Annotated in this window: 54 protein-coding genes, 13 tRNA genes and 2 pseudogenes (1 of these 69 cut by a window edge); 37 read left to right on the forward strand and 32 right to left on the reverse strand. The window is 60.9% G+C overall.

The window, feature by feature from the left end; genetic code table 11:
• Positions 1-37: 37 nt before the first annotated feature.
• Together HZS55_RS13635 and HZS55_RS13640 are read right to left on the reverse strand one after the other, a co-directional pair.
• Positions 38-403, reverse strand: a complete 366-nt coding sequence (locus tag HZS55_RS13635; RefSeq protein WP_179908205.1) for a DUF7568 family protein — start codon at positions 401-403, stop codon at positions 38-40.
• Between the two features lie 3 nt (positions 404-406).
• The gene (locus HZS55_RS13640; RefSeq protein WP_179911874.1) at positions 407-898 is read right to left on the reverse strand and encodes a hypothetical protein; all 492 of its coding nucleotides are present in this window, start codon (positions 896-898) and stop codon (positions 407-409) included.
• A 140-nt stretch (positions 899-1038) separates the two neighbouring features.
• On the opposite strand from HZS55_RS13640, the gene HZS55_RS13645 reads away from it, so the two are divergent.
• Positions 1039-2039 (forward strand): IS630 family transposase gene (locus tag HZS55_RS13645; protein ID WP_179908206.1). Its coding sequence is split into 2 segments (ribosomal slippage): positions 1039-1531 and positions 1531-2039, totalling 1002 coding nucleotides; the frame shifts between segments, so codons are not numbered across the junction.
• Between the two features lie 22 nt (positions 2040-2061).
• Here HZS55_RS13645 and HZS55_RS13650 read toward each other — a convergent pair.
• The 8 genes from HZS55_RS13650 to HZS55_RS13685 form a co-directional block, all read right to left on the reverse strand.
• Complete coding sequence (locus tag HZS55_RS13650) at positions 2062-2484, reverse strand: hypothetical protein (protein WP_050051690.1); 423 nt, start codon at positions 2482-2484, stop codon at positions 2062-2064.
• A gap of 121 nt (positions 2485-2605) precedes the next feature.
• On the reverse strand, positions 2606-4978 hold the full coding sequence (locus HZS55_RS13655; RefSeq protein WP_179908207.1) for a heavy metal translocating P-type ATPase: 2373 nt from the start codon (positions 4976-4978) through the stop codon (positions 2606-2608).
• A 60-nt stretch (positions 4979-5038) separates the two neighbouring features.
• Positions 5039-5785 carry a helix-turn-helix domain-containing protein gene (locus HZS55_RS13660; RefSeq protein WP_050051691.1) on the reverse strand — a complete coding sequence of 249 codons (747 nt, stop codon included), beginning with the start codon at positions 5783-5785 and terminating at the stop codon, positions 5039-5041.
• A gap of 60 nt (positions 5786-5845) precedes the next feature.
• A complete protein-coding gene (locus tag HZS55_RS13665; protein WP_006183450.1) occupies positions 5846-6130 on the reverse strand; it encodes a hypothetical protein in 285 nt (94 codons plus the stop codon).
• A gap of 37 nt (positions 6131-6167) precedes the next feature.
• Positions 6168-6830 carry a DUF6735 family protein gene (locus HZS55_RS13670; protein WP_179908208.1) on the reverse strand — a complete coding sequence of 221 codons (663 nt, stop codon included), beginning with the start codon at positions 6828-6830 and terminating at the stop codon, positions 6168-6170.
• A gap of 67 nt (positions 6831-6897) precedes the next feature.
• Positions 6898-7278 carry a hypothetical protein gene (locus tag HZS55_RS13675; protein WP_179908209.1) on the reverse strand — a complete coding sequence of 127 codons (381 nt, stop codon included), beginning with the start codon at positions 7276-7278 and terminating at the stop codon, positions 6898-6900.
• A 91-nt stretch (positions 7279-7369) separates the two neighbouring features.
• Positions 7370-7558, reverse strand: coding sequence for a hypothetical protein (locus HZS55_RS13680; protein ID WP_006183366.1), 189 nt, complete (start codon positions 7556-7558; stop codon positions 7370-7372).
• A 138-nt stretch (positions 7559-7696) separates the two neighbouring features.
• Positions 7697-8578 (reverse strand): biosurfactant protein 1, encoded by an 882-nt coding sequence (locus HZS55_RS13685; protein ID WP_179908210.1) that lies wholly within the window; start codon positions 8576-8578, stop codon positions 7697-7699.
• 136 nt (positions 8579-8714) lie between these two features.
• On the opposite strand from HZS55_RS13685, the gene HZS55_RS13690 reads away from it, so the two are divergent.
• Entirely contained in the window at positions 8715-9266 is a 552-nt protein-coding gene (locus HZS55_RS13690; RefSeq protein ID WP_179908211.1) for a DUF7342 family protein, read from the forward strand.
• A gap of 17 nt (positions 9267-9283) precedes the next feature.
• Positions 9284-9772 (forward strand): hypothetical protein, encoded by a 489-nt coding sequence (locus HZS55_RS23020; protein WP_394353530.1) that lies wholly within the window; start codon positions 9284-9286, stop codon positions 9770-9772.
• Here HZS55_RS23020 and HZS55_RS13700 read toward each other — a convergent pair.
• Positions 9769-10692: a transcription initiation factor IIB gene (locus HZS55_RS13700; protein ID WP_179911875.1), complete on the reverse strand. Its 924-nt coding sequence runs from the start codon at positions 10690-10692 to the stop codon at positions 9769-9771. The genes HZS55_RS23020 and HZS55_RS13700 overlap by 4 nt on opposite strands.
• Positions 10693-11701: 1009 nt before the next feature.
• Positions 11702-12442: an IclR family transcriptional regulator gene (locus HZS55_RS13705; RefSeq protein WP_179908213.1), complete on the reverse strand. Its 741-nt coding sequence runs from the start codon at positions 12440-12442 to the stop codon at positions 11702-11704.
• Positions 12443-12564: 122 nt separating this feature from the next.
• Here HZS55_RS13705 and HZS55_RS13710 point away from each other — a divergent pair, with 122 nt between their 5' ends.
• Complete coding sequence (locus HZS55_RS13710; RefSeq protein WP_179908214.1) at positions 12565-13632, forward strand: TrmB family transcriptional regulator; 1068 nt, start codon at positions 12565-12567, stop codon at positions 13630-13632.
• Between the two features lie 100 nt (positions 13633-13732).
• On the opposite strand, the gene HZS55_RS13715 is transcribed toward HZS55_RS13710, so the two are convergent.
• Positions 13733-14869 carry an ABC transporter ATP-binding protein gene (locus HZS55_RS13715; protein ID WP_179908215.1) on the reverse strand — a complete coding sequence of 379 codons (1137 nt, stop codon included), beginning with the start codon at positions 14867-14869 and terminating at the stop codon, positions 13733-13735.
• A 103-nt stretch (positions 14870-14972) separates the two neighbouring features.
• Here HZS55_RS13715 and HZS55_RS13720 point away from each other — a divergent pair, with 103 nt between their 5' ends.
• The 4 genes from HZS55_RS13720 to HZS55_RS13735 are packed head-to-tail and all read left to right on the forward strand — an operon-like array spanning position 14973 to position 18685.
• Positions 14973-16319, forward strand: coding sequence for an extracellular solute-binding protein (locus tag HZS55_RS13720; RefSeq protein ID WP_179908216.1), 1347 nt, complete (start codon positions 14973-14975; stop codon positions 16317-16319).
• 4 nt (positions 16320-16323) lie between these two features.
• Positions 16324-17220, forward strand: coding sequence for a carbohydrate ABC transporter permease (locus HZS55_RS13725; RefSeq protein WP_179908217.1), 897 nt, complete (start codon positions 16324-16326; stop codon positions 17218-17220).
• 2 nt (positions 17221-17222) lie between these two features.
• Positions 17223-18080 carry a carbohydrate ABC transporter permease gene (locus HZS55_RS13730; RefSeq protein ID WP_179908218.1) on the forward strand — a complete coding sequence of 286 codons (858 nt, stop codon included), beginning with the start codon at positions 17223-17225 and terminating at the stop codon, positions 18078-18080.
• On the forward strand, positions 18077-18685 hold the full coding sequence (locus tag HZS55_RS13735) for a hypothetical protein (protein WP_179908219.1): 609 nt from the start codon (positions 18077-18079) through the stop codon (positions 18683-18685). The genes HZS55_RS13730 and HZS55_RS13735 overlap by 4 nt, the downstream gene beginning before the upstream one ends.
• A gap of 42 nt (positions 18686-18727) precedes the next feature.
• Here the strand turns inward: HZS55_RS13735 and melA are convergent, their stop codons facing one another.
• Together melA and HZS55_RS13745 are read right to left on the reverse strand one after the other, a co-directional pair.
• Entirely contained in the window at positions 18728-20035 is a 1308-nt protein-coding gene (gene melA, locus HZS55_RS13740) for an alpha-galactosidase (RefSeq protein ID WP_179908220.1), read from the reverse strand.
• A 75-nt stretch (positions 20036-20110) separates the two neighbouring features.
• Positions 20111-21481 carry a glycoside hydrolase family 68 protein gene (locus HZS55_RS13745; RefSeq protein WP_179908221.1) on the reverse strand — a complete coding sequence of 457 codons (1371 nt, stop codon included), beginning with the start codon at positions 21479-21481 and terminating at the stop codon, positions 20111-20113.
• A gap of 295 nt (positions 21482-21776) precedes the next feature.
• Between HZS55_RS13745 and HZS55_RS13750 the strand changes: the two genes are divergently transcribed.
• Both HZS55_RS13750 and HZS55_RS13755 read left to right on the forward strand, forming a co-directional pair.
• The gene (locus tag HZS55_RS13750; RefSeq protein WP_179908222.1) at positions 21777-22235 is read left to right on the forward strand and encodes a universal stress protein; all 459 of its coding nucleotides are present in this window, start codon (positions 21777-21779) and stop codon (positions 22233-22235) included.
• Positions 22236-22351: 116 nt separating this feature from the next.
• Positions 22352-23830: a glycoside hydrolase family 32 protein gene (locus tag HZS55_RS13755; protein WP_179908223.1), complete on the forward strand. Its 1479-nt coding sequence runs from the start codon at positions 22352-22354 to the stop codon at positions 23828-23830.
• 41 nt (positions 23831-23871) lie between these two features.
• Here HZS55_RS13755 and HZS55_RS13760 read toward each other — a convergent pair whose 3' ends face one another.
• Both HZS55_RS13760 and gfcR read right to left on the reverse strand, forming a co-directional pair.
• Positions 23872-24828 carry a carbohydrate kinase family protein gene (locus HZS55_RS13760; protein WP_179908224.1) on the reverse strand — a complete coding sequence of 319 codons (957 nt, stop codon included), beginning with the start codon at positions 24826-24828 and terminating at the stop codon, positions 23872-23874.
• A gap of 116 nt (positions 24829-24944) precedes the next feature.
• On the reverse strand, positions 24945-25577 hold the full coding sequence (gene gfcR / locus HZS55_RS13765; RefSeq protein ID WP_179908225.1) for a transcriptional regulator GfcR: 633 nt from the start codon (positions 25575-25577) through the stop codon (positions 24945-24947).
• A 135-nt stretch (positions 25578-25712) separates the two neighbouring features.
• Between gfcR and HZS55_RS13770 the strand changes: the two genes are divergently transcribed.
• Positions 25713-27032, forward strand: coding sequence for an HAD family hydrolase (locus HZS55_RS13770; RefSeq protein WP_179908226.1), 1320 nt, complete (start codon positions 25713-25715; stop codon positions 27030-27032).
• 64 nt (positions 27033-27096) lie between these two features.
• On the opposite strand, the pseudogene HZS55_RS13775 reads toward HZS55_RS13770, so the two are convergent.
• The 8 genes and pseudogenes from HZS55_RS13775 to HZS55_RS13805 all read right to left on the reverse strand — a co-directional run bounded on the left by HZS55_RS13775 (position 27097) and on the right by HZS55_RS13805 (position 33138).
• Positions 27097-27704 (reverse strand): annotated as a pseudogene (locus HZS55_RS13775) (IS6 family transposase).
• 496 nt (positions 27705-28200) lie between these two features.
• Positions 28201-29010, reverse strand: coding sequence for a DNA-binding protein (locus HZS55_RS13780; protein WP_179908227.1), 810 nt, complete (start codon positions 29008-29010; stop codon positions 28201-28203).
• Between the two features lie 1034 nt (positions 29011-30044).
• Positions 30045-30398, reverse strand: coding sequence for a DUF7344 domain-containing protein (locus HZS55_RS13785; protein ID WP_246308261.1), 354 nt, complete (start codon positions 30396-30398; stop codon positions 30045-30047).
• A 702-nt stretch (positions 30399-31100) separates the two neighbouring features.
• Positions 31101-31271 carry a hypothetical protein gene (locus tag HZS55_RS13790; protein ID WP_179908229.1) on the reverse strand — a complete coding sequence of 57 codons (171 nt, stop codon included), beginning with the start codon at positions 31269-31271 and terminating at the stop codon, positions 31101-31103.
• 33 nt (positions 31272-31304) lie between these two features.
• Complete coding sequence (locus HZS55_RS13795) at positions 31305-31703, reverse strand: type II toxin-antitoxin system death-on-curing family toxin (protein WP_179908230.1); 399 nt, start codon at positions 31701-31703, stop codon at positions 31305-31307.
• Positions 31704-31788: 85 nt separating this feature from the next.
• Positions 31789-32409 (reverse strand): DUF7437 domain-containing protein, encoded by a 621-nt coding sequence (locus tag HZS55_RS13800; RefSeq protein ID WP_179908231.1) that lies wholly within the window; start codon positions 32407-32409, stop codon positions 31789-31791.
• Between the two features lie 127 nt (positions 32410-32536).
• Positions 32537-32776: pseudogene (locus HZS55_RS23025) on the reverse strand (DUF7558 family protein); the annotation flags it as partial.
• Between the two features lie 35 nt (positions 32777-32811).
• The gene (locus HZS55_RS13805) at positions 32812-33138 is read right to left on the reverse strand and encodes a HalOD1 output domain-containing protein (protein ID WP_179908232.1); all 327 of its coding nucleotides are present in this window, start codon (positions 33136-33138) and stop codon (positions 32812-32814) included.
• A 108-nt stretch (positions 33139-33246) separates the two neighbouring features.
• Here HZS55_RS13805 and HZS55_RS13810 point away from each other — a divergent pair, with 108 nt between their 5' ends.
• Together HZS55_RS13810 and HZS55_RS13815 are read left to right on the forward strand one after the other, a co-directional pair.
• Positions 33247-33864, forward strand: coding sequence for a helix-turn-helix domain-containing protein (locus tag HZS55_RS13810; protein WP_179908233.1), 618 nt, complete (start codon positions 33247-33249; stop codon positions 33862-33864).
• Between the two features lie 55 nt (positions 33865-33919).
• Entirely contained in the window at positions 33920-35260 is a 1341-nt protein-coding gene (locus tag HZS55_RS13815; protein ID WP_179908185.1) for an ISH6 family transposase, read from the forward strand.
• A gap of 1290 nt (positions 35261-36550) precedes the next feature.
• Here the strand turns inward: HZS55_RS13815 and HZS55_RS13820 are convergent.
• Positions 36551-37432: a hypothetical protein gene (locus HZS55_RS13820; protein WP_179908234.1), complete on the reverse strand. Its 882-nt coding sequence runs from the start codon at positions 37430-37432 to the stop codon at positions 36551-36553.
• Complete coding sequence (locus tag HZS55_RS13825) at positions 37381-38427, reverse strand: hypothetical protein (protein WP_179908235.1); 1047 nt, start codon at positions 38425-38427, stop codon at positions 37381-37383. The genes HZS55_RS13820 and HZS55_RS13825 overlap by 52 nt, the downstream gene beginning before the upstream one ends.
• A 762-nt stretch (positions 38428-39189) precedes the next feature.
• On the opposite strand from HZS55_RS13825, the gene HZS55_RS13830 reads away from it, so the two are divergent.
• Positions 39190-40020, forward strand: a complete 831-nt coding sequence (locus HZS55_RS13830) for a type IV toxin-antitoxin system AbiEi family antitoxin domain-containing protein (RefSeq protein WP_179908236.1) — start codon at positions 39190-39192, stop codon at positions 40018-40020.
• A 62-nt stretch (positions 40021-40082) separates the two neighbouring features.
• On the opposite strand, the gene HZS55_RS13835 is transcribed toward HZS55_RS13830, so the two are convergent.
• Positions 40083-40571, reverse strand: coding sequence for a helix-turn-helix domain-containing protein (locus HZS55_RS13835; protein WP_179908237.1), 489 nt, complete (start codon positions 40569-40571; stop codon positions 40083-40085).
• Between the two features lie 115 nt (positions 40572-40686).
• On the opposite strand from HZS55_RS13835, the gene HZS55_RS13840 reads away from it, so the two are divergent.
• The 4 genes from HZS55_RS13840 to HZS55_RS13855 all read left to right on the forward strand — a co-directional run bounded on the left by HZS55_RS13840 (position 40687) and on the right by HZS55_RS13855 (position 43433).
• Positions 40687-41487, forward strand: a complete 801-nt coding sequence (locus tag HZS55_RS13840) for a hypothetical protein (protein ID WP_179908238.1) — start codon at positions 40687-40689, stop codon at positions 41485-41487.
• 104 nt (positions 41488-41591) lie between these two features.
• On the forward strand, positions 41592-41999 hold the full coding sequence (locus HZS55_RS13845; RefSeq protein ID WP_049987546.1) for a MarR family transcriptional regulator: 408 nt from the start codon (positions 41592-41594) through the stop codon (positions 41997-41999).
• Between the two features lie 140 nt (positions 42000-42139).
• Positions 42140-42430: a hypothetical protein gene (locus tag HZS55_RS13850; RefSeq protein ID WP_179908239.1), complete on the forward strand. Its 291-nt coding sequence runs from the start codon at positions 42140-42142 to the stop codon at positions 42428-42430.
• A 127-nt stretch (positions 42431-42557) separates the two neighbouring features.
• On the forward strand, positions 42558-43433 hold the full coding sequence (locus HZS55_RS13855) for a hypothetical protein (protein WP_179908240.1): 876 nt from the start codon (positions 42558-42560) through the stop codon (positions 43431-43433).
• Positions 43434-43824: 391 nt separating this feature from the next.
• On the opposite strand, the gene HZS55_RS13860 is transcribed toward HZS55_RS13855, so the two are convergent.
• A complete protein-coding gene (locus HZS55_RS13860) occupies positions 43825-44445 on the reverse strand; it encodes a hypothetical protein (RefSeq protein WP_179908241.1) in 621 nt (206 codons plus the stop codon).
• 725 nt (positions 44446-45170) lie between these two features.
• Here HZS55_RS13860 and HZS55_RS13865 point away from each other — a divergent pair.
• The 10 genes from HZS55_RS13865 (at position 45171) to HZS55_RS13910 (ending at position 46928) form a co-directional block, all read left to right on the forward strand.
• Positions 45171-45246: transfer RNA gene (locus HZS55_RS13865), tRNA-Gln, on the forward strand.
• Between the two features lie 3 nt (positions 45247-45249).
• Positions 45250-45323: transfer RNA gene (locus HZS55_RS13870), tRNA-Asp, on the forward strand.
• Positions 45324-45572: 249 nt separating this feature from the next.
• Positions 45573-45645 (forward strand) — tRNA-Pro (locus HZS55_RS13875).
• A gap of 4 nt (positions 45646-45649) precedes the next feature.
• A tRNA-Ser gene (locus HZS55_RS13880) sits at positions 45650-45736 on the forward strand.
• 364 nt (positions 45737-46100) lie between these two features.
• Positions 46101-46186 (forward strand) — tRNA-Ser (locus tag HZS55_RS13885).
• Positions 46187-46233: 47 nt separating this feature from the next.
• Positions 46234-46315, forward strand: a tRNA-Leu gene (locus HZS55_RS13890).
• Positions 46316-46357: 42 nt separating this feature from the next.
• Positions 46358-46440, forward strand: a tRNA-Leu gene (locus tag HZS55_RS13895).
• A gap of 80 nt (positions 46441-46520) precedes the next feature.
• Positions 46521-46647, forward strand: a tRNA-Thr gene (locus HZS55_RS13900).
• A 34-nt stretch (positions 46648-46681) separates the two neighbouring features.
• A tRNA-Glu gene (locus tag HZS55_RS13905) sits at positions 46682-46754 on the forward strand.
• Positions 46755-46857: 103 nt separating this feature from the next.
• Positions 46858-46928, forward strand: a tRNA-Met gene (locus HZS55_RS13910).
• Between the two features lie 64 nt (positions 46929-46992).
• Here the strand turns inward: HZS55_RS13910 and HZS55_RS13915 are convergent.
• Positions 46993-48234: an RNA-guided endonuclease TnpB family protein gene (locus HZS55_RS13915; RefSeq protein WP_135806829.1), complete on the reverse strand. Its 1242-nt coding sequence runs from the start codon at positions 48232-48234 to the stop codon at positions 46993-46995.
• Complete coding sequence (locus HZS55_RS13920; protein WP_168216048.1) at positions 48224-48364, reverse strand: hypothetical protein; 141 nt, start codon at positions 48362-48364, stop codon at positions 48224-48226. Before HZS55_RS13920 ends, HZS55_RS13915 begins: the two co-directional genes overlap by 11 nt.
• Before the next feature lie 179 nt (positions 48365-48543).
• On the opposite strand from HZS55_RS13920, the gene HZS55_RS13925 reads away from it, so the two are divergent.
• The 9 genes from HZS55_RS13925 to HZS55_RS13965 all read left to right on the forward strand — a co-directional run bounded on the left by HZS55_RS13925 (position 48544) and on the right by HZS55_RS13965 (position 55190).
• Positions 48544-48948 carry a hypothetical protein gene (locus HZS55_RS13925; protein ID WP_135806828.1) on the forward strand — a complete coding sequence of 135 codons (405 nt, stop codon included), beginning with the start codon at positions 48544-48546 and terminating at the stop codon, positions 48946-48948.
• A gap of 47 nt (positions 48949-48995) precedes the next feature.
• Positions 48996-49071: transfer RNA gene (locus tag HZS55_RS13930), tRNA-Glu, on the forward strand.
• A 425-nt stretch (positions 49072-49496) separates the two neighbouring features.
• Positions 49497-49571, forward strand: a tRNA-Arg gene (locus tag HZS55_RS13935).
• Positions 49572-49684: 113 nt separating this feature from the next.
• Complete coding sequence (locus HZS55_RS13940; RefSeq protein WP_179908242.1) at positions 49685-51214, forward strand: TROVE domain-containing protein; 1530 nt, start codon at positions 49685-49687, stop codon at positions 51212-51214.
• Positions 51215-51241: 27 nt separating this feature from the next.
• Positions 51242-51313 (forward strand) — tRNA-Gly (locus HZS55_RS13945).
• A 59-nt stretch (positions 51314-51372) separates the two neighbouring features.
• Entirely contained in the window at positions 51373-51666 is a 294-nt protein-coding gene (locus tag HZS55_RS13950; protein ID WP_135806826.1) for a hypothetical protein, read from the forward strand.
• A 71-nt stretch (positions 51667-51737) separates the two neighbouring features.
• Positions 51738-52412, forward strand: coding sequence for a MarR family transcriptional regulator (locus HZS55_RS13955; protein ID WP_135806825.1), 675 nt, complete (start codon positions 51738-51740; stop codon positions 52410-52412).
• 204 nt (positions 52413-52616) lie between these two features.
• Positions 52617-52940, forward strand: a complete 324-nt coding sequence (locus HZS55_RS13960) for a hypothetical protein (protein WP_135806824.1) — start codon at positions 52617-52619, stop codon at positions 52938-52940.
• A 795-nt stretch (positions 52941-53735) separates the two neighbouring features.
• A complete protein-coding gene (locus HZS55_RS13965; protein WP_135806823.1) occupies positions 53736-55190 on the forward strand; it encodes an orc1/cdc6 family replication initiation protein in 1455 nt (484 codons plus the stop codon).
• A gap of 615 nt (positions 55191-55805) precedes the next feature.
• On the opposite strand, the gene HZS55_RS13970 is transcribed toward HZS55_RS13965, so the two are convergent.
• Positions 55806-56386, reverse strand: partial view of a type B DNA-directed DNA polymerase gene (locus tag HZS55_RS13970; protein ID WP_179908243.1) — the 3' portion only. It continues 1570 nt past the right edge of the window; only the last 581 of its 2151 coding nucleotides appear in the window; the start codon falls outside the window, past its right edge — the gene reads right to left on this strand; its stop codon occupies positions 55806-55808.

Here is a 56386-nt window from a genome sequence, read left to right on the forward strand (position 1 = left end):
GTGCCCGGCCGAAAAACAGCGCCCACCGCTCACTCACTCACCGTTCGGCACCGTAGACGATGCGTGAGGGGGCTTCGTACCCACAGTCGGGGCAGTCGTACCATCGCTGGATTTTCGCCCCGTCTGCTGCCTTCTCGCCGACGCGAACGTCGTTGTTCGGACACTCCGGGCAGCTGAGGTCCGGTGCCGGCCGCTCCCGGAGTTCGTCACGGAACGACGTCGCGTCCTTCGTCTCGTACCCCCGCGACCACACCGGGTAGCCGTCGACGAGGATTGCTCCGCGCCACTTGTACCGGTAGGAATCCGGGGCTCGATGCAGGACGGCTCGCGCACCGGTCTCGGTGTTCCGATACACAAGCGTCGGCGAGCGGCTCTCGCGTCGCCAGTTGGTGATCCTGGGCATTATTCAGAAGTGGACGTCAGCGGGTACGATCCAGAGCTCCTCACTCTCCTCGAGGAGTCGATCCAGCTGTCCACGGTGACGAATGCCGGTTCCGTGTTCGGTGTACAGGAAGATCGTCGGGCCGTCGTACGCACCGACCTGGTGGAAGGCGTGCCGGGCGAGGTCCTCGTCGCGCATGATCTCCTCGTCGGAGAGTTCCTCGATGGCCTCCTTCACCCGGTCGAGATTACGCTCGAATTCCTCCTTCGTCGCCTCCCAGCCACGCTCGAGCAGGTCCTGGCCGTCATCGGAGTCGACGGGGGCTGCCGTCGGCAACTCCCCCCATCGTGCCTTCCCCGCAACGGACGTGTCCTCCTCGTCGAAGGTCACATAGTAATCGAAGACGGCGCTGGCGTGTGGGTCCGCGCCGACCAGGCGGTCGAACACCGAATTTCCGGTGGCCAGTGCGTCGTCGTGGGTCGATTCTTCTACCAGAGCGTAAATTACCATGTGCATCTCGAACACCTCGAAACGCCGACGCACCGGGAGTGATTGCTCGCTCGCTCCAGCTGCGCCGGCACCCATCGCCGGCGCTCGAAAAACCTGATCTATAGTAACCGTTAGAACTTTCTGCTCAGAGATGGTTACTGTGATCAATGGACCATCTCGACGAGATCTCCGTCGAAGAGCTCCAAGACGCCCTCGACAACGTTGAGGGAAATAAGCCGACACAACGGTTGTTAGCGGCGATCGCGTACAAGAACGGCGTGACGCAGACCGAACTTGCAGAGTGGCACGACACCGGTCGAAGAACGATCTACAGCTGGCTGATGCGACTTGATACGGACGAACCGCTTGAGCAAGCCGTCTCTGATGCTCATCGATCCGGGAGAAAACGAAAGCTCTCAGAATCACAGCAAAATGAATTCGAACAAGCCGTTCACCAACCGCCCGAAGAAGTCGGGATCGACGCGCCGGCGTGGACGCCGGCGCTCGTCCAGGAGTTTCTTGAAGACACCTACGGCGTCGAGTACTCCTATCCGAGTTGTCGGCGGTTGCTGAAAGAAGCTGGATTGAGTTATCAAAAACCTCGTCGTACCGCCGCCGAAGCCGAGGAATCCGACCAAGAGGAGTTCCACGACGAGATCAAAAAAAGCGAGCGGAGATGGACGCCCAAATAGTCTGCATCGATCAGACGAAGAAATCGGTCCAGGTCGAGCCGCGTGCCGCGTGGTTTCCGCGCGGCACGCGGCCGAGCGTCGAACTTTCCGGTCAACGCGACTGGACGTGTCTGCTCGGCGCGATCACCGAAGATGGTGACTGCTTTTTCTCCCGATTTACCGAATACGTCACCGCCGATCACGCGAAACATTTCATTCTCGCGTTATGCGAAGAATTCGAAGAGGATTTGATCGTCGTGCTGGACGGAGCGCCGTATTTCCAGGCGTCGGCCGTCACGGACCTAGCGGCCCGTGACGACCTCGCCTTCGTGACGTTGCCGGCGTATTCGCCGGAACTCAATCCTGTCGAAGAGTGCTGGCGACAACTCCAAGACGCTCTGAGCAACCGATTCTTCGACTCGCTTGAGCAACTGACCACCGCGATCGATACCGCTCTCGACCAACTGTCGCTCCCAAATGTGAGCAATTACTTCTAACAACTACTATAGCGGTCGATTTTTAGGACTCGTTCGCTCGGTCGACTGTGATGGTTAGATCGCCCGACGCGTAGTCGGCCTCGAAGTCGACCGCGAACGCGTCCGCCTCGTAGGCGGCGTGGTAGGCGCGGTGGCGTTCGAGCGAGCCTGTCGCCTTGAAGTGGAAGAACGCAGCCGACGTGTAGGGCTTACTCTGCGTCTCGATTTGCGTTTCGACTGACGCCGGAAGTGCGATCTGTGGCGTGTCGGTGTCAACACTCGCAGCGAACTCCTTTGCCTCCTTGACGGTCGCCTGCGAATGGGCGGGCGTCTCACCGGTTAGCACGTTCATCGGCGTCTCCGTGTCGTCGGTGAACAGGACATCGTGGAAGGTGCGCGTCCCGAGGACTGCGTCAGGACCTAACTCGCAATCGTGGAATGGATCGTCGTCTGGATTCTCGGGCATCAAATCACGAGCCCACGGTGGGGCTCAGTCCTTTCTGCCCCAGACAAACCACAACTTGTCTCGATGTAGCGGAGGTAAGTCCCGAAAAAAGAGCGTCCTGCCCGCACTTCCCGCCGCAGAATCAGGCGTCGATGATTCGATCGGGCTCAATCCGGGACAACCGCATCGCGTTCCCGGTGACGCCGAGGCTCATCCCCATATCTCCGACAACGACTGCCAGCGCAACGCTGACCAGGCCCAGCGGCACGCCTAGCGCGAGTAGGAGCTTCACGCCGAGGCTGGCCCAGATGTTTTGCCGGATCACACCGTTGGCCGTATGCGACAGATCGTACAGGTACGGGAGTTTCCCGATGTCGTCGCCCATCAACGCAATATCAGCCGTTTCGAGGGCGGTGTCGGTGCCCGCCGCGCCCATCGCGATGCCGACCTCCGCAGTGGCGAGCGCGGGGGCGTCATTGATGCCGTCGCCGACCATCGCAACCTCCCCGTACTCCGCCTGTAACTCTTCGACTGCGTCGACCTTCTCGTCGGGCAGGAGTTCGGCGCGATACTCATCGACACCGACCTGCTCGGCGATGGCGCGGGCGGTGCCCTCGTTGTCGCCGGTCAGCATCACCACGCGCTCGACGCCCAGCTCGTGCAGGCGTTCGACAGCCCGCTTCGAGGCCGGGCGAACCTCGTCGGCGATGGCGATCGCACCCAGCAGTTCCGACTCCGTCCCGACGATGACGACCGTCTTGCCCTCCCGCTCCAGCGCGGAGAGTGCATTCTCGGCAAACGCCCCGTCGTCGGACTCTGACGACTCTTCCGCTACGACGCCGCCGTCCGTCTCGCGGCGTGCTCGAGCGAGGTCGAAGCCCAGCTCCTCGAAGAGCGCGGGCTTGCCCGCATAGTACGTCTTGCCGTCGATCTCGCCCCGGATGCCCTTCCCCGTGAGGCTCTCGAAACTCGTCGCATCGGGCAGATTACCCACGCCCGTCTCCTCAGCACGGGCGAGAATGGCCGCAGCGATGGGGTGCTCACTGCGACGCTCCAGTCCGGCGGCGCGACGGAGCAGATCGTCCTCCGTGGTGTCACCGACCGGGACGACGTCGGTGACGGCGAGTTCGCCCTTCGTGAGCGTCCCCGTCTTGTCGAGCGCGACGGCATCGACTTCGCCCATCGCCTCGAGGTAGTTGCCGCCCTTGATCAGGACGCCGTTCTTCGCGGCGCTCGTAATTCCCGACACCACCGAGACGGGCGTCGAGATGACGAACGCACAGGGACAGGCGATCACCAGCAGGGTGAGCCCCCGGATGAACCACGTCTGCCAGTCGCTCGCGAAGGTGAACCCGTACCCGGCCAGGTCGACCGAGATGGGGTCGGCGATGACCAGCGGCGGGATTGCGGCGGTCAGGATTGCCAGCACGACGACGAGGGGTGTGTAGTAGCCGGAGAAGCGGTCGACGAACTGCTCAGACTCGGTCTTCTTCGCCTGTGCGCCCTGGACCATCTCGATGATGCGCGAGAGCGTCGAATCGCCAGCGGTTGAGGTGACCTCTACCTCGAGGTACCCCTCTTCGTTGATCGCGCCGGCGTAGACCTCGTCGCCCGTCTGCTTGTCGACGGGGACGCTCTCGCCCGTGATCGGCGACTGGTCGACTGCACTCCCGCCTTCGATAACCGTTCCGTCGAGCGGAATCTTGTCGCCGGGGCGGACGACGACGGTCTCGCCAACGTCGACCTCCTCGGCGGGAACGGTCACTTCCTCACCGTCGCGAAGGACGGTCGCCTCGTCGGGCGAGAGTTCCATCAGCTCGCGCAGGGAGTCCCGCGCCCTGTCCATCGCGTAGTCCTCGAGCAGCTCGGCGATGCTGAACAGGACGGCCAGCGTCGCCGCCTCGACGAAGTAGCCGATACCGGTCGCCGCGATGATCGCCGTTCCCATCAGCAGGTCGATGTCGAGGCTTCGGTTCTTCGCGGAGTAGTACCCGCTACGGACGACCGGGATGCCACTGGCCGCGACGGCGCCGAGGAACAGGACATCTGCGATGTGGAGCGGGTACTCGAGGACGCTCGCCACCGTGACGTTCTGTCCGGTGAGGAGGAATTCGAAGAGGAGGCCGAGCGTGACGAACGCCGCGCCGAGCCACGTCTTCTTCGCGCGAGGACTCGTCCAGACCTCCGATGGTGGCGCGATGTCGACGCCGTCGGTCGCTTGGTTGTCCTCATCATCGCCCTCAGCGTCCGAGCCCCCGACGACCTCGTAGCCGGCGCCTTCAATCGCCTTGATTACGTCGGCTTCGCTAGTCCGATCAGGGTCGTACGTGACGTTGGCCGTGCCGGTGGTCGGCTGGAGCGTGGCGTCAGTAATGCCGTCGACACGCTGGAGGCTCTTGTCCACCTTTTGGGCGCAAGAGGGACAGTCCATCTCGGGAACGGCGAGGCGGGCGGTCAGCTCACGTCGCTGTTCGCCGCCGCTCGTTCCTCCTGCTGCGTCCGGATTCTCTGTCATCACGTCACGGTAGGAGCGGGAGTTCGATATGTCTTTGTTGGAATATTCCAACTACGGCCCTCAGTGGGATGCCAGCCGTTCTTCCGCTACCCGCTCGCCGGCGACATGTTGCTTCGCCAAATGTTCTTCCGCCCGCCGGAGTCGGTAGGTGAGTGTTGACCGTGGCACGTCGAGATGCTCTGCGAGTTCTCCAACATCGACCTCGCGGGGTGATTCGTAGTAGCCGTGTTCGACGGCGGCCTGGAGAGCAGCCTCTTGGGCTGGAGGCAATCCACTCGGTGTTCCGTCGCTTCCCCTAGCTGATGTTGTGTCCGCTGTGCGGAGCATCTCCATCTGGGCGCACTCCCCGACGGCGACTTTGAGAGCGTCGAAGAACGCCGCCACGTCGCCATCGCCGGAGTGGATGAGTCGCCACGTGTAGTGGCGGCCCTCGTGACGAGTCTCGAACAGCACGCCGTCGCCGAGGTGGTCGCGAGCGATGTGGGGGACTGAGGCGCAGGTCGGAGTGCGCTCCCAATCTGAGTAGAGGATGAGCGCGTCGTCCGTGCGGTCGAGGACGCGGGTGGTCTGTGTGGCGTTGCAGTCCTCGGTGGCGAGACAGTCAGCGTAGTAGTCGCCGTTGAGAAAGGCGTCCTCGATGGCGTTGAGCGCCTCAGGCGTACCGGTGGCATGGTCGACCCGCCAGAGACGCTCGGCAGTGGCGTGCAGCGAGAGCGAGCGAACGCGAGCGTCGGGGTGGTCGGCGAGGGCGTCCGCCACCCTGTTGCAGCCGGGCTCGTATTCGAGAGCGAAGACGAGTTCGCGCATACCCCGTCTAAGGCCTGCTACGACATAACCCATGGCCTGCAGCGTGTCGACCAGTAGATCTCAGATTACGTCGTCAGGGTCGTGAACTTCCTGCATTCGCTGTGCTTCGGCCGCGTATTGCTCCTGGAGGTCGGGGTCATCGACCATGCCAAGATTGCCGGGTTCAGCATCGACTGCTGCTGTCGTATCTCGGACGTCGGTGAAGGACGTGAGTGCGCGTTCCTTCCGATAGTACTGTTCTCCATCGGGTGTTGCGTAGGTGAGGATGATCAGGTTCTGCTCGTCATCGGAGTACGTCCGTTCGACAAGCCAAACACGAACGTCATCTTCAGACTGATTTGACATACTTAGACATCCCCCGATATCCACTAAGGGATTGGTGTTACGGCTTGCCGAGACTCGCTGTCTCGAAGGGTGATTCTCCGGTCGGAATGAGGAGCTCCTGTCGGTCTCCGACTCGCTCGGCCAGCTTCTGTTTCAGGTACTGTCTCGCCGTCGACGGCGTGAAGACGCCCTTGTCGAGCATATCGCCAACGACGTCTTTGAGGGCCGCGAACTGTCCCTGTAGGTGGCCGTCGCCGACCGGCTCGCCGTCGTACCAGCGCACCGTCGCGAGCGCGCCGTTCCCGACTGTTTCTCCCTGCTCGACCGTCTCTGAGTCGTACTGGAGCCCGAACCACAGCGTCCGATAGGCGGTCACCTCGAACGTCGGCGCCACCACGAAGAACGCCTCGTGATGGAGGTAGTCGAGATGGTCCGCGACGATCTCGTCGAGGGTGAGCCCGGTGGCGCGGGGCTTCGGCTCGACGACCGTCGACGGTCGATCCTCGCCGGCGAGGTAGCCGTCGACCGCATCTGCCTCGAGGCCATCGGCAAGCTCTGCGAGGAGCTGTTTCGTCCACTTGGAGTCGGTGTCGTCGCCACCGAACGGCGATTCAGCCGAAATTCGGCGCTTGAGCTTGAGGTTCGCTGCGCCCCAGTGGCTGTAGTGGAGCGTGTACTGTCCGTCTGTGCGTTCGTACGCAACGAGTGCGCGGTGTCCCATCGAGCAATCACCTCACGGGGCGACCGCGACTGGATCGCCCCGCACCCCTCTCGGGGGACGAACAACGCTACTCGTCGATCGGGTCGGGGGAACTGAGGTCCGCGTGGAGGACTTCGCCATCGCGAACGACGTACCGCTTGGCCAGGACTGGGAAGCGGCACTTGGTGAACCCCGCCGCCTGGATATCGAGTTCTTCGTCAGCTTCGAGGTGGTCGGCGAGTTCTCGCAGGAATTCGTGGGTCACGATCCCGCCTTCGTAATCCGGGAGGCCGTTCTCCCGCGTCTCGTACACCTCGAAGTCGTCATACCCCCAGATGGTGAGCTCTCCGTCTTCGGTCACCTCCCAGTCGAGCGTCCCGAAGCAGTAGCTCTCACAGAGCTCGCGGACTGCCTGTGGATCCGATACGATCGCGCCGGTCGACGTCGTCGCAGCTTGCAGTGTGGCCATATCTGGACTTCACGAGGTCGCCCCCGCACCCCTATCGGGGGCGATAAACCGACGTGAGAGGTGTCTCCCGAGGCGTGGCCGACGACGCCAGTTAGGAGTCTGCGTGGGCGTCCGCCCCGGCTCCGTCGCTCGGCCGCGTGAGAAGGCTCACCTCTTCCAGGAGGTCTCTCGCGGTCTCGACTCGCTCTCGATCCGCGTCGTCCAATCGGTCGACGTCGAGTCGGTTGAGATTGCTGAGTATACGATGCATCCGGTAGCCTTGTTTGAACTCTTGCTCCATCGGCAGCGCTTCACCGCTCGCTGGCGCGGAAAGACCCACCGTCGAGACTGGCGTCGGGCTTTCAGGAGATCGCGGCCTTAACCAACGGACCTCGACAGTTCTCGCAGGCTGTTGGTTAATCGACGCCGAGCACTGGGGCTACTCGAGATTGGGGCCGTAGCGAGCTGAGCCACACACCCGGCACTCCCAGATCGGTTGTCCTGTCCACGCCTCATCCGGGACCGACTCATGCGTTTTGAACTGATGGTCGGTCGCCCGTCCACAGGTTTGACACTCGAGTTCCTGCGTCGTCGGTACCGACGTCGCCTGGCGATCGGCCGCAGCTTCGCCAGTAGATTCGGTCAGCGCTATCGCTGGAACCAGCCACACCGCGTTGTCGGCGTCGTCGAGGACCGCGTCGAGACGCGACGCGTCGCGGATGCCGTCCCCACGCTGGTCGTAGAGTCGCGTCGTGGCCTGCTCCTGCCGCTCCGACGCTTCCTGCCCGTGCCATCCAGTCCGGTCACGGGCGGCACTGAGAAGCCGCTCTCCCTCCGCTGACGCCACCTGGACCGCGTCGGGAAGTGAGGGCCATTGCTCGGACAGCTGGCGCGCCGGCGCCTCGTCGAGGTCGTAGATGAGCGTGTAGTCGTCGACGGCCGGCTCCGCCTCGTTGGCAGAGAGGAGGTTCGCCGCGGCGCCGCCTTTCGCGACGGCGCCGTAGAACGTGGTCGACTCCACGACTAGGTAGACGACTCCGAGGAACGTCGTCGTTGCTGCCTCGTTCGTGCTAGTGGCGTCACTCCCGAGATGGTTGGTAAGGCAGAACCGGCATTTCGTCTGGCCGTCTGGGACTGACGCCCCACAGGACCGGCACTCGCCGTCGGCATCCGTCGGTGCATCAGGGTAATCACTAGTGCTCATCGCGACGCGTTGCCGTCGGCGGCCACCTTCACACTCATCCCCCAGCCTCGTGTCCGGAATGTAGGACGCCTCGACGGTCGGGCGCAATTCATCGAAGTCAAAATCTCGGTTGTGCATCGGTTGGCTCATAGCTTCTGTCGGTTTCGTATTTCAACGTCCGGACCCCTTCGCTCGCAACGCACTCTTGATTATGCGAGAGTGTACAAACATATATGGGGGCTCAGCGCTAACACTGTCGCAAGAGGTGCCAAGCATGTCCGAATCCTCGCGAGATGGGGTCCAGTCGTGGACTGAGTCGATGAGCGCCCGCGATCGTATTCGTGCGGTCGCCGAGACGCTTCGCGAACCGCGGTCCGTCAACTGGATCAGCGAGCAGGCCGACGCTGCCTGGAGTACGACCAGCGAGGAGCTCCAGGATCTCGTCGACCAGGGCCAGCTGCGTCGCGTCGAGGCCGGCGAGACGACACGTTACCAGCCTGACTACACGCGTCTGCTCTTCGAGGAGATCCGGACGCTCATCGAGGAGAATACGCGCGAGGAGCTGCGGAGCGAACTGGCGGCGATCACCGAGGAGATCGAGGAGTGGCAGGCGACCTACGATGTCGAGACGTGGGAAGAGCTCGAACAGTCGCTCGCCGGCGGCGACCTCGCAAGTGCCGAGCTGCGCGAACGACGTGACGTCATCGCGTTCTGGCAAGAGAACGAAGAGGATCGCCGCCTCATCAAGCACGCACTGGAACTCTACTCCGACGTTGAAGCTGCTCGCGAACAGATGACCGACGTGGCCGACCGCGCCACGAGCTAATCCTCCTCTCTCACAGAATGATCTTTCTTGCCGGTCGCGACCGCTATACACAGCGGACCCTTCTCCGCGACGTTCACGATCGATTGGCGAATCAAGCGGGATGTGAGGACGTGCGCTATCGCCCGTCTCGACGCCGACCCCGGTACGTCATCGCGAATGTCGATCCGACCACGTTCCTGAGTGACTCCTACGATGCGGTGACCGCACGCTTGGAGATTCGCTTCTGGTACCCCGCCGGCGTCGACCATGAATACTACCGCATTAACTGGGTCGAACCGGACCGGAATCTGATTCTCGGCTTCCACCAGGACGCCGACCATCCGGACCTTGGCCCCTGTCACATCCAACTCAATCACGAAGACACGCCTGTCGATCGACATCGCGCATCGTTTCTCGATGCGCACCCGCTCGCCGTCCTCGATGACCGACTACAACAGTTCTCGGCGGCGGTAGAGGCGATTCGCTGGGAGAACGGGACGCCTTCGCTTCCTACCTGGCCAGTCTAGACTGCGAGTTCATCGAGTGTTTCGTGATGCGTCCGGACAGTCGTTGGGGTGACGTTCCCTATCTCCGCGACGTCGCTTTGTGTTACCCACTGTCCCTGTTCCTGCCCCGCTTTGTAGAGGCAGGCCGCTGCGAACCCAGCTGGATGGACGCCCGTCGTCACGCCGCGCTCTTCGGCCTGCTCTGCGAGGATCCGGGCCCGCTGTCGGATCTCGTCCGGACACTCGAGGTCCGAGACGAGTCGCGGCACGAACATGCTGGGGGAGACGGGCTCAGCGGGGAGGCCCAGCTCCTCGTTCAACGTTTTGTACGCGTTCGTGACTCGTGACTCCGCGACGCGGGCCATCTCGCTGACCTCGCCCAGCAACCGCGAGAGGCCGTTGCACCGGCAGGCCCCGTACACGCTGGCCGCGGCGATGGCCTCGATGGATCTGCCACGGAGCAGATTCTCGTTCTGGGCGCTCCGGAAGAGCTGACACGCCTGGTCACGGACTGAATCGGAGAGTTCGAGCGCACTCGCCAATCGGCGCACCTCGCCCAACCCGTGTGCGAGATTCCGTTCTGCTTTCGATCGCCACCGACCACGGGTCTGTTCACGGCGCATCCGCGCGAGTCGCCGTCGCTTCTGCCCGGAGAGTTTGTTCCCCTTCGCGTCGGTGCCGCGACCGATTTCCGTCGACAGGCCGCGATCGTGGCGGGCCGCAGTGAGTGGGGCGCCCGTTCGTTCGCACTCGTCGTCGTACGCCCGCCACTCCGGCCCGTGATCGATACGCTGTTCGTCGATGACCAGACCACAGTCCTCGCAGACCGTCTCGACCGCGTTCGTGGTGACCCGGCCGTCGCACTCGGGACACTGGTTCGCACTCGACTCCGTTCGGATGTCTTCGTCGAATCTGCTCTCGTTGATGTCTCTGGTTGCCATCGTTCTCACCGTGATTCGGGAACCCGCCAGTTCAGCGAGCTCCTCATTCATTGAGGGGACAATAAACTCTCAGCAGAATTGAAGCTCCATTACAGCGTTCGATCTCGGTAGCCGGTATGCCAACCTGAATTGACCCCGAACCGGCGGAAGCGACCGTCTCCTCACTATTAATTAAGTATTACTGATAGTTCGGAATAAGTGTTGTATTTTAAACATTCCTACAGACGCCGATAGGGTTACCGGCGCGTCGTCCTGCGTGCTCGCGGACGGGCCGGCCACTGCTCATTCGAGTGTGTCGTAGACGGATATCCAACGCAGGGATACGCAGTATCACCTGTATTTGGGAGACAAGCCGGCAGGAATGACTACCTTCCGCCGCTCGTGGCGGTTCGTCTTGGAATACGACGGAAACCGCGAGCCGTCGGCCCAGAGGACTGGCCATTTGGATGAATTACATGTTTGACCATGGTGGTGGCCGTCTCAAATCGGCTAATACAGTGCTCTTACCGTCACAGATATAGCCGGTTCACCGGGGCGAGATCCGTGCCCACCGTGGACGGAACGACCGGGACTCGCGCCGAAAGATAGAGATCGGGACGGAGTCCCTGACGGACAGGGTTCCGATCCCGGATCGAACCACATACCGGATCGCCTATAATAACGGATTATAATAATGGATAGAAATATTATCTATGCGCTCAAATCACCCCGTTGGGCCGCGACTGGGGCTCGTTCGAACTCGGTTTGACAGCGGAATCCGCTCGGAGTCCGCTCGAAGGCTGGAAATCGAGACTGAACAAATTACACCACTACATCTGTAATCCCATGCGCGATGGTGCCTTTGAGTTCCAAAATTTGTTGTTGCGATGATCGCAACAAAGCAGTCTCGGTGCTTGGGGTGGCACCATGCCGGGCACTCGATCGAATATATTATTAAAATTCATTAATATCTCGCTCGTTTAGACGGTCGTACGCCATCCGTTCGAAATGAGCGAACGTCGCAGTGGGGTCAGCGAGTCAGCGACAGTCGGTTGGAGATTGCCCCGGCGGTGTTTCGGACGAGTTTCCGGAGGTCCGCCTCGACGCGGTCGCTCTCGTCGCTGGTCGTCGGCCGTTCGACGCCGACGGCGCCGGCGGGGTCACCGTCGGGCCCGGCGATCGGCGCGACGATTTCGTCCGGGCCGTCGTGGCTCTCGGCTGGTTCGACGACGGCTGACTCCTGTGCGGCGGTTCGGAGACGGTCGAGGAGGGGCTCGACGCGGTCTGTGTCGTCGACGGTCTCCTCGACGAGCGCTCGTCGCCGCTCCGGGGGATAACACGAGAGGATCGCGAGCCCACCGGGGACCGAAGTGAGCGGCCCTCGACGGCCTTCGAGCGAATCGGTGTCCACCCGACCGACCGGGACGACCGTATGGAGATACACCGCTTCGAGCCCCTCCCGGACGACGAGTGTCGCGGTCGCGCCGGTCACGTCCGCGAGCTTGGCGAGATTGCTCACCCCCTCGATGTAGGCGGGCTCCTGGCGTTTGCTCGCCACGGCGAACCCGAGAAACCGGTGCCCGAGTTCGTACTGCCCGTCGGCCGACCGGACGAAGCCGGCGTCCTCGAGCGTCGCGAGGTGCTTGTGAACGTTGGCCTTCGAGCCGTCGATGTCCTCCGCGATGGCTGTCACGCCCGCCGTGCCCTGTCGCCTGAGGGACTCGAGGATCGTCACGGACGTGGCCGTCGCACTGACTCGGTCTGTACCCATACTCGGTCATGGAGCGGGGGCGTCAAAAGCGTTCGCCATATTCGAACGAGATTCGAACGCCGGAGAGGTCCGGGTGCGAGATGGGCGAAGGTGTTTATGCGTGCTGGCCCCGCTGTTAGGTCATGGACGACCTCGACGAACTGGAAGGGGTGCTCGCCGACGCCGGGTTTTCCGGGTACGAGGCGGCGGCGTACGTAGGGCTGCTCCGGTTGCGGGACGCGTCGGTTTCGGAGCTTGCAGATGTCTGTTCCGTGCCGCGGTCACGGCTCTACGATGTGCTCGAGGATCTGGAGGAAGCGGGCTACGTCGAGACGTACGAACGGGAGGCGCTCAGGGGCCGCGTCGCCAACGTCTCGCCGGCGGCCGAGGAACTCCGCGAGCGGGCGACGCGGCTGGAGGACGCCGCCGACCACCTCGAGGACCGCTGGGAACGACCGCGATTCGAACATACTGACATGAGCGTCTTCCAGACGCACGCGGCGACGGTCACGGAGGCGACCGCGCGGGTCGACGCGGCGGAACACACGGTGCATCTCTGCGTGTCGCCCGACGAACTCCTCGAACTGGCGGACCCGCTCCGGGACGCGGTCGACCGCGGGGTCGTGATCCGGATCGCGGTCCAGGCCGGCGAGGCCGACGGCGACGAGGACCTGCCGCACCTCTTTCCCGACGTAGCCGCCGAGGTCCGCCGCTGCGAGTCGACCGCCCACTTCATCGCGCTGGTCGACGGCTCGTTCGCCGCGCTCGCCGTCGACAACGAGTGGGACGGCCAGTACGGGCTCGTCGTCGACGACAACGCGCTCACCTCGATCCTCCACTGGTACTACCAGATCCAGCTATGGGAGCCCTGGGACACCCTCTACACGGCCTCGATGGGGTCGCCGACGACCTACGTCAGCATCAGGGAACTCATCCGGGACATCGAGTCGGTCCGCGCCGACGACGAGACCGTGACTGTTCGCGTCGAGGGCGTCGAAACCCAGAGCAAGGAAGCGGTCGAGATCGAAGGTGAGGTCGTCGACGTGATCTACACGGACATCTACGAGGACCGCGACGTGACCTTCGCACAGCAGTTCATCCAGGCCGCGCTCAGGATCCGCTCTGACGGCGAGGAGTACACTGTCGGCGGATACGGCGCCGTCCTGGAGGATGTCCGGGCGATCCAGATGACGATCACGGATATCGATTGAGACCGCCGAGACGCCCCGGGACGGCCACACCGTGTCGGCGGTCGATACCCTACCGGTCGACTGCTCTCGAAAGGGCTGTACCGTCACACGCGGACCGTCGTCAGTTCGAGCCGGGCGTCGGCGCCTCGCGCGCCTCGTCACCGTCGGCGAGGACGTTGTCTCCCGTGGCGGCGTCGAAGATGTGGGTATGCTCTGCCGGGAGCCTGAACTGGATGAGTTCACCGGGCTGAACCGTGGTGTTCCCGGGGACCCTGATGGTCCACTCCGTCTCGTCTTTGACGACGTAGAGGTAGTTGTCGCTGCCCTCGTGTTCCAGTACGTCGAGTTCCGCTTCGACGATGTTGCCGTCGTCGTCCGCGAGTTCGATGTGTTCGGGGCGGATCCCGAGGGTGAGGTCGTCCGTTGTCGCGTTGCGCTCGATGCGTTCGGAGATCGTCTCAGCGACCTCGTACTCGAAGTCCGCACCGACGAACCGTCCGTCGACGTACTCCCCGTCGAAGAAGTTCATCGAGGGGCTGCCGATGAAGTCGGCGACGAACCGGTTGCGGGGATTAGCGTAGACCTCCTCGGGTGTCCCAACCTGCTGGATCTCGCCGCCGTCGAGGATGACGATGCGGTCGGACATCGTCATCGCCTCCGTCTGGTCGTGCGTGACGTAGACCGATGTCGTCCCGAGGTCCTCCTGGAGGCGCTGGAGTTCCGTCCGCATGTGCAGTCGGAGCTTGGCGTCGAGGTTGCTCAGCGGCTCGTCGAAGAGGAACACCTTGGGGTCGCGAACGATTGCACGCCCGGTGGCGACGCGCTGCTGTTGCCCGCCGGAGAGGTTGCTCGGTTTCTTCTCGAGGAGGTCCTCGATCCCCATCATGTCTGCGGTCTCCTCGACCCGCTCGGCGATCTCGTCGTCCGGGAGGTCGGTCGTCAGCTTCAGTCCGTAGGACATGTTCTCGCGGACGTTCATGTGGGGGTACAGCGCGTACTCCTGAAACACCATCGCGACTCCCCGGTGCTGGGGCGGCACGTCGTTGATGGCGTCGCCGTCGATCGCGATGGTCCCCCCGGTGATCGATTCGAGCCCCGCGATCATCCGCAACAGCGTCGACTTGCCCGACCCCGACGGCCCGACGATGGTGACGAACTCCCCGTCCTCGACCGACAGAGAGACGCCGTCGACGGCCGTTATCTCTCCCTCCTCCGAGTCGTACACCTTCACCACATCCTCGATGTCAATAGTACCCATACACCGTAGCTGCGAGGCACAGACAATTAATGTTTTGATGGAAATAAAACGTGTATCCATGTGTTAGAAACTATTATATACTATCGGTTGGGAGTAGTGTACTATGTCGTCAGATGGCACGCAGCGCAAGCGCAGTCGCCGGAACGTCCTCAAAGGGCTCGGGCTCGCCGGAGTGACGGGGTTAGCAGGGTGTGGCTCGAACGGCTCGAACGGTTCGGGCGGGACTGACGGTGCCCCGGGAACCGTGGGCGACCAGTCGGTCGAGATCACCTTCTGGGACTACTTCGGCGGCACCGAAAACGAGGAGATAGAGGCTCTAGTCGCAGATTTCGAGGAGGAGCATTCGAACATTACGGTCAGCTCCGAGGCGGTCCCGTTCGACGAGTTCGTCGACAACCTGTTCACCTCGGTCGCCTCGGGGAACGCCCCACACGTGGCTTCCTACTGGATGTCGTTCAGCACGTTCCTCGAAGCCGAGGGCGTCATCGACCCGATCGACGAGTACCTCTCCGAGGGGCTCGACCCGTACTACGACATCGTCGAGCCGGCCGCGACGGTCGGGGACAGCACCTACGCCTTGCCGATGGACGTCCACGCCCACATGCTGGTGACCAACGACACCGTCATGGAGGAGGCAGGGGCCGAGACGCCCACGAACTTCGAGGAGTTCAAGACGGCTGCGAACGCGATCCAGGAGAACACCGACGCGCGCCCGTTCCCGCTCCTACAGGATAACAGCCCGATCGGTGCGATGCGGTACTTCTACGGGCTCTTGCTTCAACACGAGGGCGCGTCGCTCGTCGAGGACGGCGAGCCCGTCTACCACGAGAACGAAGGGGGCCAGCGCAGCGCGGAGTTCATGGACCAGGTGACCGACGAGTTCGGCTGGGATCAGACCAGCCTGTCGGACGCTCAGGAGCGGACGAACCTCTTCCTCGACGACCAGGTCGGGATGATGTTCGTCGGGAACTGGCAAGCCAATAACTTCGAGAACGAGGACGGCGAGATCCCCGACGACCTGGAGTTCACGTACCACCGCCCATACGTATTCCCGGGCGAAGCACGCCGAGCATGGGCCGAGAGTAACGGATTTTTCTTCCCGACGAACGACAGCCACACCGAGACGGAGAAACAGGCCGCAGTCCAGTTCGTCGAGTACATCACGCAGAACAACCCCCTGTGGGCCCAGACGGCCGGGCACCTCCCGGCGACACCCGAGGTGGCGGAGTCCGAGGAGGTCACCTCCTCGCCGCGCTACGAGGAGTACGATATCGTCAGTACGCTCGCGGGGATGGCCGAAGACGGCGAACTGGTCTACCAGCCGCCGCTGGAGTTCGACATGTACGCGACGGACATCACGAACCCGCTCGTCGGCATCTATTCACAGGACAGCGACCCGCAGGACGCGCTCGACCAGTCCGCGAACGCGTTCAGCAGCCGCATGAGCTGAACCCATGGCAACGAGATCAACGTCACTGGCTGAGCGCGTGCCCCTCGACCGGGAGACGGTCAACGGGCTCCTGTTCGCGGCTCCGTATCTCGTGCTGTTCGGTCTGTTCCTCCTGTACCCCCTGTTGAAGGGACTGTACATGAGTTTCTTCCAGTGGGACCTGCTCAACCCCGGCGAGTCCGAGTTCGTCGGGCTGGCCAACTACGCGACGTTGCTGAACGACCCGCAGTTCTGGACGGCGACGGTCAACACGTTCCTGTTCGTGCTACTCACCGTCCCCGTGTTGCTCGTCGTCAGCCTCACCGTGGCGCTCGGGCTCAATCGCCGACTGGCCGGCACGCGACTCCTGCAGTTCATCTACTTCGTCCCGTACGTCCTCACGGTCTCGATCGTGGGCGTGATCTGGTTGCAGGTGTACGGTGCCAACGGGATCTTCACCGTGTTCACGGAGCCCTTCATCGGGCGCGTCCTCGACAGCACCACGCTGGCGCTGCCGGCGCTCGCGCTGACGACCGTCTGGTGGCAGGTCGGCTTCTACTTCGCGATCCTGCTGGCCGCCCGGCAGAACGTGTCGGAGCGACTCTACGAGGCGGCGAAGCTCGACGGCGCCAGTCGCTGGCAGATGACCCGTGACATCACGCTGCCGCAGATGAAAAACGCGATCATCTTCGTCGTGATCGCGAGCACGATCACGCAGTTCCAGGTGTTCGGCCAGCCCTACGTGATGACCAACGGCGGTCCCGTGTCGTCGACGACGACGATGGTGTACTACCTCTACAGCCTCGGGTTCGAGACGTTCGACCTCGGCTACGGCGCCGCGGTCGGCTACGTCGTCCTGATGGTCCTCATCGCCGTGTCGCTGATCAACTTCAAAGTGGTCGAATCCTCACTGGGTGAGTAACCATGGCAGGCACGACTTCCACGACCGACGAGACGCGCTTCGGCTGGGACCGGATCGAGAACGCCGCGGTCTACGCGGTCATGTACGGGCTCGCGCTGCTGTTTTTCCTCCCGCTGTACCGGACGTTCCAGCTGTCGATCACGCCGACCGAGGAGATGGGGACGTTCAAGCTGTTCCCCGCGGAGCCGACGCTGACCTACTGGCAGGGAGTGCTCGCGAACAACCCGGTCATCTACCGGTGGGCGCTGAACACGCTCATCATCGCGGGGGTGACGACGCTCCTGGTGGTGGTCATCGACTCGATGATCGCCTTCTCGCTGACCCGCCTGGAGTGGCGCGGACGCAAGGCCATCCTCGGGATCATCATCGCGAGCTTCATGGTCCCGCCCGTGGTCAACATCATCCCCCTGTTCACGCTCGTCAACCGGCTGGGGATGATAAACAGCTACTGGGCGGTCATCCTGCCGTTCGTCGCCGGGCCGCTGGGCGTGTTCCTGCTCGTCCAGTTCTTCCGGGACATCCCCGAAGAGCTGGAGGAGGCCGCGCGGATGGACGGGTTCTCGACGCCGCGCATCTACGCCCGGATCATCCTGCCGCTGTCGGCGCCCATCCTGACGGCTCTCGCGATATTCATCTTCGTGTGGAGCTGGAACCAGTTCCTCTGGCCGCTGATCGTCCTCCAGGAGGAGGCCAAGTACACGCTCCCCATCGGCGCGACGACCCTGGAGAGCGTGTACGTCAACCAGCCCAACCAGCTGATGGCGCAGATGCTCGTCATCTCGATGCCGCTGTTCGTTCTCTTCCTGCTCTTCCAGGAGAAACTGATATCTAGCATCCAGATGCAAGCAGCGACCGGATGACGGAATCCGGTCCCGAACGCTTCGGTCGCACGCTCCGGACGACCGCGCGGTTCGTCTACCGCAACGGGCCACAGCTCGTCGGCCTCAGCGTCCTCTGGTCGCTGGCGGTGCTCCCCGTCGTCACCCTCGGCCCGGCGACGCTGGGGTTCTACGCCGCGGTCGGCTCCCTCGACAGCGACCGCAACAGGGTCGAACTGCGGTCGGCGCTCGGTACGGTTCGCCGGCGGCTCGTCCCCGCGGTCGCGTTCGGGCTCGCGCCGCTCCTGTTCTTCGCGCTCTCGGCCAGCTACCTCTACGCGTTCCTCGGGAGCCAGTCGACGTTCCAGTTCGCCGCGGCGCTGGCGACCTTCTACGTCGGGCTGTATCTCGGCCTGGTGAACGTTCCCGCCTTCGTCGCCCTCTCACGAGGCGCCTCGGCCAAGACCGCGATCGAGAGCGGTATCGGCTGGACGGCGGCCAACCCGACGCTGACGATGCTCGTCGGGCTGTGTACGCTCGCGATACTGGTCGTGACCCTCGCACTGACGATCGCGGTCGTCCTCGTGTTCCCGGCGGCCGCGTTCTCCTTCCAGGTCAAGGCAGTCGGCGACGACGTGACCGTCTGACCGTCGGGACCCTCCCTCACCGTCGAAACCGCACCCGGCTCGTCACTCCAGCCGCGGCAGGTACTCGGCGTTCGCTTCCAGCAGCGCTTCGGTCATCTCGTGGGCCTCCGCCAGCGTGAGTTTGGCACCGGTCAGCGGGTCGAGCTTCACCGCCTGGTGGACCTTCTCGCGGTCGTGTTCGAGGGCGCCCTCGACGGCCAGCTCGTACACCGCCGAGTGCTGGCGGTCGAGCGCGGCCACCTGCGTCGGGAGTTCGCCGACCGAACAGGGGTGTAGTCCCGACCCGTCGGCGAGGACGGGCACCTCGACGCAGGCGTCGCCGGGGAGGTTCTCGATGGCCCCGGTCTCGTTGGAGACGTTGAGATTGAACCGACGCTCGGTGTCCGTCTCCAGCGAGTGGACGAGCCGCGCGGCGTACTCCTCCGAGCGCTCGACCCCGACCTCGTCGAGGTCCACGTCGAGTTCGGGGTCGTCCCGCTGGGTCGAGCGCGCCGTCCACCCCTCCAGGTAAGTGGCCGTCCCCATCCGCTCGGCGTAGTCCGTCCCGGTCATCTCGTCGATGGTCTCTGGGTCGGTCCGGACGTACGGGACGTACTCGCTCATGTGGTGGCTCGACTCCGTCGGGAAGTACCCGAAGTGTTTCAGCATCTCGAAGCGGACGGTGTCCCGCTGGTAGGTGTCGGGGTCCTCGGCGGCCTCGCGGAGCGCGGGGTAGACCGACTCGCCCTCGTGAGTGGCTTCGAGGAACCAGGCCATGTGGTTGATACCGGCGACCCAGTAGTCGAGTTCGTCCGCGGGCACGTCCACGTAGTCGGCGATGGCCGTCGCGGTGTGCGGAACGCTGTGACAGAGCCCCACCGTCTCCACGTCCGTCGCGTCGAACATCGCCTTGCAGAGGATGGCCATCGGGTTCGTGTAGTTCAGCAGGAGGGCGTCCGGGCACAGCTCCTCCATGTCCGCGGCGATGTCGAGCATCGTCGGGATGGTCCGGAGCCCGCGGAAGATCCCGCCTGGCCCGGTCGTGTCCCCGATGGCCTGCTCGACCCCGTACGCCTCGGGGATCCGGATCTCGTTCTCGAAGGGCTCGGTCCCGCCGACGTTGATCATGTTGAAGACGTACTCGGCGCCGTCGAGGGCGGCCCGGCGGTCGGTCGTCGCCTCGACCGTCGCCGGCAGCCCCTCGTTGTCGACCATCGCCTCGGCGACCCGGTGCGTCCGGTCGAGCCGCCCCTCGTCGATGTCCATCAGGACGACCTCGCTGTCGGCCAGCGCGTCGAACGACAGGATGTCACCGACGATCTTCCGCGCGAACACCATACTCCCCGCTCCGATGAGCGTGATTCTTGGCACAGCAGTGGTTCAGGTCGCTCCGTAGTAACGATTTCGGGAGGTCGCGTCGGGGGGCCCGGACTCGGGCGCAGCGAGTCAGTCGGACCCGTCCGTCCGGTCGGTCGACCCGTCGGCGGTCGCCCCGTAGCCGCCGGCGTCGTCGCCGGCGACCGCGCGGGTGGTCCCGGGTTCGTCCGGGCCGAGTTCGGGGAGGGGTTCGTCGGCCGTCGGCAGGTGCCAGGCGTCGAGCGTCCCCAGAACCCGAGTCCGGTCGCCGTCGATCCCGAGGCGGACGGTCGGCCCGAGCGTCCCGCCGAACCGCCGTCGCTGCTCGGGTTCGGGGAGCTCGCCGATCAGGTCGACCGATTCGCCGGCGAAGTCGTAGAAGTTGAAGAAGTTCTGGACGAGCACCTCCTCGCCGTGGGGAACGACCATGTAGGAGTACGTCTGGAACGGCGCGTTCGCGGGGTTGGTCACCACCAGCCCGGAGTCGTTGAGCGGGCGGTAGGGGCCGCCCAGCGAGTCCGCGACGAACCCGTAGAGGCCGTCGTAGCCGTCGATCCCGGGGGCGAACGTGTGGTCGTGGCTGGAGACGAACAGGTAGTAGCTGCCGTCGCGGTGGAGGACGTGGGGGCGTTCGAGCTCCTGGTTGACGCAGACGCCGTCGAGGATGGGCGGGCGCAGCTCCCAGTCCATCGGGTCGCCGGACGGCGAGACGGCGACGCCGACGCAGCCGTTGTACACCTGGTGGTCCTCGTCGCCGCCGCAGGCGTCGCTCCCCTCGGGAACGGGGACGTTGCCCTCGAACAGGAGACACGTCTCGCCCGTCTCGGGGTCCTCGTAGAACCAGGGGTCCCGGAACGTGTAGGTCATCGCCCGCGACTGCTGTTCGGTCTCGTAGTAGTCGCCGTCCGGGCGGAGGAGGACCCGGTGGTCCCACTGGCCGTCGAACGCGACGCCCCCGTCGTCCGTCCGGAGCGTCGGCCCGGTCGCGCCGGCGATCCGCTGGCTGTAGCGCAGTTCGTCGGCCTCGGCCTCGCCCGCGGCGGTGTAGTAGAGGTACACGTCGCCGTCGTCGTACAGCGCCGACCCGGCCCATTGCCGCTGGCCGAACGCCCGGTCCTCGGCGAAGACCCGGCCGCCGGCCCGCCAGTTCCGCCCGTCGCGCGAGTAGAAGTACCGGACCGTCGCCACGTCGTGGCGAGTCCCCGGCAACAGATCCGCCGACGCCGTCAGCGAGAAGGCGACCTGCCAGCCGTCGACCTCGGCGACGCCGCCGTGACGGTCACGCAGCAGCCAGGTGTCCCAGACGTGTACGTCCCGGTTCGGGACGTCCTCTGGCGGGTACACGATCGGCGCGACGGAGCGCTCGGTCCGCCGGATGCGAGACGCCGCGTCGCGGGTCCACCGCGACAGCGGCGCCGCCGCTCCCGATACCGAATCGTCGCTCACCGGACGATTGACCATGTACGTGAATCGCTCACCTCAGTATAAAACCTTTTATGATAGGTTCGGACCTCGATCGGGACTCCCCCCGCTCCCGCCGTTCGCCACTCCGGCTTCTCGTTCTGGCCCCGTTCCGTTCGCTGTTCCGTCCACATCCGACTCGCTGCTCGTCCCTTCCGCCCCGCTCGCCCGCCTTGCGGCCGATCCCGCCGTCGCCACGAGCCAAATTCCGGCCCCATACTCCAGAAATATTAATTCGGAATCGAGTAAATAATCCAATCCCCTTATGTCGATGGGGAACGACGGATCGGGTACGATGGGAGAGACAGTACTCGTCGCAGTCAGCAAGACGGACGACCGTCGTCTCGACAGGCTCACCGAAACCGCGACGGACGCGGTCGACCCGGACGGGAGGGTCGCCGTGGTCCACGTGTTCGACCGCGACCGATACGACGAACTCACGGCGCAGTTGAACGTCTCGTCCGACGGGGAGTTCGGCCCGGACGACCTGGCGCGCCGACACGGCGTCGCGTCGGATATCGCCGACCGGCTCGCCGACGCGAGCGTCGACGCGGAGGTCCTCGGCGGTGTCGGGGACGAAAGCGACACGATCCTCGACCTCCGCGAGGAGCTCGGGGCGGACCACCTCGTCATCGGCGGCCGGAAGCGGTCGCCGAGCGGCAAAGCCCTGTTCGGGTCGACGGCGCAGACGGTCCTGCTCGAAGCCGACTGCCCGGTGACGTTCGTCAAAGCGCGGTCCGGATCGACGGCCTGAGGCGGACGGTTCGCGGCCGCCGTTCGCTCGCTTGCCGCTCCGGTGGTCGGACCGCCGGGCCGCGCGAGACCGTCCCCGAACTATACATTTAAGAGGGTCTGCGGACACCGTCGGGTATGGACCGCGATGGAAAGCTACCGGCTTCGGTACGGGAGTCTCCGCGACTCGACGAGTTCGCCAGGCGGCGCCGCGAGTTCCGGACGGACCGTTATCGACCCGATTACCACTTCGTCCCGCCGGGTGGGCTCCTGCACGACCCGAACGGCGCGTGTTACTGGAACGGCCGCTATCATCTCTTCTACCAGTTCTGGCCGCCGGACGTGTCGACCGACCGGTCGTGGAGCGAGGCGATGCACTGGGGCCACGCCGTCAGCGAGGACCTGGTCCACTGGCGGGACCTGCCCGTCGCGCTCTCCCCCGAAGACGGGCCGGAGGACGGCTGTTACAGCGGGCAGGCGCTCGTCGAGGACGACCGCGTGCTCGTGATGTACTTCGGGACGGAGGCGGGCAACTGCGTCGCCGCCGCGGACGACGAGTATCTCACCGACTTCGAGCGGTCGGCGGACAACCCCGTCGTCCCCATCGACGAGGAGGCTCCCTACGAGGTCTTCGACCCCTGTCTCTGGCGAGAGGGCGACACCTACCACTCCCTGTCGGGCTGGAAGCGAGACGGACGAACCTCGGAGTTCCACTTCTCTTCGACGGACCTCTCGGAGTGGGAGTACCGCGGCACGCTCGTCAAGGACGGGTTCCACACGGACCCCGAGGAGGACGGCGCGGTCCCCAACTTCTTCGAACTCGACGGCTCGCACGTCCTCCTGTTTTTCAGCCACGACCGCGGACCGCAGTACTACGTCGGCGACTACCACGGCGGCACCGACTTCGACATCCGGTCGCACGGCCGGCTCAACTCCGGCCCGGTCGACCACGGCAACCTCCACGCGCCGTCGGTCCTCCACGCCGAGGACCGGTCGGTCGCCTTCTTCAACGTCGTCGAGGGCCGCCGCGACTGGCGGGCCGACCCCGGCGAGGGGTGGGCCGGCGTCGTCAGCCTCCCGCGGGCGCTCTCGCTCGACGGCGACGACCTCCGCGTCGAGCCGGTCGAGGAACTGACCGCGCTCCGGACCAACCACCGCCGCGTCGACGACAGGCCGCTCGCGGCCGACGAGGAGTGGGTCGTCCCCGACATCGGCGGCGCGAGCCTCGAACTCCGGGCGGAGGTCGATGTCGGCGACGCCGCGGAGGTCGGCCTCTCGGTCCTCCGTTCGCCCGACGGCGACGAGGCGACGTCGGTCACCTACTGGGCCGACGCGGACGCGCTGGGGATCGAACTCGGACGGTCGAGCGAGAACCCGGCGGCGCGGAGCCGGCCGCCGGAGGTCGGCTCGCTGTCGCTGGCCGACGACGAGCGGCTGGACCTCCGGGTGTTCGTCGACCGGAGCATCGTCGAGGTGTTCGCCAACGGCCGCCGGACGCTCACGACGCGGGTCTACCCCGCTCGCGACGACAGCGTCGGCCTCTCGCTTTCGGCGCGTCGCGGCGCCGCCCACCTCGAATCGCTCGACGTGTGGGACATGGAGAGCATCTGGTCGTAACCCGCGACCGGTGGTAGCTTCCCTTCTCGCTGACCCGGGTCTCACCGAACCGACTCGGGGTCGGGCAGTTCGGCCATCCCGCCCGCCCGCATCGTCGACGCCGCGGCGACGGCGTTAGCGCGGGCGAGGACGGATTCGAGGTCGTCCTCCCCTTCGACGAGCGCCGCGACGGCGCCGGCGGTGAACGCGTCGCCCGCGCCGGTCGTGTCGACGGCGTCGACCCGGTAGCCGTCGTGGGTCGCGTCGTCGGCGCCCCAGGGCGCGGCGGCCGTCGCCGACGCGGCGGCGCCCCGGTCGCCCAGCGTCAGGAAGACGGTGTGAGGTCCCAGGTCGTGGAGTTCGGGTGCGACGGCGTCGAGCAGCGCCGCATCGTCGGCAGCGTCCGCGTCGAACCCCGCAGGTCCCAGGTCCTCGGGCGAGGCTTTCACCACGTCGACCGACGGGAGGAGCCGCCGCGTCTCCGCCTCGAAGTCGGCGTCGGGCCACAGCTCCGGTCGGGCGTTCAGGTCGAAGACGACGGTGCAGTCGCGGGTCTCGGCCCGCTCGACGAGGTCGTGGACGGCCTCACGCGAGGGGGAACTCGCCAGGAGGACGCTCCCGACGACGACCCACTCGACGGCGTCGAGTGCCTCGTCGGGGACGCGCCCGGGCCGGAAGCGCGTGTCGGCCGTCCCGTCGCGGTAGAAGGTGAACCGGGGGCCGCTCGACGGGTCGCCGCTCACGAATGCCAGCGTCGTCTTGGCCGACGGGTCACGTTCGACGAACCGGTCGGGGAGCCCTCGGTCGGCGAGCACGCCCGCGAGGAACTCGCCGAACGGGTCGGCCCCCACGCGTGTCCAGAACCAGGGCGTGTGGTCGAGCTGGGCGAGCCGGACCGCGACGTTCGCCGGCGCGCCCCCCGGCTGGCGGGCGAACCGCTCGGTCGATTCGAGTGGCCGGTCGGATTCGGGGAGGAAGTCGACGAGCGTCTCCCCGGCGACGAGCACGGACGGATCCATGTGAGAACCCACCGAACCGTCCGACAAAAGTTCGGGGGGTTCCTCGCCGACTCGGTCGTTCCACCCCAGCGTCCCGGGCGAACGCCGCTCCGCCGCCGGTCACGCGCGAGCCGGCGTTACTCGGACTGGCCGACTCGCAGGACCTGCACCAGCGAGTAGACGGGGACGCCCTCGATTTCCTCGACGCCGCGCTTGTCGGTCAGCACCGCGCAGGCCACGGGCTCGCCGCCGCGGTCGCGGATCGCTTCGACGGTTTCGGTCATCGTCGTCCCGCTGGTGATGGTGTCGTCGACGACGTAGCACTCGCGGTCCCGGATCTGGGCGAAATTACGGGAAAAGGAGCCCGACAGCTCCTCGCTCTCGCCGTCGTCCCACTGGTGTTTGCTCGGGGCGTACGTGCCCAGGTCCGTGTCGAGTTCCCGCGCGACCGTCGTCGCGATGGGCGCGCCGGCCTTCTCGACGCCGATGGTCAGATCCACTTCCTCGCCCTGTTTGGACAGCAGGTCCGCGACCGTACGGCCAACGTGGGTCAGCCGCGCGCTGTCCCGGCCGATCGCCGACCAGTCCACGTGGATGTCCTCCGGTTCGGTCGTCGACCCGGCGGGGGGAGGCGACTGGGCGTCACCCCGCTGGACCAGCCAGGCGGCCGTTTCCTTCGAGACGTTGAGTTCGTCGGCGATCTCGCCCTTCGCGAAGCCGTCCTCGGCGAGCGCGGTCGCACTGCTGATGAGGTCGTCGATGTTCTTCATCCCACTCGTCGTTCAGAGCGGCGGGTGTTAGCCGTTCCGCTGTGTCGCCCCCGGGTGGCGCCGGGGTCCCGTCCCGCATCGGGCGCCGGAGCGACCACCGAAACCAGTTTCACCCGTGTCCCCGTGTCGGAGAGTATGGACCGCTACGAGCAGCTGTACCACCTGTACGACGAGTTCGACACGGCATCGCTCCGGGCATATCGCGAGATGGTCGACCTGTTCCCCCCGGTCGACTCGCCGGTCGCCCTGTCGTACTGGGAGGACGCGAGCGACGAACTGGAAGCCCACCGCGAGGAGATCCGTGAGGCGTTTCCGGCGACGGGCGAGACGTACGCGGACATCGCGGCCCGTGCGACCCGCGACCAGGCCTTTACCGGCCTCGACCTTTACAACGAGTACGGTCGAGCCGTCTCGGTGCTCGTGCTCGACGTGGACGAGACGCTGCGCTCGACAGGGACGACCGACAACGAGATCCCTCGCGAGACCCTCCACGCGCTCACTGAGTTCCACCACGCTGGCGTCCCGATCGTCGTCTGTACCGGCCAGACCCTCGAGAACGTCAAGGGGTTCCTGATACAGGGCCTCGGCAACGAGATCGTCCACTCGGGTGACCAGAGTGTCGTCTACGAGAGCGGCAACGGCGTGTTCACGCCCGGTCACGGCCCCGACACCAAGCGCCTGCTGTACGAGGACCTCGACGAGGACGTGCGCGCGGTGTTCGACCGACTGCGCCGGAAGGTGTTCACTGTCGCCCCCGACTCCGTTCGGCGGGGGTGTCACCTCCAGGGCAACGAGTTCAATGTCACCGTCAAGCCGAATTTCGAGACCGGCAGCGAGGACGCGGTCGCGGTCATCGACACTGCGCTGGTGACGTTGCTCGACCTCCTCGGCGGAGTTGTGGCGACCGAACTTGATGTCGATCCTGACGGGCAGGACGGCGGTTACTCGCCGGATCACTACGAGCCGATCGCCACTGCAGTCGACACAGCCACATCCGCAGTGGCCGCCGCGGTCGACTGGACCCGTGCGTACTACGCTGGCGCCGACGGGGAGATCCGCGAGGTGTTGGCCGCCAGCGACGCGCTTCCCGGGGAAACCACGGTCCCAGACCGTGTCGAGGCGTATCTCGACCAGTTCGACGTGGCCTACTACGAGGGCGACGCCGCCGAGGTCGCTAGCCGCGATCTGAACAAGGTAGTCGGCGTGCGAGCAGCGTTCGACGTGCTTGGCGTCGACGACCCGTTCGCGCTCGTCCTGGGCGACAGCAAGACCGACCTGCGGGTGATGGATTGGGTCGACGACCACGACGCCGGGATCGCCGCCGCGCCCGAGCACGCCTCGCCCGCGGTCCTTGACCACGTCCGGTCGACGGATGGACTCGTGTTCCCGGCCGGCGGTGCGAACGACCCGCTCGCGACGGTCTATGCGCTCAACCAGTTCGCAATAACTGAGTGACCTGACTGCTTGACCCATGTTTTGAGCAGAACTATGTGGTCGTGTTAAGTTCAGCATGATTTCACTAGACGGCGTGTGCTTGGAGCCATGTTTCGGCGGTCGGCGGTTCGACGTGACTAAAACAGTTTGAATACGAAGACATTCGCCGTTCCACCTCTTAAAATACACGTTCTAGTTCATTTCTATGGCCGTGCTGTTGAACGTGGTAGCTGAGCCCTTCTTTGCGGAGTCCGCTGATCAGATCATCAGCATTATTGACGAGAAACATAGAATCTTGGACGTCATGTTTCTCGGTGAGAAATTCCCAAACGACCGCGATCGAATACGTTGGAAACAGCCGTGAATAGTGGATTTTGTTCGTTTTCGGATCGACGGCGGCGTACAGCCAGTACTGCTCATCGTTGATCCGGATCGCCTTTTGCTCGACCACGACGCGCTTTGGCCGTTCACCAACAGCTAGCTGTAGATCGGCTTTCCTGACCCAATTGTGAACCGCTGTCCGACTGCATCCGACACCTAAAAACCCGAGAAAACTAACTGTATTAGAAGGTGATAGTACTGCAAGAGATGACGAAAACCCGTTTCAATGACCGGGCGGGGTGTCCGCTCTCGCGCCACAAAACCCAGGTCGATCCATCCAGTAGACTCACTGAGGCGGTTGGATTCGGGCATAGATCATTCGAATCTCTAACCGCCTCTCCTTAACTTTACACCGCGGACCGGTGCCGCCAAATCCTTATTAACTGTAAATGAGTACTACCTGGTACAACGAATGCCTCTCTGCCCTGATTACGGAGATGAAGCGATGAAAGGGCTGATCCAGAACGCAGAATAGGTGTGTGACGAGTGCGAGGAGACGTTCTAGTATCTCACGACAACAAACCAGTCAAACTACTTAACATCACCAACCAGAAATCAGAGGAAGTTTTCCTGACTCCGAGCTAATGATTTGAATTCTTGAGTGACCCTAAAAACTTGAATGTTTGTAGTTCCCGTAAATTTACAGAGAATTGTTTGCTTGCACACTCTATTGCCAAAATAATCTGTTGCAAATGTAAGTCTGTTCTTAAGGTCGTGGCTGCGCGCGCAGGCACGAGCACGGAGCGGAGGGTGGGGAGGCGGGGTTGGGTTGGTCTGGCACCGAATAAAAAACGAGAGTGGGTGCGCCCTACTCGTCCCACCACCGCTCGCGGTCCGGGAATTCGATCTGTGACCAGCCCGTGACGGCTACTGACACGCGGCCCTCGTACCAGCTCTTCTCGACTGCGCGCAACCTGACGTGGTCACCTTCCTGGACGAGCTTCGGGTCCGATTTCACCCAACTGGTGAACTTCGTTCGTCCCGTATCGTCTTCGATCAATCCGACCTGACACACTGCCGGGCTCTCCGCATCCCACAATTGCACGACCTCACCTTCGATGTCGACTGTCGACCGTGGCACTTTTTCGAGTGTCCCGGTCGGGACTGGCACCCCGGGTGAGGCATACATCTCTTCTTTGACCAGCAACGCCGCATTCAGCAAGTCCACGCCTTCGGCCACCTTCTGTGCGAGCCGGTAGGCCGCCCCGGCCCTGGAACGTCCGTCGAGATCCTCAACTATCTGTGCTGCGCGCTCATTCACTTCCGCGAGTTGCTCTTGGCTCAACTTGGTCCGTGGATCTTCAGGGGGCTCCTCTTGGGCGTAACGTGTTTGTGATTTCACCACCTCGCGCGTCCGCTCCTCGCGATCCGAGGACTGTCGCCGATCGAACCGCTGGCGTGTGCTTCGAATCTCGGCCTCCCGCGCTCGAAACTTCTCTTCGCCTTCCAGCGTCATGCCTTCCGGCCTGGCTTCGGGATGGTTCGTATCGACCTTCCCCTGTATCTCCTGGTCGACCGACCGGCGTAGCTCCGGCTGCTCCTCGACTGCCGCTTCGACTTCTTGATTGTCCGTCTGTGCGTCCGAAACTTTACTACCGAATCGCGTTTCACTAGACATTGGAGTTACTTGCTCCGAAGGCGCTCACGGCGCCACCACCGCGATGCTGCTACATCGCGGTTTTCCGGCGACACCGTCCGACGAGACACATCTGCGCGCGCTCGTTCGCGCCTTCGTTCGCGCCCTCCGGGCGCGACGAGCGCGCGCTATCGAGGACCCACCAACCAGCACCGCGCGCCGACCCGCCCGGAGCGAGAGGCCAGCGCATTCCCCGTTTCGCCCGCGACCGCAACTACGTCCGTCGCGGGGCACAGCGTCCCGGAAGCCTCTGGAAGTCCGGGACCGAAACGGGTGAAGCGCTGGCGCCGAAGGCACATCCATTTTAGCCCGGAACGGGCGCTCGCGGTGCGGAGAGCGCCCGAAAGCCCGGAATGGTTCGGTCGCGAGCGACGCTCCGGGCGGCAGCGGCGAGCGGGGCGGGCCGGTGCGTACACACCTGTCCAACCGGCCACGTCGCTCGGTGAGCCATCTACAGTCCTGGCGGACTCTGAAAGGGCGCGGCCGCCTCGGTCGTCCCCCGATCCCGCAAGCACCGCAGGTACGAGGCGCGCAGCGGCGGTCGCGGGATGCCGAGCGGCCGCGGGCTTTCTAATAGGTGTTTACGAAACCACGCGAGCAGGAAGCAGTATCCCGCGAGCTTACTCGATGGACACGACCCTGATGGCAAAGAGAGTTAGCTGTCGATAGTTGAGGGTGTCATAGAACCATTCACAGGGGGGTTACTTTCATCTTAAGACTAGCTGAATGCCCTGATAGGTACACTTGCAAATTAGCAGTGAGGATCTGAGTGAAGCTGACCATTGTTACGTCGGGAAGCCCTCGCTCTAACGGGGGAGAACCTGCCTCGACAGGTATGAAACGAAGTCCCAACCCCGGCGCTCTCCCCCAATTCTCAGAACAACAGTATCGCTACGTAGACTGTACTGAGCAGATCCGACTATAGGGGAAGAACCGCACACTAATTTTAGCCAGTTACTTGCTGAATTCTCCGTTCACTGCAACTTGCGTATCGAACGGAAAATTTGTTGTCTCTACTAACTGTCTGAGTGCCCAGCCAGTTCGAGGTAGGGCGTGATCTGCTCTATTGCCTCTTGTGAGTTGACTGTCTCGCATGCTGGGTCGTACTCCACGACTCCAGCGTCGACCATCTTCGGGAGGTGAACGTGGACGAGGCTGGTACAGACCCGCTCGTACTGCTCGCGGGTGTGTTCGCCCTCCCAGAGCGTGAGTTGGTCGGCGAGATCGCTGATCGGGACAGCACCGACTGCCTGAGTGAGATACTGCAACGCACGTTGACGGCGCTCGTTCGTGAGCAATTCGAAGATAGTCGTCGCAGATAGATCGGAGTCAGTGCTTCCTGCGTTGGCAGTGTGTTGCGTCTTTGGCATTGTTATCCCCATACCTCGCCTACCCATCACCCGCTCCCTGTCAGCATTGGCCTACTTCAGCGGTGTATGTTTGAACCTCAGCCGGTCAGTACATAAATACTCGGTATTGGTATACTTACTTACATACTGGATAGATAGGCGGTGGAGTTGATTACTCCACAGATACATATCGGAATCTACTGAGACAGATCGCTACGGGGATCTGTCTATTCGTCGAGGAACGTAGACTCGTCTTGAGGGGTGTCCGCGCTGTCGGTCTTCTCGATGGTAATTCGCCAGTTGGGGACGACCGATGACGGAGGAGTTACCTCCCACACTCCCTCGATAGCGACCCCCTCTGCGAACGACTCTAAAATGAGTGTTTCGAGAGCGGATTCGAAATCGTCTGTTGGCGTACCTGTAGGATTAGCATTTGATCGAGAGGTCATGATCGGACTGCGCAACACATGGGGGAGGCGCTCTCACCACGACACGGTCACTGAGTCTTATAGCTGGGAGGTATATTTAACTCTCTCTATCAGATAGCGATTCGCTACTACGGCTATAATCTGTACTGAGCGTTACGTCTACTCCCTGTACTGAGCGAATCAAGAGAGAAGTCTGGTATGAGAACTGTTGTATGACATCCTCGTCGATAGTCCTCAGATGTCGATGAGCCGGTCAGTTACAGATGACTTCGTCGCTGGGATGAAAGAAGATCCCTTACTCGTCTTCAAGTGCTTCGTAGATCTCCGCGTGGCGACGTCCGTCAAGTTTCCCCATCTCGAGGGCGATCTCGCGACGTTCGGTGTCGCTCTCGGCCGCCTGATACCGCTCGTAGAGCTGGCGGACCTCGTCGTCGACCACCGTCGAAGAATCGGTACTGGACGCCATTGTTCTATTGAGCATACTCTGTGTGCCCTTTTATCAGTTGCGACGAGCGCACGCCCGAAAGTAGATGACTGCAGTATCTACGTCGACTGCGGCTTCGTCGATTGCGAAGCGGTGCAAGAGAGCCCGAATTTCATCCCCGTAGTCGAACGTGTATCCGTTCATCATATAGAAAACGACCACCGTTCGAAGTGCAGTTCGCTTGTTCCCGTCGACGAACGGATGTTCCGCCACGAGCAATCGTATCAGATGGACTCCCTTTTCGTGGATGGTCTCAGGCACCTCGCCGAAGAAGCCTTCCGAAATATACTGCAATGCGGAGGCAATCGCGTCCTCTGACCGAACGCCTGGCTCTGTGGTGTCGCCTTCAGCCACGATCTGTTCGTGGAGATCGAGGATAAGTTCGACAGAAGGATACGCGAGATCGTCAGTCACGTTACCTGACTTTCTCACGCCCCCCGTTAACCGTTTCTCAACTGTCGAGATCAGGTCTCGCCGTCGACAGCGTAGGGCGGCCCGGTTATCGGTCGTCTCCGTCAGCTTTGTCGATGGTCATTGCGTCACCATCGTCGATGTCCAACTCACCGAGTCCCGCACCAGCCTCCTCGATGTCGTAGTGTTCGTGGACGACTGGCCGGAGCGCCTGCAGAATCATCTCCGCCGCCAGCGGCGAGATGTCGAGGTCCTCCGCCATCAGCCGGTGGGTCACCTCACCGCGTTCGCGGGCGACAGCGTAGGTGAGAGCGGTCGCGAGGCCGGCGACGCCGTGGCGGTCGATGTAGGTGTCGATGTCGGCGTCCGTCTCGCGGCGACCGACGGCGTCGATCAGCGCCGGCGTGATCGTATACTCACGGTCGCCCGCGGCGGTCGTCACGGTTAGGTCGATCTCTCGGGCGGCGTACTGACGTGGCTGCTCGTCGTCGGTGATGTCGACGACGCCGGCGTCGACGAGCCGGTTGACGTAGCTGTAGGCGGTTCCCTGGGCGAGTTCAAGGTCGTCCATCACGTCCTGGACGGTCGCCTCCCCCTCCCGGGCGAGGTACGCGTACAGCTGGGCGAGCTGTGGCTCTTCGAGGAGGTCCGCGACCGAGAGGAAGTCGCGAACGATGTCACCGTCGGCACGGTTTGAGGTGTCTGACACGATTCGATCTTAGTTACAGTTTACAGAGAATCTGTAAAGGATGTTGACGTCATTCTACCGGCGTCGGTACGGGGTGGTCCTCAAGATCGCGCGTCCAGTCCGTTGCGGACCCGCCCCGGTCTACAGTGGGCGCACAGCTGTAACGGGCCTTCCGGATGCCCCAATTTGACCCGGATTCAGGTGAGCGTCGCGCGCGTGTGTCGAAGACCAGCCCGCTGCCAATACAGGCGACGTGATCACACTCGTCGGGATCCGGCTCCGCCTGAATCGTGCAGTCGACGCAGATCGGGTGGGCAACTCGCTTTTCATAGCCCCATGTACGCGCCTCGCTAGTCTCGGTTCCGGACCTCGCAGGAAATACAACCAACTCGGAATCTACCTCCTTAACTGCCTGTGTGCCGATTACTCTGGAGCGGCGACTGTAATAACTCCCGCTTGAACGGTCACAACATAGTCATCATACGAGAACGTCACTAAACAATCCTCACTCTGGTCGTCATTGCCTGCTAACAACGCATCAAGCCCATCAGGGTCGATCTGCTCATATAGCGGCGATAGTGCATCTGGCGCCTCCTCGCTGCCGGCGATCGGAGTGGGTGATTTCTCTGCTACGTCCGACACTGCCGTGATTACTGCCTCACTCGGCCGTTCGCCGGAGTCATACTCATACTGGTACTCTTTCCCCTCTGTTGTCTTATAGACTGTATCGAACGCGTCGATGGAACTCATCAGTAATATTTAGGGGATGACAGACCAAACTCGCATGCTTTGATTATTCCACCCTTTAAGTGGTGTCTCAGCCTTTTGCTTTTGACTGTTGACCGCCTACCTCCCGTTATGAGCTTCATCGCCGAATTCTGCGTTGAGATCCCGCCCTTATCGCAGGCCTCGACGGCTGTGCCAGAGATGCAATTTTCTGGCCAGGATATCGTGTTAGAGGCGAATCGTCCGCGCAAATTTATTTTTACCGCCTTGGGCACTCAGTTCGATGACTTTGAAAACGGACTCGAAGCAGACCCAACTGTCGTTGAGTATACCCGCCTCACAAAATCAGAGGAGACTGCCCACTATGTCGTCACGTACGATACTGCGGCAACTTCACCAGACACGTATTCCGTCGCTGTCGAACATGACATTTCCTATCACGATATCAAACTACAGGACGGCGAATATACCGTACGAGCGCGTGTCCCAGATCGGAGTTCACTCGTTAAACTCCGCGAGCACTGCCAGGAGAATGGAATACCATTCCGGCTTGAGCGTATATATCAAGAAACTGGGTCAAACTTTGGGACACATGGACTCACAGACGCTCAACAAGAGGCGGTAAAACTGGCGTATGAGAATGGCTACTTCGACTCTCCACGACAGAGTTCGTTAAAACAAATCGCTGATGAAATTGGGATCTCCCCTCAAGCAGTTGGTCGTGTCGCAAAGTCCTCTAGAGTTCAGTAGCAACTGGCTCCCGTGAGGAACGGGACGCCTCTGGTGTCCACCCAAGAGGTGTCCCATGCACGCCACAATCGACGTGCGGTTCACGATTAGCATCGACGAGGACAAAACGGTACCGCTCGCCACGCTTGCCGAATTCGTTACCGAGCAGAACGTCGAATCTGTACTGCTCGAATCGATGGTCGAGAGCCTCGACGCGAGCCGCGTCGAGGCGCTCTGTGGTGAGAAACACGCTCACGGCAATGGTGATCAGCGATTCCAACGCGCCGGTACTGACACCCGCACAGCCGTCACAACCGCCGGTGAGCACGAATTCGACCTTCACTACGTCGAAGACACCGCCGCTGACCACGACGAATCCAGCTACTTCCGGCCCGTCGAAGATGTTCTCAGCTTCGACGGGCAAAACCGCTATCAGCAGGACATCGCCGCCAAGAGCGTCGATCTCGCTACTTCGGTCAGCTATCGTGACGCTGCTGACCACGGCGACGGCATCCTCTCGAAGATGCCGTCGCCGACCACCATCAATCGTCGCGCCAAAGAGTACGGCAACAAGCTCAAGCAGTTCCTTCCAGACTGTGTCGCTGACACAGACGCTGACGCCGTTATTCCTGACGGCACGAAGTGTCACAGCCAAGACGACGACCGCGCGTACCACTCCGTCCAGGCCACGCTCGGCGAAGATACTGCCAAGGAATCACGCTCTCTGCTGGATCTCTCGATCAACGCTGACTGGGACGAGACAGCCGCCAAACTCGATGACATGGACGCAGTCACTGACGACGCGACGGTCGTCAGTGACGCTGATGAGGGTATCGTCACGGCATTTACCGACGAAAACCGTAATCATCAACTTGATCTCGTCCACGTCGGCCGAACGCTGGACTACAACCTCTGGGACGACGGCGTGTTCTCCTTGGATCGGCGGAACGAGATCGTCTCGGAGGTGATCGACGAGGTGTTCCATCTGAAGAATTCGGTCGCCAAGCACCGTCCAAACGAGGAGTTCGCGGCGATCCGCGAGCGGATCGCGCGAACGACCGAGCGTATCGAGAAGACAGCGTGGCAGTTGGATCAGTTCGGGTCAGAGAAAGCTGCGGGGTATCTACAGCGGTGGCTGCCGTCGATCGTGACGTTTGCCGAGCAGGCTGTCGAGGGGTTCGAGGTGCCGTGGACCTCGAACCCCGTCGAACGGCTGATGGGCGAAGTCAGCAAGCGGTGCAAGAACCAGTGGATGCGCTGGACAACGGAGGGGTTAGAGGCGATACTCCAGCTTCGGCTGGTGAAGTACGCCGATCCAGAGCACTACCAGTCGTTCCTCGACGAACTGCTCCAGCGATCGACCAAAACAGCAATGAGCTGTGACCTCTCAATTGAGAGCACCAGAGGCAAACTCTAGACCGCTTTGCGACGCGACCAGAAGATTGACGATCCTCCTCACCTTCCGGATTATTCGATCCTGCTCTACGTCCCTCTCGTCCCATTATGAACCCCCTCGAACTCTGGGTATAAAAATATGGACCCTTGTGGAGTTGTAACCGGGCGAAAACAGGCTATCTAACGACTACAGCCCCGTATCTTCTGGATGAGTCAAATACCGTCTTCGGAATCTATCACCCTCCGTTGTCGAGTTGTAACGGTTCGACGAAGCTCGCAGTCGTCGATCTTCCTCGATGACCCGGACCCCCCGTTTTCGAGTTGTAAGACGTTGGGGCGGTAACACACCTGGTTCGATTCTCTCATCCACCCCGTTTTCGTGTTGTAAGGAGAAGGGAGTCGAAGTGAGTCTCGAAGCAAAATCCACATAATCTGAATTTTGTGAATGATGCTCTGGGCGATACGGTCTTACTCACACTCCCCGTTTTCGAGTAGTAAGCACCAGAACAGTAGCGAAAGAACGACGCTCGTAGGACCTGTTCACGAATGAGAGGAATACCGGGTTTCAGACATGGTAGCTGGTGAAGCTGATTTGATGATCTCGAATGTTGCACCCTCTCCCCCCTTTTTCGAGTTGTAAGTCGATGGGAACAGGCCACACCAAACGCTATGTGACGAGCGTTGAGTTAACAGAAGTTGGCGTAGAGGCAATGAGACGTGATAGTACGCGGGATCAGAACCACGGACGAGATGAAGAGGTTATCTACTCCAGAGATGTCAATTGTCTAGCTGGAGCTAGACAATTTGTTTTCTTTGTCTCTAGTGCGGTTATGATAAGGTAACGTGTAACATAAACTTTCGCATTTCTAGATACAAGTTAGAAAGTGAAATACTCAGCCTCTCTATCGCGTATATCCGCCACAATCGGCTGTTTTGTAGTCCCTCTTGCTGTTCACCCCTCCCCGCCGTCACGAGTTTACAACTCGAAAAAGGGGGGAGGGGGTCGTCAGGTCCAGTCCGTGATACCGACTATATGGGTTCCGTTGAGTTCTCGTCGGATGTCGTTCCGATCCCAGTCAATAGGTGTCCGTATGCTCTCGACGGCTCGGACCAACTGCGACTCGTAGTACGACTCGATTTCCTCTTGGTATTCGATTCGCCAAAGCATCGCGTCGCTAAGCCCTTGATGCCCGAGCAGGCGACGAGGATCCACTTCAGTGCTCCGACCGAGGTCCCCGTACATATCGGACTACCGTGAAATCGTGTCTATCAACTCATCTGTCAAATGAAGATGCCGGTAGAATAGTCCGAATCAGCTTGCTGATGTCGTCTGGAACGCATTATGCTGGACGACGAGCGTTGTCCAATACACGTCCCCTTGGTACCGAACCAGATACGTGCCGCTCAGGTCACCTTCACCCTCCTCGTCGAGCCCGTGGGCCTGTTCGTGTCCGCGAAACCGATCTGCGAGCGCCACAAGCGCATCAGACGGCGTCTCATCGGGCCCGACAACGTACGGTCCGTCCGTGATCGCCGTCTCGACGATCTCTCGCTGGGTTTCTGGAAGTTCCGCAAGTTCGAATGTAAACCGCTCGCGCATCTGTTGGCCGTACTCGGCGGCTGTTGCCACCTGGTCAGCCGTGTAGCGATAGGTGTTCAGCGTCGTGTCGTAGGCGTCGTCGATGACCCATTCGGCTTCTGTTCCGTCGTCCCAGATGATGTACGAGTACTCCGACTCGGGGACAAGGACGGATTGTTCGCGCTCGGCGTCTGTATAGAGGAACGTCGTCCCGATTCCGATCGGGTCACCATCAGCGAGTCCGTGGGCAGCAAATTCCTCTTGATCAACTTCGGGGAGGTCAGCGAACTGGATAGCCTCTGCCTCGGTCACCGATCCGGTGACGATATCCACTTTCACGGAGTATCTGGTGGCCGGCGTTTCCTCAATCACCTCGTATGCCAGATCGTAGACGCCGTCTTGGTAGGCGATATGTTGCTGTTCGGGTAGTGGCGGCCGTGTCGCCTTCGTTGTCGTGCCACCGTCGAGAATCCGATCGAACAGTTGTGCCGTTTCGTCGTTGCCTTCAGCAGGGCGGACTGTATAGAGGACCTTCGTCGGGAGTTTCGCGTCGGCAATCGTCGTCAGTTCGAGGCGTGCTGTAGGGGTTTCTGCAGCGGCGTTGCTTCCACCCAACCCACCGGGGCTGGTGCAGCCAGCGAGTACTGCGGGGAGGGACGTGGCGGCGGTCGCAAGGAGGGCACGGCGGCGCATAATCGTGATTCCACGGAGGCGCTCGAAAAGCCTTGTGTCGGACGGACGAAGACAGCAAACAGCACTCGATCACAGGTATCGATGAACGTCGCTCCCTCATCGTCCTCTCTGCGTTGCTCGATGAAATCCGGATAGCCGAGCAACTGGAGGTACGCATTAGCAAACTGGATGAGTGTCTTCACTGCGGCCTTCATGAAGTGGTATGGTTCAATGTAGCCCGCAGCAGCCCAGTCTGCCTGATACAAGCCCCACTCAGTGAGCGGATCATAGGGTAAGGGATCGTCATCTATCTCGCGGTAGTACCGCTCGAAGGCATCTCGATCTGCCTCATTGAACCGGTCAAGCGGGATGACTCCCGCTGTCCAACCCTGATCGACATCCTCGAGGAGACTGTCCTGATATCCTCCGCGATGGACTACGAGCGGTCGGAGAACATAGATCAGATTGATGTACGCCATGTGGGCCGCGATGTGATCACGAAGATCAGTGTTTGCCTCCCGAATCTCGTCCAGAAAGTCCCGTCCCCGGTTGTTCGAGAGCGAGATGAACTCTTTGCGAATGTCGTCGATAGCATACTTCTCCGCGGTCTTGAGGGCAAGTGTATCGAAAACGCCGGTGATCAGGGAGATCGCATTGTCGAAATGGTACTGGACGTTGAGCTGCGTCCGGTTATCTGGTTCCTGGAAATACTGATAGCCGATCTCATCGACGGCGATAAGCAAGTTCTGAAATCGTGTGCTAAATCCTCGTAGATAGTCGTCATCCGCGTCGGCCTCTACGTGATACCGCGGAACCAACGACCGGAAGAGATGCCAGTACCAGCCGAACATTCCGACGGTGAGGTTCGGACTAGCGTAGAACTGCTCCCGATACCGGAGGTAGAGCCCGAGATATTCGACTGCCTCGCTGAGGCTCATGATGTTCAACTGCCCACCAGGGAAGTGCGCTTCGAACCACCGTCGGTTGGTGAGGAGGACCGCTCGGTTCGTGATGAACAGGTGTCCCTCATCACGATGGTTGAGCGCGGCGTGGACGAACACCTGCCGGACTGTCGCCAGCTCTCGATCGGTGACGTCCTCTACTTCGGTCGCATACGCGTCGACGTCATCGGAGAAGACTCGTGCTGTAGTCCGGCGAATCGCCCGATCCTGATATCCGAACAGATACGAGAATGACGTGGTTGTTTGCTGCCCATCATCATCGCTCCGGACAACTCGAGCCCCGTTCTCTGCCGTCTCAATTGTATACGGTGGGATACACTCAAGCTCCTCATGCCGTGGCGTGTCTGGCGACCGAATGAATTCGAACTCGCGGTTCGCTGCATATCTCGACGGATGATATCGCGTGGGTTCATACCTGTGTCTCGTAGTGCCGGCAAGTCAACGCTGTGGGCACGTCAACAAGCCCCTCCACCTTGTTTTTGAATACGATCGGGATTTTGTATCGAATGACTAATTCGAACTCGATCCAATGTCCCATCAATAGTTGGACCAGCCAGAAGACGGGGTTGGAAGATACTGCCGACAGAATCTTCCACATCCGATTTGTTCATCCACAGTCTTCACAGTTCTTAACCAACACATATCTATTGGATGATTTTGTGTTGGTTAAGAAAGCTAAGAAGGATGAGGCAAGGCTAAAGCAGGTCTGAGACTATATTCTATGTAAGAAACGCAGGTATGGGTATCATAGAACAATCGCAAAATATACGCCAGGGTCTCTCGACTCGAGAAAGTCGACTCCTTGCACAACTCGCTGGCGCGGGGCACCAGATCATCTCCGTTGACGATATCGAGACGACGCTGGAGGTTCCCCCAAACACCGCCCGCGAGATCGCCTCCCGGCTCACCGAGAAGGGCTGGCTCGACATACTGTTTGCCGGCCGATACCTCATCATCCCACTCGCAGCCGGTGAAGAGGGCCTGTACACAACCCACGAGTACCTCATCGCCGCCCACGTCGCCGAGCCGATGTACATCGGCTACTACAGCGCCCTCAGCCACCACGGACTGACTGAACAGGTCCCCAGGACGGTGTATGTCGTTACGCCGACCCGAGCGCAAAGCCGAGAGATCCACGGCGTCCCGTACCGCGTCACGACAGTCACCGAGCGGAAATTCTTCGGATTCGAGCCGACATCGATCGAGGGCACGACCGTTCAGGTCAGCGACCAAGAGAAGACGCTGGTCGACTGTGCGGACCACCCCGAGTTCTGTGGTGGCCTTCGAGAACTCGCAACCGCGATGCGCACCGCCGACGACTGGGGCTGCGACTGGGACACCGTCGGCGAGTACCTCGAGCGCCTCGATAACGGCGCGGCGACCAAGCGGATCGTCTACCTCGCCGACCAGCTCGGCATCGACCTCCCCGCCCGCGAAGAACTCGTTGCGTCGTTCACGAGTGGGTACTCCCTGTTGGACCCCACGCGGCCCGACACCGGATCGACCGACAGTACGTACCGCCTCCGAATCAACGTCGAGCCAGCCATGCTGGAGCCCACGGAGTCCTGACCTAGGTACGAAGTCGGCGTACCTTCTCTGCAGCGTCGAGAACGGTGCTGTTCAACGACGAACTATGGGTTTGTGCCACCATCGACGGCCTCGAGATCGGGCTCGTCGAATTCGAGGGCTTCCGCGACGGCATCCGGAAGCTCCGGGCGAGGGGCCGATTCGTGGCGCTCGATTTTCTCGGTCTTGCGCGTGTTTTCGTAGAGGGCACGTGCGACCGGAAGCCCACGGAGATACTTGTAGTCGTGGAGGACCTCGACCCCCCGCTCTGTGAATCCGTAGAACTGGGCGGGGAGATCACGTTTCCCCTCGCTTGGTTCGTACGTGTAGCGTGCGAGGAGCCCGGCGTCGATCAACGTCTCCAACTGGTCTTTGATGGCCGCCTGGCTCTTCCCGGTCATATACTCGAGTTCGGCGAGCGACATTAGATGGGCGGGATGGCCCAGCAGCTCCTGGATGATGAGATGGCGCGTATCCTGGGACAGCAGCTTGAACAGCCGCTGCTGTTCCGCGAACGGCCCTGCATCGGCCGCGCCCGTGTCGGTTTCGCTCATACGTGCTGGTACGAGATAGGACGCTATAACAGTTAGGGTTGTACAAGTTGGTTAAAACGAGAAAAACCAAAGTGATTCAGAAGGGATAAGGTGGTGTGGTTTGAATCGGCAGCTAATGACCGACCCAAGCCCGCCGCCGGACGCTGGGGAGATTATGACCGTTGTTCACGAGGCCGTCGGGGGCATCGAACTTGAGCCTGCAGAGAAACGGGAAATCTGGCGGTTCACCCAGCGTGAATTGCCGTATCTCTGGAGTCAGCGGACATCGTATTTCATCTTGGGGAGCTATCGCGACCCCTATATCCGCCGGCTTCGCGCCGTCCAGAACGAACTCACGAAGCAGCTCGGTGCCTATCCGTTCATCATGGGTGATCTCCTCGAACTTCCGACTGACCGCCTCAATACGTTCGATATCATGTTTTCGTTGCTCGCGACGTACAGCGACTACATCGTTGGGGTCTTCGAGAAGGAGAGTGGTGGGGAGGCGCCTGAATTGGGCGAGATCGATGACCCGCCGTATTTCGACAAGTCGTACGTGTTCCCACGTGATTACGCGTGGGTGACTGACGAGAACCTTGACTCGCCACAGCACGTCGTTCAGGCCGCCCTTGAGATAGCGTTCACAGACGATTTGTCGGCGGATGAAGTCCAAGCAAACGTCGAGTCGCTCGTCGATCGCGCCCAAGAGAGCGGTCTCGACATCGACGAACAGGAGGTGTGGGATGTGATCGACGAGCGGGCAGATGAGGACGAAGAGCCGGCAACGTACAGTTGGGTCCATCTCAACAAGTTCCGCAAATTCGAACTCCACGAACGGTGCTTCCCGTGGACGACAGAGGACGAACTTCGAACTGAGGTTGACGAACTTCCGTCCCCGACACCACGTCCGGAGTGGGAAGAGCGTGAGGACCAGTGAATTGTCCTGTCCTACTCGCTTGGCGGTACACTCATCATAGTGAGCCGGCTCGGTAGTTTACTCTCGGATAAACTACTTTACTATGCCCGGTCGAATACATCGTTATGGAGGCTGGTTCGGGTGTCGGTGACGACACGACACCACGGGAAGTCATCCACTTCATTACACAGCAGACACGGTTTTCGCTTATCAGCGATATTCTCGCTCACCCTCAACAGCTCCCATCGATGTACGAACTCGAGGAGCTCAATCCCAGTGTGAGCGATGCGACCGTCTACAAGCACATCCAGAAGCTGATCGACGCCGGCATCGTCACGGAGGTCGCTTTGGACGACGACCAGCGCCGGCAGGGGTATCCCTGGAAGTTCTACGGCCTCACCGAAGACGGCCGCGAGTTCCTGGAGACGCACAATCTGCTTGCCGCGGAGGAGACACTTCAGCAGATCTACGACACCATCGCCGATAAGCCCGAGAAGATGGTCAAGTACGAGGACGCGCCCCGTCCAGATTAGGAGTGGTTGTCAGAGAATAGGGAGCGATAGTCTGCCGTTATTCCCGGAGGTTAGCCTGACTGACCGACTTCACGGACGTAGCCGCTCCGCTCAAGATCAAATTCTTCGGCTACGAGTCGAGGCTCATCGAGGACAGCCCCGTGAACGTCGCAGATGTGGAAAAGACGACCGTTGACTGTACCGACCATCTCGAACTCTGTGGTGGCATCCGAGAACTCGTACAGGCGATAATCGTCGCGGAGGATCGAGACTATTCGTGGGCGACGGTCGTTGAGTGCCTCCAGCGACCCGACAACGGCGTTGCGACCAAGCGGATCTCTAACCTCGTCGACCAGCTCGGCATCGACCTCCCGGCGCGTGAGACGCTCCTCAAGTCATTCACAAGCGGGTATCCGCTTCTCGACCCAACGCGAAGCGAACAGGGACGCTAGGACAGTGAGTATCATCTCCGAATCAACGTCGACTGGGAGAGATTCGATTCGATGGAATCCTGATGCCAGGTCGGTCCGAAAGGTAGCGTGAATTAAGATGCTCCTCCAAGTACAGCGAATCAGGTAGATGGGTCACGTCTATTATCACCATCCGGGCGACAATCAGTTCTCTCTTGATTTTGTCCACGAGGCTCCATCAGAGATCGTTGCCAGGATTGTCGAGTACGACGATGACGTGGCGGTGAAGGTTCGCAGGTACGATCTTGACAGCGAGTTTTTCGGTATCTATACCTCCCGCGTCGGTGGTGGGGACGTCGGCGATCTCGAATTCGATTTTGGCGAGGCACTCTCTGAGATGGGTGCTGATAACGGTACCATCGTTGCCCGGCTCCTCGAGATCTATCAAGCGCTCATAGCCCAGAACGAGGAAGAAAAAGGAGTTCCTGTTGAAGCGTACAAGAACATCGACATCGATGCACTCCCAGACGCGCTCAACCGGGTGTCGTGGGAGGGCGACGCGACTGATGTTGCAGGCCGTCTCGCCTCAAATCTCATTCTCAAACACGCGCTTCCGAATGCGAACCATCGGACTGCTGTTGCCCTGGTTCAGTTCTACCTCCGTCGGATTGCTCCCGATTTCTCGATGCCAGAGACCTCCGTGGAAATCGACTCAGAGACATACGACTGGCGGGAGTGGGTAAACGAATATATTAACGAGTCAAAGCGTCTCTTAACGGTTCGTCGGAAGAATGTGCTACTCAAACATCTCTCTGACTTCGGAGCGACAACGCTTGAGCGGAAACACGAGGTCCATATCGACCTGACGGCATACGAGCTGGATATGTATCCCGCAGAAGCGAAAACAGTCTACGCAACAGCGCACGAGGAGCTCTGGATCGAATTCGTCGAAGAAGCGGTTGAGCGCACCGACAACCCCGAGCTAATGGAAACTCCTGGACTATCTAAGGCGGAGTTCGCAGAGAGAATTCGGACTCTCGAGTAAGCGGCGTGCGCTAGTCTTGGAGCGTCGCGACCGTGCGGCCGGTTTCTTCGGCCTCTTCGCTCCGCGACATCCCGTATGTTGCGAGAGCCTCCTCAACCGCGTCGTCCAGACTCATTGGTCAGGCAAATCTTGGCTCTGCCAACGGATAAAGTCTCGCACGGTTTGCGTTTATCATTGCATCGGCCAACTCGCCAACCGTGCAGGACCGATCCCGCAAACGGTCGATAACCCGTAGCACCGTCCACTCTCATAGATTCCCATCTCTCCGATGTATTCATAATCATATCGGGTAGAGTGGAATACAGACTCTTGGCGCACAGATCGAGTCGTCAAATAGTGAGACAGTTGTTCAACCGTATTTTGGAGAGGCAATTCGATCTGCGAGTCCGAACTACTCGGGAGGCGACGTGAACAGGCGCCGATACTCGTCAAGCCACTCGATCTCGTGGTATGCCACGTCGTTCTGAATGTCGTATTCAAGCGGGAGTGGATCCGAACGGTGGGCTGTAAACGTGAGGTTGATCTCGATACAGGGCCCGTGCTCGGAGACGCACTCGAAGCCATCGTCAACGGGGTATACAACGCTAAACCAGCGAATCTGGAACCCAAAGTGGTCACACACATCTCTGACGACGGCAGCGTCACAATAGGGCGTGTGGACCCACAGTTCCCCGCCAGCGTACGCCTGATCTTTGACGCACCAGACTGCATCGAGGGAGCGGAGAAACTCCGCAGCGCGATTGTAGTGCGCTTCAGTCAGGCGATCCCACCAGTGGTACTCCTCGACGTCGTCAACGAGGAGCTGGAGGCAATCTCCACACACATCATACGCCCGCTCACCAAGGGAGACTTCGTGGAGTTTGTCGTACTGGGTGGTGTCACATGCATCGCACGGCGGGGAAGCACCACTGCACTGGCATCCGGAGGATGATCGCTGTTCGGTAGGGTTGGAACACCTGCTGTTTGCACTCCCTGGCTTCTGAGATTCGTTTGAGTCGGTATTCTCGGTCATTGGTATCTAACCGAGAACCGTCAGTCACGCCGTGTGACTGGGCTCCCGGCTAGAACCGAACCAACGGTCGGCCACTCATCTATCGCCACAGAGAGCAGGTTGGTGTAAATAGTTTCTGTGGGTCCAACCGAGAACACCGGCCAGCGTCCGGCTATCGACGACAGCCAATGCTAGGACATTAAACGTCGTGTGCAACCGCATCTTGGAGTGTGACTGGCGTGTCTGTGGGTAACACACCCTAACTAATTTTAATACAATTGCCACGATATTCCAGGTTGACGTCCGATACACCCCTCAAACCGAGAGAGTTCAACACGATGATCATCACTCGCCTCACCCCGCGGCGTGCTCGTTCTCGCTTAGCCGCGGGTCCCGTGTTTGGCGAGTGCCTACAAGATCAGCGTGCGAAGAGCCCGGGCGCAAACCGCCGGATCCGCGTCGACTTCGAATACGAGAGTTCGACGCAATCCGGCGACGTCCGGACACTCTCACCCGCATAACTCGGCCCCCATACGGACTACCCGTCACGGGTCGGGGAACACGGGATTGCCGCCTGCCTGTGCCCAGTACTCGCTCAGGACACAGCCTGATGCGAGTGCAGGATGCCAGGCTCGCGGCTGCTTGATTTCCGTTCGTCCCGATACAGGAGCGAGCGGACTCCGTCCGCGCTGAGCGTACGGAACTCGTTAGCCAACAGCCCCACAGCGAGAGCTGCGGCTACGTCGAGCCCCGGAGTCTCCGCTGGCGAGGGACGCCGGACTTTGAATCCGGAGGTCGCCGGTTCGATTCCGGCCGGGGCGACATGCCGACGTGGTGTAATCCGGCGAGCATACGGCCCTGTCACGGCCGTGATCCGGGTTCAAATCCCGGCGTCGGCGTGGATGCGTGGCGTGGCCACGTGGGGATACCCATCGAGGTAGGCAGCCCGTTGGTGCGATCAGCTGGATCGTTCCGACGATGCTGGGCCCAGCAGGGTCTGCAACCTACATGAGCCGGTGTGGTATTCCCGGGCACACCCGAAGTACGCCCCCGCGATGAGACGCGCAACCACGACTACTCGGTCGCGGTTGCGCAGTTGGAAAGTCGTACAGATAGATAATCAGCTGCCGAACGCTCGGCAGTCCAGTGAGCCGATGGTCCAGCGGACGACGATCTGTGCCTTGGGCGCACAGGACCGAGGTTCGAATCCGCGTCGGCTCACTGTGCCGCGACTGGGTATTGGGGAACCCAGCGGCCTGCTATGCCGTGGCCGACTGCTATCGGTCCCCCGGTTCGAATCCGGGTCGCGGCGTCATGACAACGAATGTCTGCCCTACCTGCGAGGAGGAAGCGTTCCGTCACGTCCCGATCGGTGAAACAACGTCTATCGACACGATTGGAAGCGTGGAAATCTGCGTCACCGAGGGCGGCGCATACTTCCACGGAACGAGGTGACACCATCCCTGCTGTGACTGGATGCTGATGAGCACATTCGCCTCGGTAGTGAGGGTCAGAAGCTGAGTAATGCGCGTTTTCCGGTGTCCCGGTGAGAAACGCGAGGCGGGCTTGTCGAAGCAAGTTCCGACGGAGATGGTGAGACATGCGGATAGGCGACCGCGCTCGGTGTGAAACCGAGAGCCGCGAGGCTTCGGAGTTCGACTCTCCGTCTCACCGTTGGCGGGGTTTCCCTAGGTTGGTCAAGGGACTGCGTTGGAACCGTAGCGTCCGCAAGGACACGAGTGTTCAAATCGCTCTCCCGCCGCTGCGTACCGAAGTGATTCGCAGAGTCGCTGGCGATTCTCGAATTGCGCCGCCATGCCAGAGTGGTCGAACGGACACGGTCGAGACCCGTGTGGTTAGTCCTTCCCAGGTTCGAATCCTGGTGGCGGCATCCGGCCACCGTGCCGGGAGACAATTCTCGCTTCACCGTTCCGTCGCCGTACTCAAGTGGTCAACGAGAAGCGGCTCAGACCCGCTGGCGTAGGTCCTTCCGAGGTTCGAATCCTCGCGGCGACATTTTCTCCCTGTGGTCTAACGGCTACGATGCCTCCCTGTATAGGAGGAGACGCACGTTCGAGTCGTGCCGGGGAGACTGCGGGACGGTGGAAGAGCCTGGCATTCACACACTCTCGCCGAATTTTCACCGGAGACCCGGTGCGACGGTGAGAGTTCCTTCATCTCACTTGTAACGAGAACACGCAGGTTCGAATCCTGCCCGTCCCACTGGCCGACGACCCTTCCAAGGAGAGGCCACCCCGCTCCAGTGGAGTAGCGGCCAAACTCACGGCCCTCTCACGGCCGAGCCCCCGGTTCGAATCCGGGCTGGAGCATTCTCCAACAGTCCGAGACCTCTCACTTCCAGCCGACGAGACTGAGGGACGGACAGCTGTGGAGAACTGAGAGATGTCCATGAGTGAGTTCCGAATTGTGTGCTGCGGGATAGGATAATGGCAGTCCACGGGGCTCATATCCCCGAGGCCCAGGTTCGACTCCTGGTCCCGCAATGGAGGACAACAGTGACATCCTCCGCGCCGTGAACGGCGCCGCTTCCCTGCGTAGGAATACCAGCTAGTCGCTGGCAGTGGGTTTCGACCCGAACTCACTGAGCGTCATCTGCTCTGATTGGCTCTGCTCGGTGTGGGTCGTGGTGCTGTCACAGGCACTCCCATCCCGAGGCGAGTCATTGCCTGCCGGTTTCAGCGGCACGCTCTCTCCCCACGGGTCTGCCCGCTGTGCGATATTGATAGCGCCGTTTATATCGCCCTCAAACGTCGTGACGTGGCACTCGTCGTGCGTACAGTGAAACTCTCCGCCACCGTCTCGATAGCCGATGTGACCGCACTCGTGGCACATCTGCGACGTGTACGCGGCATTGACGTACATCGTCGGGATTCCCGCTTCGGTGGCTTTGTCCTCGATACGGTCCTGCAATCGAGCGAACGCCCACGCATGAAGCCGCCGGTTCATGAATTCGCCGCAATCAAGCGACTCGCGGATGTACGTCAGGTCTTCCATCACCAGAACCGGCTTCTCGAATTGCCGGGCGTACTCGACAGCCTGTCGAGACGCCTTCTCGACAATATCGGTAAGGGCGTTTTGATAGTGGTCGAATCGCTCGTCGATCCGCCACTCGGCTGCGTCTCGCTCTTGCAGTCGTTTCAGTGTGGTGTACATCTCTTTGCGGAGATGCTTCGCACGGCTCCCGTCACACACAAGCGGGCGGGTCGGTGAACCGTCTTTGAGGGCACAGCCCATAATAAGAGACGATTCACCAATGTCCAGACCGATGTGCGTCACATCGTCGTTGTCGGTATCGTGATCGGGCTCTTCGACAGGATACTCGACAGCGACGTGTAGCATCCATGATGTTCGATTCTGTATCAGTTGGAGTTGACCGGGCGAGACATTCCCGGCCAGCAGGTCGGCCCACAGATGTTCCTGTTCGGGGTTGATGCGAAGCGGAATCCAGAAATTCGTCCCGCGTCCGGGTTGGGGGACTTCCCACACGTAGCTGTGTGTTCGGTCCTCCGAGTAGTCGAAGCGAGCGGCACGGTTGACCATTCGTGTCGGGTGGCCGTCGCTCAATTCCTGTGCATCATCCAACGACGGCACGTAGTTTTTGAGCGCGTCTTTGACCTGATACGGCAGGTCGTAGGAAGTCACAATGTCGTTGACTGCTGACTGCGTATCAGCGCCAGCCTCGAACGCCTCGTGTAGCCCTTCGTGATACAGGTCGTGGAGTTCCTGTAGCTTTCGCTCTTTGTGGGCTGTCGGCGGCGCGAGTGTCGCTTCGAGCGTCTTAGTCGGCATCGGCGGCCTCTAATCCCTTCTCGATTAGCTCGCGGTATGCTCGTGGGTGGCGGATACCGTTCTCACGGGCGTATTCTTTGACCCGTTCGTGTAGGTCGCCGTCCCGCTCCATATCCACGTCGGTTCGCACAGAGCTATGTAAGTAGCCGTGTAAGTAAACACTTACGTCCGGTATTCAGTTAGACGACAGTCCTGGCGGTTGTCGCCCGAAGATTACACGATTCCCTCCCGCCCTGTTCGTTTCTCGGTTCCGACCAGTTGGAACACTCTTCACTCACGGGAAGGGCGGGATTCCCTCGATGTATCAAGATGAGCCTATTCGATACAGTCGAACTCTACGACGACGTCCACCTGCCAGAGTACCCCGAAGGGATTACTCCTGCCGAGGATGTCGACTGGCAGACGAAAGGCATCGATCGACCGACCATGACCACATTTCGGATTACGGCGGACGGTCGGCTCCTCGAAGAGGAGTGGCACACCGAAGCGGTCCCGCCAGAAGACCGGCCATACGCGAGCCGTGACGACGTCGACGAGGACGATTTTCGCTACATGGCCGGCAGTCGGAACCGAGTCCACGACGGCTGGATCGAACGAGAGGACTACCACGGCCGCTTCAAGCTCAAACACTCCTTCGAGGATCTCGATACACTCGTCACGTATCAAGTGACGTTCACGCACGGGCAACTCGAGGGCTTCGAACGCCTGCGATAATCCGTGCGTATCCGCCGCACCTCAGCGCTTGATTTCGTCCCTACTGCGCTCCCGGAGTCTCCGTTGGCGAGAGACGCCACCCTTTCAAGGTGGAGGTCGGGGGTTCGATTCCCCTCGGGAGCACTCGGGAAGGCTGGCCCTGACAGCGTTTTTCCGTGTCTGACATAGCGGGCAGCCACGGATCTGTGACGCTGTCACGGTCGGCTTTCCCCAAGCGTGTGGTCGTCGAGGTGGTGCGTTTCTTCGCCCGCAAAGCACACCAACGGGAGTCATAGCCCGTCGCACCACCGGTTGCCCGACCGCACGTGGCGACCGTCGAGTCGGAGCGTTGCTTCGCCAGGAACTCGCAGGTTCAAATCCTGTCGGTGGCGCAGTCCATCGAGAACATCCCGGACAAAGAGCGTCCGAGAGGACGCTCGACACCGGTTCCGCTCCGACAGTTTTCCGGTCGCCGTGTCGCCAGTGGCCGTCGATCTGGAGCGCTACGTCGATGGCATTCTACGGGTTCGAATCCCGTCGTTCGCTCCAGAAATTGTTCGGCCACTCGTGTTCCCGTAGCTCAGTCAGGACAGAGCACCGGCCTTCGAAGCCGGGTGTCGCACGTTCGAATCGTGCCGGGAACGTCCAGCCGAGCGATGCGAGGCTGGGTCGGGACGTTTCGCTCCCGAGACTCGCTGCTCACAGAGCGTGTGGGCAGCCGCGATCGGAGTCGCCTGTTGCGGCTCCGGGTGATAGGATGGAATTCAACACGCCAAAGCAAACGGTCGCGGAGGCAACGCGGACCACCAACTACGAAGGTGGGGAAGCGTTCGAGCCTGCCGACCCCCGACTCGCACTGTACAAGCGCACGATCAACCAGCTGCTGGAGGGCTCGTTCTACGAGACCGATGACGAACAGCTCGCTGCTGTCGTTCGCCAGTTCGATGCCGCCGCAAACGAGGACCCGGAGTTAGTCCTGAAGCTCGCTGCGTACGCGCGTCAGGAACTCTACCTGCGGGACATACCCCAGGTCCTGCTCGTGCTGGCAGCCAACGACGACCGGTTCAAGGACGACTCCCCCGAGTCGCTCATCCGTGAATGGGCACCAGCGATCATCCAGCGGATGGACGAGACGGCGACCGCCCTCGCTGTCCACGACCAGCTGTTCGGCGGGACTGCGCCGTGGCCGCTTCGACGCGGGATCGAAGACGCGCTGGTTGAGATGGCCGACGCCTACACGCTGGGCAAGTACGAGCTGTCGCGGCGCGAGGTGACGCTGCACGACGTCTTCAACCGCGTCCACCCCACGCCCGTCGACGCCGAGCAGGAAGCGCTCTTCGAGCGGTTCATGCGTGGTGGCCTTGACGACTATCCCGACGTTGACCCGTTGCCGGCGCCGAACACGTGGGAGACGGTTATTTCCGAGCGCGGCAACACCCAAGCCGCCTGGGAACTGCTCATCGAGGACGACGAGTACACGCTGCCCATCTTCGCGTCGATCCGGAACCTCCGGAATATGCTCGAAGCCGGCGTGCCGGAGGACACCGTCGTGGATCACCTCGACCTGGAGGCCGTCCGCCACGCGCCGCTGTACCCGTTCCGGTACTACCAGGCCTACACCGCGCTGCAAGACGTGGATGTCCAAGCACCGACGGTCGAGCAGTGGCTCGAAGACGCAATCGATGTCGCAGTCGAGACGGTGCCTGGCGGGTTCGGCGATACCTTTGTCGCGGTCGACCTGTCGGGATCGATGGATCAGGCGCTGTCCGCGAACAGCACGCTCCGACTGAAGGAGATCGGTGCGTTGTTCGGTGCGATCCTGGCCGACCAGGGTGCTGACGTCGGCGGGTTCGGCGACGACTTCCAAACCGTTCCGATGCACGTCGACACGCCAGTCCTGCAGCGCCAAGCGGCGGTGTTGGCGATCGACGAGGACGTCGGGAACTCGACGAACGGCTGGAAGACAATCGATTACCTCCGCGAGCGAGGTGAGCCCGTCGAACGCATCGTCGTCTTCACCGATATGCAGATCTGGGACAACACGCCGTTCACGGCCCGCGATTCCCAGACGGTCAAGGACGCGTTCGATGCGTATCGGGACGAGGTGTCTACGGACACCGCGCTGTATCTCGTCGATCTCGCGGCCTACGGAGACCTAGTGACGCCAGAAGGCTACGAGAACGTCTACAACATCTCGGGATGGTCAGAGAACGTCCTCTCGTTCATCGAACACGCCGAGAATCCGAAGCAGATCATCGATGAAATCGAGGCGTTCGAGCCGACCTAGCCCTGTCCGTATTTTTTGTTTGAGGATGCGCGAGTGGTAGAGTTCGGAAACACGCGGTTGTGCCACGTCCGAGACGGGCGTTCGAACCGCCCTCGCGCATTCGGAGTACAGTTGTCGAACATCTGGCCCGTGAGACGCGCCTCAACGGAGATGAAAATATGGCAGTATCCAGTACTACCGACCCAGAATCGACGACAATTGCCGTCGTGACGATTCGAATCCCCTGCGGCGCAGATGGGGACCTCGTCACTGACGCTGAGAAGCGTCTCTCGCGGCCCGAAACTATCGATGCCGTCACGATTGACGAATTGGATAGTATCGATCCACAGCTGTCGGCCACACTCATTACCGTCGAAATTACGGTCCGGTGGGCTACGGCAATTGGCGAGGAGGAGATCAGAGACAGACTGGCTGGTGTCCCGGGACTTGAGTCAGTCAGACAGATTGCATAGGCCGTTCAGAACGGCATAGCCGAAAGTGTAGTAATCTATTTGACTGTTACCACAATATTGGTAATTATTAGATGTACGATCCGTTTGATGAGACTGCTGCTAGAGTGTTGCTCACAGTCAATCCTGGAGATTCGATCCGAACGGTAGCCCAACATCTCCACACCCCCTACGAAACGGTTCGACAAGCAGTCAATCAACTAGAGGATGCAGGGTATCTTCGATATGATGATGGACTGTTCGTGACCGACGATCGCGTCCGTAAGGCGGCACGAGACCTGCTGGCCACGAGTGCCGCCGTGAATCCACCGTCCATCGAAGAGGCGTACGTACTCCCACAGTTCGGTGACTGGCCCTTCGCCTTTACACAGGTGGACGCCGTCTACGTGTGGACCCAAGGGGGCTATCAGGTTGGTCGCGAGCCCGGCGACTACCCGCTCTTTCTTGCCGTCCTTGAGAAGGACATCGACGCCTGGCAGCGTTTTTTCGAACAGTTTGGAATCCCAACAGGATTTGAGCGACAACCGGAGGAATCGTTTGAAGGTCCTCTCCAAGTCGTCCTCAACGAGCGTTCGGTGCTCAACCCCGACCACGTCGAAGGATATCCAGTCATCTCTCGGCGCGAGACGATAGCGTTTATGCGGGAGCATTATGCGACGTTTCAGTCAGCACTCGCTATGCTCGATCGCATGTACGACGATCTCGATCTCGACGTTTCCTACCGTGAGTCAGAAAGAGAATGCTCGTGAGTTTCACAGCAGCAATTGAATTATCGACCTCCTCCACGGTGAGGTTTAATTGATTGCCGTTGGTTTGACATCGACAGCGTTCCCGGGTTGCTATTTTTGAATAGCCTGCTATTCATACTCTTCAGCCCGCGAAGGGACGATATCTGATTAACCAACAAATCTATGCCGGTACGCACTTTGTTGGTTAACACGAGGCGACCGCTAATGTCCTACGAGCCACCGACGCCGCCAGCCGAACTCCCGACAGAGATCGTCGACACGCTCAACGGCTACTCGCCAGACCAGCTCCAGCATGTCGCACGCTATGCCGAGGAGCTGGCAGAGCACAAAGCCCGCGAGGCCCGCCTCGAGGAGGAGTCGGAGGACGACGAGATCGACGACCGACCCGATGATCTTCCGGACGAGGTCCCGTCGAAGGCAACGATCACGATCAAGGAAATCAACGACAACCGCTACTACTACTGGCAGTGGAGAGAGGGGGACAAGGTCACGTCCAAATATAAAGGGCCAGTCAATCCGGACGAATGAGGGGTCAATACATCCGATTATCGATTTCCCACACCCCGTGTGCTATTTGATTTTGGTGCACTTGAAAAGGGGGGTGGACACACCCCTCGTCCAGAGTGAAAACAGTGGGAACGAGAAAGAATTTGAGATTAAATTAAGCCGTTAATAGTCGATAGAGCCGTTTTTAGGCACGAACAGTCGAACAGGGTTCCACAGTTGAAGCATGGTTTTTTCTATTTGAGACAGACCACACCCCTGATCACGAGTGTATCCACTGATAGGTTCTCATCACACACCCCGTGTGCAAAGTGTAAATGTGCCGTATTCCGACGATAGAGAGATATTAGGCTGGTTTTGTATATTGAGTATGGCCTCGTGGGATGACACAGACGTACTGGATTCCGTGTAAGAGATGAATTGAGTAACAAGTCGAGCAGGAACACCCCGTGTGCAAAATGAAATTCGAACGGTGAACATCAAGAGAGCCGGAGACTGGACCGATTTTCACTTCGATGATGGGGGGATGGTCGACCCTGCGTTTACACTTCGATGACGGGGGGTGTCAGACGCGCGGCTTGCACTTCGATGATGGGGGGTGGGACGACTAGTTCCAATCAGAGATACGCAAATTCACAAGAGGGGCGCCGATTCTACGTTACACATCGATGACGGGGGGCCTCCCACCAGATGTACTTCGGTGTCGGTTCTTACTGACGAGCCGTGAAACCGCGGAATTCAGGCGGTGTATTGGATACAGCGGGCGAATAAACATCGACGGAGGTTAATCTTTTTAATGCTCCGGTGTACAGCAGGCATATGGCCGGTAGTGATCAAGAAGGGGCGGACCAATCCACCCTTGATGAAGAAACTAGTTCTACGTCGGATGGACAGCAGTTAGAATCCGCCCGTGAGGACGCTGCCGGAGACTCAAGCCACAATCAGGGATCGACTGAAGAGAGCGCTCAGCGGTCGATCCGTGATATGCTCGATGATGAGGGGGAGGCATCGGTTTTCGTCAACCGGGATCTCGTCGAGCCTGACACGATTATCGACGAGGAGCGAATCGTCGGCCGTGACGACCAGCTCGAGTCCGTCGTCTCGTTTCTGAAACCGACTCTCCAAGGAAATCGGCCGCCGAATATGCTGCTGTACGGTCCCGCAGGAACAGGTAAGTCACTCATCATCGGGGCCGTCACGCAACAGATCATCGAGCTCTGTCAATCCAAAGGCGAACGGTTCGGCGTTGTCGATATCAACTGCCAGCCAATCAATACGCTCGATCAGGCCGTCTACGAACTCGTCCAAACTGTCGCCCAGGACGTTGGGAGGGAAGTCGGTGTTCCAGAGACCGGCGTATCGACGAAGCGCAAGTACCGACGTCTGTACGAACTCATCAACGAGCACTACAATTCGGTCATTTTCATTCTCGACGAGATCGACCTCTTAGTCGGCCGGCGCGAAAACGACGAACCCGCGTACTCGAAACTCCTCTATCAGCTCTCGCGGGCGAGTAACACGAACGAAATCGAAGGCCGCGTGTCCGTCGCAGCGCTGACGAATGATCCAAAGTTTATGGAAGACATCGACGGGCGTGCCGAGAGCTCGTTCAATCCACGTGACGTCTACTTCCCTGACTACGACGCGAATCAACTGCGCGAAATTCTCGAAAATCGACGCGATGCGTTCCGTCAAGATGCTCTCGAGGATGACGTGATTCCGCTTGTGGCGGCGTTCGCTGCACAGAGTCACGGTGACGCACGGAAGGCGATCGACCTATTCCGCGGTGCCGGCGACCTCGCAGACGAACGAGGAGATGAAGTGGTCACGGAGGACCACGTCCGAGAATCCCAAGAGGAGATCGACAAAGACCGGTCGCTGAAGCTCGTTGAGGGACTCACGACACAAAAGAAGATTTCACTCTACGCAACTGCAGCAGTTGCGCATCACTCGAACCGGACGGGAAGCTCAGTCCCAAGTCCGGTTGGATTCAAAGTCTATCAGTGGGTCACGAACGAACTCGATGCGGACCAGATGACTCGTGAGACGTACGTCAAATATGTCAAAGAACTTTCGACGTACGGGTTGATTTCAACATCTCGGAAAAGCCGCGGACGAGGCGGTGGGATGTATATGGAGTTCACATTCACGGGTGATCCTGAGGCGATGATGACCCGGATCGTCGATGATACGCGCCTGGAAGGAATAGCCCAGCAGGAAGAACTCCTCAGTTCAGTCGTGAATGCGCAGCTGAAAGAATTTCACGAAGAGTGAGAATCTCGGCGAGCACCCGGTGGAGGACACACCCCCCGTGTTCGATGTGTAAAGTCGAGATAGTAGCGGGGCAGAGGTCGAGAGAGTCCTGAACTGGAGTCGGTGATGCAGCGAACAGGAGTAGTCGCTTCCACACCAAATCCCCCGAACGGATAGAAAATGAGATCAAGACACGGGGTCTCGTGACCCCCACCCCCCGTCATCGATGTGTAAACAACAGAAGGTGGAAGGGGGTACTCACGTAGAACAAATCACGAAAGTCGGGTTTGGCGCCACGAGACGGCTGAAAACAAAAGAGATGGCGTAGGAGATCGAGAAGCGTGATAGGGACGCCCCTGTTCGGTTAGTCGAAGCGTCGCTTCTCCTAACCTTCACATCCAAATGCAGTACGGTTCGGGTTGTAACGCACTACATATAAAACTTTGTCAGACAATATGCATTGGTTACAAGAATATAGATTACGTCGCTGAGACGCTCTTCTTCGTGTTAATGGTCTCATCGTCGGTTTTCGCCATTCTGTTCCCGTCACCCCCTCCCTCCTCTCATAGTTTTACACATCGATGACGGGGGGAGGGAGTGTGACCGTGGTTCTCTATTGAACCATTCGCTGCCCGGTCACTGGAAATCGGTTAGCTCTGGCTCACGTGTCCCTGCGAGTCCTTGGTGTATCTCCGTGCGGTCCCACCCAAGCGGTGACAGTACACTCTCGACAGCTCTGACGAGTTGCGTCTCGTAGTACGACGCATCGTACGATTCCATCTCTTCGTGCGCCAACGCGACCCGCTCTCGCGAACTCTTCTCGTCGTCGACGACCACGTACTTGATGTCCTGTCCCGGGTGAATGGCGAGGTCCTGGTCGCGAGCCCGCTTTAGCGCCGCCACGTTCTGAGTGGATTGCGAGTACCCTTCCAGCGGCTTGGAGACACGATTCCGTTCGACGAGATCCTCGACCGGCACCGTCCCAGCGTGGAGGCGCTTGACCGCCTCCTGAAGACAGTCGAGTACGGCATCCGGAGATCGAGTCGCGTCGAGCCGTTCGAGACAATCCCGCTGGACGTCCTCGATGAACGGTGGGGTTGAGCGCTGCCGGGCTTCGATACCTCTGATCTTGAAGCCATCGTCGCCGGCCACCTTCCCGAAGTACTTCGTCAACGCGCCGGCGTCGCTCTCGCGCTGCGGCACGAACGCGACCCAGT

The sequence above is a fragment of the Halosimplex rubrum genome (assembly GCF_013415885.1).
In the GTDB taxonomy this organism is placed as follows: Archaea; Halobacteriota; Halobacteria; order Halobacteriales; family Haloarculaceae; genus Halosimplex; species Halosimplex rubrum.

Bases quoted from the DNA above. Each gene is read 5' to 3' on its own strand.
- HZS55_RS13635 (WP_179908205.1), bottom strand. From the start codon at position 403: ATGCCCAGGATCACCAACTGGCGACGCGAGAGCCGCTCGCCGACGCTT.
- HZS55_RS13640 (WP_179911874.1), bottom strand. From the start codon at position 898: ATGCACATGGTAATTTACGCTCTGGTAGAAGAATCGACCCACGACGAC.
- HZS55_RS13650 (WP_050051690.1), bottom strand. From the start codon at position 2,484: ATGCCCGAGAATCCAGACGACGATCCATTCCACGATTGCGAGTTAGGT.
- HZS55_RS13655 (WP_179908207.1), bottom strand. From the start codon at position 4,978: ATGACAGAGAATCCGGACGCAGCAGGAGGAACGAGCGGCGGCGAACAG.
- HZS55_RS13660 (WP_050051691.1), bottom strand. From the start codon at position 5,785: ATGCGCGAACTCGTCTTCGCTCTCGAATACGAGCCCGGCTGCAACAGG.
- HZS55_RS13665 (WP_006183450.1), bottom strand. From the start codon at position 6,130: ATGTCAAATCAGTCTGAAGATGACGTTCGTGTTTGGCTTGTCGAACGG.
- HZS55_RS13670 (WP_179908208.1), bottom strand. From the start codon at position 6,830: ATGGGACACCGCGCACTCGTTGCGTACGAACGCACAGACGGACAGTAC.
- HZS55_RS13675 (WP_179908209.1), bottom strand. From the start codon at position 7,278: ATGGCCACACTGCAAGCTGCGACGACGTCGACCGGCGCGATCGTATCG.
- HZS55_RS13680 (WP_006183366.1), bottom strand. From the start codon at position 7,558: ATGGAGCAAGAGTTCAAACAAGGCTACCGGATGCATCGTATACTCAGC.
- HZS55_RS13685 (WP_179908210.1), bottom strand. From the start codon at position 8,578: ATGCACAACCGAGATTTTGACTTCGATGAATTGCGCCCGACCGTCGAG.
- HZS55_RS13690 (WP_179908211.1), top strand. From the start codon at position 8,715: ATGTCCGAATCCTCGCGAGATGGGGTCCAGTCGTGGACTGAGTCGATG.
- HZS55_RS23020 (WP_394353530.1), top strand. From the start codon at position 9,284: ATGATCTTTCTTGCCGGTCGCGACCGCTATACACAGCGGACCCTTCTC.
- HZS55_RS13700 (WP_179911875.1), bottom strand. From the start codon at position 10,692: ATGGCAACCAGAGACATCAACGAGAGCAGATTCGACGAAGACATCCGA.
- HZS55_RS13705 (WP_179908213.1), bottom strand. From the start codon at position 12,442: ATGGGTACAGACCGAGTCAGTGCGACGGCCACGTCCGTGACGATCCTC.
- HZS55_RS13710 (WP_179908214.1), top strand. From the start codon at position 12,565: ATGGACGACCTCGACGAACTGGAAGGGGTGCTCGCCGACGCCGGGTTT.
- HZS55_RS13715 (WP_179908215.1), bottom strand. From the start codon at position 14,869: ATGGGTACTATTGACATCGAGGATGTGGTGAAGGTGTACGACTCGGAG.
- HZS55_RS13720 (WP_179908216.1), top strand. From the start codon at position 14,973: ATGTCGTCAGATGGCACGCAGCGCAAGCGCAGTCGCCGGAACGTCCTC.
- HZS55_RS13725 (WP_179908217.1), top strand. From the start codon at position 16,324: ATGGCAACGAGATCAACGTCACTGGCTGAGCGCGTGCCCCTCGACCGG.
- HZS55_RS13730 (WP_179908218.1), top strand. From the start codon at position 17,223: ATGGCAGGCACGACTTCCACGACCGACGAGACGCGCTTCGGCTGGGAC.
- HZS55_RS13735 (WP_179908219.1), top strand. From the start codon at position 18,077: ATGACGGAATCCGGTCCCGAACGCTTCGGTCGCACGCTCCGGACGACC.
- HZS55_RS13745 (WP_179908221.1), bottom strand. From the start codon at position 21,481: ATGGTCAATCGTCCGGTGAGCGACGATTCGGTATCGGGAGCGGCGGCG.
- HZS55_RS13750 (WP_179908222.1), top strand. From the start codon at position 21,777: ATGGGAGAGACAGTACTCGTCGCAGTCAGCAAGACGGACGACCGTCGT.
- HZS55_RS13755 (WP_179908223.1), top strand. From the start codon at position 22,352: ATGGACCGCGATGGAAAGCTACCGGCTTCGGTACGGGAGTCTCCGCGA.
- HZS55_RS13760 (WP_179908224.1), bottom strand. From the start codon at position 24,828: ATGGATCCGTCCGTGCTCGTCGCCGGGGAGACGCTCGTCGACTTCCTC.
- gfcR (WP_179908225.1), bottom strand. From the start codon at position 25,577: ATGAAGAACATCGACGACCTCATCAGCAGTGCGACCGCGCTCGCCGAG.
- HZS55_RS13770 (WP_179908226.1), top strand. From the start codon at position 25,713: ATGGACCGCTACGAGCAGCTGTACCACCTGTACGACGAGTTCGACACG.
- HZS55_RS13780 (WP_179908227.1), bottom strand. From the start codon at position 29,010: ATGTCTAGTGAAACGCGATTCGGTAGTAAAGTTTCGGACGCACAGACG.
- HZS55_RS13785 (WP_246308261.1), bottom strand. From the start codon at position 30,398: ATGCCAAAGACGCAACACACTGCCAACGCAGGAAGCACTGACTCCGAT.
- HZS55_RS13790 (WP_179908229.1), bottom strand. From the start codon at position 31,271: ATGGCGTCCAGTACCGATTCTTCGACGGTGGTCGACGACGAGGTCCGC.
- HZS55_RS13805 (WP_179908232.1), bottom strand. From the start codon at position 33,138: ATGAGTTCCATCGACGCGTTCGATACAGTCTATAAGACAACAGAGGGG.
- HZS55_RS13810 (WP_179908233.1), top strand. From the start codon at position 33,247: ATGAGCTTCATCGCCGAATTCTGCGTTGAGATCCCGCCCTTATCGCAG.
- HZS55_RS13815 (WP_179908185.1), top strand. From the start codon at position 33,920: ATGCACGCCACAATCGACGTGCGGTTCACGATTAGCATCGACGAGGAC.
- HZS55_RS13825 (WP_179908235.1), bottom strand. From the start codon at position 38,427: ATGAGCCTCAGCGAGGCAGTCGAATATCTCGGGCTCTACCTCCGGTAT.
- HZS55_RS13830 (WP_179908236.1), top strand. From the start codon at position 39,190: ATGGGTATCATAGAACAATCGCAAAATATACGCCAGGGTCTCTCGACT.
- HZS55_RS13835 (WP_179908237.1), bottom strand. From the start codon at position 40,571: ATGAGCGAAACCGACACGGGCGCGGCCGATGCAGGGCCGTTCGCGGAA.
- HZS55_RS13840 (WP_179908238.1), top strand. From the start codon at position 40,687: ATGACCGACCCAAGCCCGCCGCCGGACGCTGGGGAGATTATGACCGTT.
- HZS55_RS13845 (WP_049987546.1), top strand. From the start codon at position 41,592: ATGGAGGCTGGTTCGGGTGTCGGTGACGACACGACACCACGGGAAGTC.
- HZS55_RS13855 (WP_179908240.1), top strand. From the start codon at position 42,558: ATGGGTCACGTCTATTATCACCATCCGGGCGACAATCAGTTCTCTCTT.
- HZS55_RS13860 (WP_179908241.1), bottom strand. From the start codon at position 44,445: ATGACCGAGAATACCGACTCAAACGAATCTCAGAAGCCAGGGAGTGCA.
- HZS55_RS13915 (WP_135806829.1), bottom strand. From the start codon at position 48,234: ATGCCGACTAAGACGCTCGAAGCGACACTCGCGCCGCCGACAGCCCAC.
- HZS55_RS13925 (WP_135806828.1), top strand. From the start codon at position 48,544: ATGAGCCTATTCGATACAGTCGAACTCTACGACGACGTCCACCTGCCA.
- HZS55_RS13940 (WP_179908242.1), top strand. From the start codon at position 49,685: ATGGAATTCAACACGCCAAAGCAAACGGTCGCGGAGGCAACGCGGACC.
- HZS55_RS13950 (WP_135806826.1), top strand. From the start codon at position 51,373: ATGGCAGTATCCAGTACTACCGACCCAGAATCGACGACAATTGCCGTC.
- HZS55_RS13955 (WP_135806825.1), top strand. From the start codon at position 51,738: ATGTACGATCCGTTTGATGAGACTGCTGCTAGAGTGTTGCTCACAGTC.
- HZS55_RS13960 (WP_135806824.1), top strand. From the start codon at position 52,617: ATGTCCTACGAGCCACCGACGCCGCCAGCCGAACTCCCGACAGAGATC.
- HZS55_RS13965 (WP_135806823.1), top strand. From the start codon at position 53,736: ATGGCCGGTAGTGATCAAGAAGGGGCGGACCAATCCACCCTTGATGAA.